The sequence below is a fragment of the uncultured Psychroserpens sp. genome, from assembly GCF_947503375.1.
In the GTDB taxonomy this organism is placed as follows: Bacteria; Bacteroidota; Bacteroidia; order Flavobacteriales; family Flavobacteriaceae; genus Psychroserpens.
In genome coordinates this window covers 1-49,919 of record NZ_CANNDQ010000011.1, presented here as the reverse complement: position 1 = coordinate 49,919, position 49,919 = coordinate 1, and the positions used below count along the sequence as shown (strand labels likewise).

Sequence of the window (49,919 nt, the reverse complement as noted above, 5' to 3'; positions counted from 1 at the left end):
TTGTGTATCAGAGACAGAATTACCACAATCATCAGTAGCAGTCCATGTTCTTGTAATTGTTTCAGTATTTCCACAACCAGGAGTAGAGCTATCTACAAAGGTAATAGTCACATTACCACAAGTATCTGTAGCAATAGCACTACCAGTATCTACTGGATCTATACTTTCATTACATTCTACAGTTACATTGCTAGGTAAAGTTATAGATGGAGGAGTTGTATCCTCAACAGTAATTGTTTGTGTATCAGAGACTGAGTTTCCACAATCATCAGTAGCAGTCCATGTTCTTGTAATTGTTTCAGTATTTCCACAACTAGCAGCAGAACTATCAGAGAAAGAAATAATTACACTTCCGCAATTGTCTGTAGCAGTTGCATTACCTGTATCTGCTGGATTTGTACTTTCTGTACATTCAACGGTTACATCATTAGGTAAAGTTAGAGTTGGTGGTGTTGTGTCTTCAACAGTAATTGTTTGTGTACTCATAGCCGAATTACCACAATCATCAGTAGCTGTCCATGTTCTTGTAATAATGTATTCATTTGGACAAGGCGTCGGAATTGCTGGTGTAACTACATCGTTGTATGTTACTGTTGTTACATTTCCACAATTATCTACAGCAGTAGCTGTACCAGTGTTTGATGGATCAACACTTTCAGTACATTCAATAGTAGCATCACTTGGTAAAGTTATTATTGGAGCTGTTGTATCTTGAACTGTAATAATTTGTATATCTGATGCTGTATTACCACATGCATCAGTTACAGTAAACGTTCTATTAACTATTGTTGTACATGTCCCAGAGCTTATGTCTGAATATGTTATTGTATCTATTGTTCCGTCAGCATCAGAAGCAGTACCATTACCACCTAAAGCATTTTGTAATTGAGTTAATGAAATAGTGATAGGCGATTCACTATAGGCTAGATCTGTAATAATTGAAACATCACACCCTTCTAATGTATAATTATCTGGAGCTGTAATCTCGGGATTTTGAGAATCTTCATTTTCTATAATGATATCTACTATACTAGTTGAACACCCATTATCATCAAGAATGTCTACAGTATATGTGCCTTGTAAAAGGGTTGAAAATGTACCATTTGCTTGGTAATTTGTTCCTCCATCTATTGAATAGGTGTAAGGCGGTGTTCCACCAGAAGCTTCAACTGTAAGTTCTCCAGTAGAGTTTCCAGAACAATCCGCATTGGTTTGCGATGTTACACTTGCGGTTAATTCTGTTGGCTGAGTAATTTCACTATCACTCACAATAATATTACAACCAGATGCATCAGTTATAGTAACTGAATAATTTCCTGCAGGAATACCTGATAGATCTTCTGTAGTTTCTCCACTATCCCATACATAGGAATAAGGTGGTGTTCCACCAGTTACAGTTAGGTCAATAGCACCTGTTGAATCCCCATAACAAAGCACGTTTGTTACTGCTGCCATAGCTTCAAGGTTTTCAGGAATTACTATCGCAATCTGCGCTTCAATACTTGGTGTGGTACACGTAGCTCCGAATGTTCCAGTATAGGTCAATTCAGCAGAGAAGTTGCCTTCAAATGGTGCAGCACCTGTATAATCAAAAGTTCCGCTTAATGTATTTGAAGTGCCTACTTGATTTCCGTTTAAGTAGAACTCCCAGAAGAATGTATCACCAGATGACGTACATCCATTTTGTTCTAAAGTGCCAGAATATTCTATAGAATTTGTACATCCAACTCTAGAAATATCAGGTGTGATATCTGGACAAGGAACACAAAAACTAGGATTATCAAACAGAATAAATGCTGTTTGACACATTGAATTTTCATAATTAATAACAGTATTTCCAGGTGTTTGATGACCACACACTGTTGGGTCATCTGGTACTATGGTATAATTTACAGTAATTGTTTCATTAAATACGTCTGGCACAAACCATGATAGGAGTTGACCACTATATGTTGTTGTTCCTTTACTAGGATTTATACTTCCAGAGACTATTGAAAAACCATCACCAATGACATCTGTAACAAGAGCTTGCCCTGGTAATTGGCTTGCTGCTGGTACAAGCTGTCCTAAAATTGAATCATAGATACTAGTTAAATCTGCATTATTTTCAGTTGAGAAAGCACCAGAATTTTGAATTCCGTTTAATGTTGCAAGTGCAATTGTTTCTTCGGTACCACTAATAGCACCAACAAGACCAATAGTAAAAACACTTTGCTCATATAGTGTACCATTAACCACTGTAGTTTGTGCATTAACACCAGCAGCTATGGCTTCAGTTTGACAAGCTGTATTAGCTGTAGTAGAACTACATGTTCCTCCACCAGTTCTATCGGTTGCAACACCATCTGATAATAAAATTATACTTCTATAGGTGGCACAATCAAAAGTACCGTTATTAGTTAATTCGTTATCAGCTGCTTGTATGCCAGCTTCAGTATTAGTATATCCTCCAGTAGTTATACTGTTAATTGTATTGATAATATTGGCTTGACCTGAACTATCAGTTAAACCTATATCTAGGGTTGCAGAACTACTAAAACTCACGACAGCAACTTTATTTCTTCCAGTTGGGTTGTTTGCTGGTAGAAAGAAATTATTCACAAACGCAATTGCTGCATCTTGTGCATAATCAATAGGTTCTGGCACAGGGCCATCATCCATACTTCCTGATCGGTCAATAATTAATACTACTTCTTGTGGTCTTGCAGGAGGATTACCTATAATCTCCAAAGTAACATCAAATTGAGTACAAACGGTTGAGTTTTCCACTATATACTTATTTACAACAACTTCATCTTGTGCAAATAATGTAGTTATAGAAAATAGAAATGATAAAGTAAATATAAACTTAGCTATACTTTTATCATTTCTTTTTTGAAATTGTAATTTATTTCTCATCGAGTTTATCTTTAAACCTATTTTTTATCTTTTAACAAACACCTATTAACCTTCTGATGGGTCAGGTACATAAACACTTAATATTGTAGTTTCAGATTTTGATCCACAATCTTCAGACTTAGCTTCAACCTCAATACAACTCCATGTATTAAATGGTGTACCATTTGGAACAGTTGCATTAACTATGAATTTGTATGATTCTCCACTTCTTAATTGTACTTCATTTGAAGGTGTAGTATTTATTCTATTTCTACTTAAATCATAACCTTGAAATGAAACATTTAGGTTACTATTACCTGAAGCAGCTCTTCTATGATATTGCGTGTTGTTATTATTACAAGGCGCTGTAAGATTTCTAGCAGATAAATAAAACGTTTTAGTATCTCTAGAAGTATTAGTAAGCACAAGAATGAATTGAGCACCATCTTCATCAGCAGATTTAAAGCTTCTGTCTTTCTCAACTATTAGTTGCGCACTACAATCGTTAAAATTATTTACCTTATTGTCTAAGTTAGAAGACATAGCAAATAGGCATACCGTAATTAAAACAGATATTAATTTCATGGTCATTTCAATTTAAATTCTTAATTAATAGATTAACTATATTATTTTTATCAATTTTATACCTATGTATAATAGTACAAGCAGATTTACATCTAAAGACTATTTTAAATAAGCGTTACATGTTAATACATTTAACATGTTTGAAACCGTAAATAATTAAATGAGAGGGAAGTGCATTGATTACCAATGCGAAAATGGATTTATTAATATATTTTTGATTTGGGGTCATTAATTATATTATTATTTGATACTAATCAGAAACAAAGCAACTGATAACCAAAACGTTTAACAAAAATAAATGTTAAAGGGACGAAAATAATCGTTAAAACGGAATTATGCAACATTTTATCGATAAAATATTACACTTCATCGAATGATTATGAAAAAACTGATACTTATAAGACACGCAAAATCTTCATGGAAATATAATGTTGATGATCGCGAAAGACCTTTGAAAAAGAGAGGTTTTAGAGATGCTGAACTAGTTTCATTGGCATTTAAAAACAGGTCAATTTTGCCTGATATTATTTTTTCAAGTCCAGCAAATAGGGCGTTAAGCACTTGTAAAATTTTCATTAATAATGTCAATTTTCGAGAAATCCCCTTATTTATTGAGGATGAATTATATGATTTCTCAGGTCAAAATGTGATTAATTTTCTTAAACATTTAGATGATAGTTATGAAAAGGTTATGATTTTTGGTCATAATCATGCATTCACATCAATTTGCAATATATTTGGAGACAAATATATTGACAATCTACCTACATGTGGATTGGTAGTTATAAATTTTGATGACGATAAGTGGAGAGATATTAATAATGGTATGACAGAATTTACAATTTTCCCTAGAGATTTAAAATAATGGTAAAAAACAAAAACAACTATATAAACAGAGAATTGAGCTGGCTCCAATTTAATGAAAGAGTTTTGCAAGAAGCTGAAGATGAAACAGTTCCTTTAATTGAAAGACTCAGGTTCTTAGGGATTTTTTCAAATAATTTAGATGAGTTTTTTAAAGTTCGATATGCTACAGTAAAACGAATTGATGAAGCTGGTAAAGGAGGAAAAAACCAATTGGGAGGCGTTAAAGCAAGTGAACTATTAGAAATTATCACTAAAGTTGTGATCAAGCAGCAAAGCTATAGCTTAGAGATTTTAAATAATATTCACAAAAGACTAGAAAGTGAAAAGATACACATTATCAATGAAAATCAAATCGATGAATCTCAACATGACTTCATAAAAAATTATTTTATACAACATGTAAGCCCGGCTCTGGTAACAATTGTACTTAGTGATATTGTAGAATTGCCACACCTTAAAGATAGTGCTGCATATCTAGCAGTTAAGATGACGCTAAATGATTCTGAAAAACAATATGCCTTGATAGAAATTCCAAAAGCGATAGATCGTTTTGTAGTATTACCAAAGCAAGGAGATGAAAATTACATTATTATTCTAGATGATTTATTGCGCTATTGTTTGAATGATATCTTCAACATCTTTAATTATGAAAGCATCTCTGCTAATATGATTAAGATTACTAGAGATGGTGAATTAGATTTTGATAGTGATTTAAGTAAAAGTTTTATTGAAAAAATTTCTGATAGTGTAAAGCATAGACAAGTAGGTGAGCCTGTTAGATTTGTATATGATAAAACTATTGATGAAGATACTCTAGAGTATTTAATGTCGAAAATGGGTATAGACTCTAAAGATAGTGTTATTCCTGGTGGACGCTATCACAATAGAAGAGATTACATGGACTTCCCAAGTTTGGGAAGAATGGATTTATTGTACGATAAAATTCAACCTTTGCAAATTAAAGGTCTTAGTCTAGAAAACAGTATTTTTTCCACCATTTCTCAAAGAGACTATCTTTTACATACACCATATCAAACATTTTCATATGTAGTTAAATTTTTGAGAGAAGCCGCACTTGATCCTCAAGTAAAAACTATAAAGATTACTATTTATAGATTAGCTCAAATATCTCATGTGGCTAGCTCTCTTATTAATGCTGCTAAAAATGGAAAAAAAGTTACTGTAGTTATTGAATTAAGAGCACGATTTGATGAGCAAGCAAATATAGATTATGCTGAACAGATGCAAGCTGAAGGTGTTAACTTACTTTTTGGAGTTGAAGGGTTAAAAGTACACAGTAAAATGTGTGTGATAGAAAGGGAAGAAAATGAAAAACTAATTCGTTACGGGTTTATAAGCACAGGTAACTTTAACGAATCTACAGCTAAAGTATATACAGATTTTACCTTATTCACATCTAACTCTAAAATTCTAAAAGATGTCAATAAGGTATTTAACTTTTTTCAAACCAATTACCTTATATACAGATATAAGCATATCATCACATCACCACATTATACAAAATCGAAATTATTTGCTTTAATTGATACTGAAATTGATAATGCAAAACAAGGTAAACCTGCCTATATAAAGCTAAAACTGAATAGTATTTCTAGCTATAATATGATTGACAAGTTATACGAAGCAAGTAGAGCTGGTGTAAGAATTCAAATGATAGTAAGAGGTATCTGTTGTTTAATCCCAGGTATTCAAGGCATGAGTGAAAATATAGAAGTAATCAGTATCATTGATAAGTTCCTAGAGCACACAAGACTTTACGTGTTTTGTAATAACAATGACACTAAAGTATATATATCTTCTGCAGATTGGATGACCAGAAATATAGAAAATAGAGTAGAAGTAAGTTGTCCAATATATCAAGATGATATAAAGCAGGAGTTGCTAGATATTTTTGATATTTGTTGGAGAGATAATGTAAAGGCCAGATTGATAGATGAAACACAAAGCAACACTTATCGAAAAAATGATAAGCCCAAAGTAAGAGCTCAATTTGCACTTTACGACTATTTTAAAAATAAATTGAAGAATACATAATACATGCTATCCATAAAAAAATACGCTGCTATAGATATAGGATCTAATGCAGTTCGGTTATTAATTTCAAATATTATAGAACAAAAAGGGCGACCAGCGATGTTTAAGAAGAGCTCATTGGTTAGGGTGCCAATTCGTTTAGGAGCAGATGTGTTTCTGACCAATGAAATTTCTCCTGAAAACAAGCAACGCATGTTAGATACCATGATCGCATTTAGGTTACTTATGAAGTCTCATAAAGTAGTTGCCTATAAAGCATGTGCCACTTCAGCTATGCGTGAAGCTGATAATGGAAAAGAAATAACAAGACTCATTTCAAAAAAAGCCAATATAGCTATAGATATCATTGATGGTGAAGAGGAAGCTGCTATTATTGCAGCTACAGATTTGCACTCGTATATTAATGAAGATAAGACTTATTTGTATGTTGATGTGGGTGGTGGTAGTACAGAGTTTTCAATAATACATCATGGCGAAACTGTGACTTCAAGATCTTTTAAGATTGGTACTGTTAGATTACTAAATGATATGGTAAAAAAAGAAACTTGGTCTGAATTAGAAATGTGGATTAAAGCAAACACAAAAGGTTATGATAAGTTAGATTTGATTGGTTCTGGAGGAAACATTAATAAAATATTCAAAATCTCTGGCAAAGCCTTAGGTAAACCATTAACCTATTTTTATTTGACTTCATACTATAACAAGTTGCAAAGCTATTCATACGAAGAGCGTATTACAGAGTTGGATCTTAATCAAGACAGGGCAGATGTAATTATTCCCGCAACTAGAATTTATCTTTCTGCAATGAAATGGAGTGGCGCAAAGGATATTTATGTGCCAAAAATTGGGCTTTCAGACGGTATCATTAAAAGTGTTTATTATAAAACGGTTTCAAGTGTAAGCCTTTAATAATTAAGTTATTCAACCTCATTTTTTTACGACACGTCCAATATTTATGATTTAATTTCTTTTTTCATTATATATTAGTCATCTCAAATCTATGCTACTTCATTTTAATTTAGCATCATTTTGAAAATGCTCAATTACAATAATTGAGACAGTTAATAACTAAACATTCTAAAAATGAAATCACTTATACTTACGTTATTATTTGTTAGTATTACTACAATTACCTTTTCGCAAGGTACAAGCTATGGAGTTAGAGGTGGCTTTAATATCTCTAATCTAGATTTTGATCCTGATGCTGATTTTGAAAACAAGCACAGAAACAGTATTGCCTTTGGAGGCTTTGTTGATTTCGGGATTAGTGACACTTTTTCCATTTTAACAGAATTGCAATATTCTGCTGAAGGCGGAAAAGGAGAAACGTTAAAAGCTGATTATATTCAGTTACCAATTATGGCACGTTTGTCTTTTGGAGATAAGTTTACAGTTGGAGTTGGTCCAATGGTGAGTTTAAAAACATGGAAAAATCGTGACGGTTTTTCAACCTTTACCTATTCAGGTGTTGGTGGTGTTGAGTATATGTTAACTGATGAACTTTTTATTGATGCCAGAGTGCATTATGGATTAAGCAATATTTTAGACGAAGACCTTACAGATGTAGAAGCGCAAAGCACTACATTTCAATTTGGTTTCGGCATAAAGATATAAGATATAAGAAACGTTAAATATTATTAGAAGCCTTAGTTTTTTACTGAGGCTACTTTTGTTTAATAGCGTACATAACTTAAAAAATTAACCATGAATCGTTTCATGTTTGCCTAAGTCTTTCATAATACTTGCTTCGTAATCAAGAAGCTCTTGCCACTTTTTATCGACTTCTTTGCGATCACCATATTGTCTAGCAAAACCTAAAAACATAGTATAGTGGTTGGCTTCACTTACCATTAATTTTCTATAAAATTCTGCGAGATCTCTATCTTCTAATTCTTCAGAGAGTAGTCTAAAACGTTCACAACTTCTAGCTTCAATTAAAGCAGCATATAAGAGTCTGTGTACAAGTTGCGTGGTTCTGCTTCCGCCTTTAGGAAAGAATTTTAAAAGCTGAATGACATAATCATCTTTTCGATCTCTACCTAAAATCCAACCATTGGCTAATAGTTTATCATGAACCATTTTAAAGTGACTGATCTCCTCTTTAACCAAAGCGATCATTTCTTGCACCAAATCAGTATATTCAGGAAAACTTACAATTAGTGATATGGCTGTGCTTGCTGCTTTTTGTTCACAATACGCATGATCTGTTAGAATCTCTTCAATATTCTTTTCTACAATATTCACCCAACGTGGATCTGTTGGCAATTTTAAACCTAACATAATTAACTGTGTTCTTCTATTAAAATTAAATGTTGTTCACCTTTGGGATCTAAGGTTAATTCATAAAGTTTATAGGCATTATTTTCTACATTTATAAATGAGATGCCTATGTTTAAATACTTATTGTTAGATACTTCTTGGTTTACCCAAACATGCTGTAAAGTTGCTTTATCCCAAAATGTTTTTTGCAATGGGTCTTTAAATTCTTGAGCACTAATAGCCGTTTTAAAAATATCTTTTGAAGCAACAGCAACGCTAATCTCAGATTCAAAAACTCGATGGTATAGTAATTTTATTTTATTATTTGAGTTGCTTTTAGTTACAGTTATATATTCATCTTTAATTGAATAGTTTTTTATATGTACTTTGAACGTATTTGAAATTATAGAATCAGTTCTAACTTCTATATGTGTTTCAGGAAAGTAATTAGCCAATGCAATTTGAGAGAAAGCATATTTGTATTCTGAAATAGGTCTTTTTTTTAACTCATTGCTTTTCTGAGTTTTAATACAACTCGTCAATACAAGTGTAACAAATAAAAAAAAGAGGACTGTTTTTTTCATGAAGTAAAAATAATCAAACTTTTGGTAAAAGTTGAACACTGCTTATGCTTAGTTAATATCTAGACCAAATGTTTGCTTTAGAAGCTCGATATTTTTATTTTTCTCTTTGAGTTTTTCATATTTCTCAATAGAGGTAAAAGTGTATTTTTTTGCAATCTCTTCATTCACACTGATATCTAGTTTTAAATCGAAATTTTTCAGCGTTTTACGTAAGTATTCCATTAATGGATATTGAGCCCTTTCAAGTTCTAATTTAAGTGTCTCATTTGGAAATTCAAGTTGAATATTAACCTCATACAGCTTTGGAATTCCCATTTCTAATATAGAAGCCATGATTTTCTCCCCTTTTTTATGAAGTTGATTAATGTAAGCGTTCCACGCCACTAAAAAATCATCTTGATTAACATCTTCTCTTGGTAGGTCTTCAGTATCAATTACGACTTCCATTTGACGTATTTGATGCTCCTTTTTTGCCTTTATGCTTTTTAGAGACAACCCTGAAGTTCTTTGATCTTTTTTAATATCAATTTTTGCAAGTTGTTCTTTTGATAAAGAAGACATAGCAGGTTTAGTAACTTCTACTTCTTCTACTTTCTTCTCGGTTTTAACCTCTTTATTTGGAACCTCTACAGGAATAGGGGTAACACCTTTAGATTTAAAATAAGCTGCAGGAATTATGTAGTGCTTGCTATTTTTTTTTTCTCCATCAAAAGTGATAGAGGCTAATTGCATCAAGCAAAGCTCAACAAGTAAGCGTTGGTTTTTACTATTCTTGTATTTAAGGTCACAGTCGTTAGCTAATGCAATTCCTTTTATTAAAAAATCATGAGGTGATTTCTTAGCTTGTGCTAAGTACTTTGCTTTGGTATCTTCACCAACTTCAAGTAATGCAATGGTCTTTTCGTTTTGACATACCAGAAGGTCTCTAAAATGCGATGCTAAACCAGCGATATAGTGATGGCCATCAAATCCTTTTGAGAGTGTCTCATTAAATTGAAGGAGTAATTCGGGAATTTTATTATCAAGAATTAAATCAGTACTTGTGAAGTACGTTTCATAATCTAAGACATTTAGGTTCTCTGTAACTGCTTGCCGTGTTAATTCTTTTCCAGAAAAGCTAACCACTCGGTCAAAAATTGACAGTGCGTCTCGCATAGCACCATCCGCTTTTTGAGCAATAATATGTAATGCATCGTCTTCAGCGTTAACTCCTTGTGCTTCAGCAATAAATTTTAAATATTCTTTAGCATCTTTTACTGTGATACGTTTAAAATCAAAAATTTGACAACGTGATAATATTGTTGGAATAATCTTATGCTTTTCTGTAGTTGCCAAGATAAAAATACAATGCTTAGGCGGCTCTTCTAAAGTTTTTAAAAATGCATTAAAAGCAGCCTGAGAAAGCATATGCACCTCATCAATAATATAGACTTTATATTTACCTACCTGTGGTGGAATACGAACTTGATCAGTAAGACTTCTAATGTCGTCAACAGAGTTGTTAGAAGCGGCATCTAACTCAAAGATGTTAAAAGCAAAATCTTCATCTTCAGTTTCTGTACCATCTCTATTTATCATCTTAGCCAAAATACGTGCGCAAGTTGTTTTTCCAACACCTCTTGGTCCAGTAAATAATAATGCTTGAGCTAAATGATCATTTTCAATAGCATTCAATAACGTATTGGTAATGGCTTGTTGACCAACAACATCCTTAAAGGTTTGCGGTCTATATTTACGTGCCGATACGATGAAATGTTTCATTGAAAAAACTTAGAATAACAAAGTTAAAAAAACACTATAAAAATAGGAATTATAGGTATCATATTTGATACGAGTTATTAACAATTAATTGTACTTTTGTGATTAAGTAAATTGCCTTATCGCTGTTTGTTTTGCAAATGGAGGAAAGTCCGAACACCATAGTGCAATCATAGTGGTTAACAGCCATCCACCGAAAGGTGAGGAAAAGTGCAACAGAAAGCAAGTACAGGTTATGCTGTAGTGAAATCAGGTAAACTCTATGTGGTGCAATGTCATGTATACTAACGATTGAGTGTGCACGCACGATGTTAGAGGGTAGGCAGCTAAAGTTTGCTGGTAACAGTAAACGTAGATAAATGATAAGGGTGTTTTTCTCGAATTTAATTCTGGAAACGCATACAGAATTCGGCTTATAGATTTGCTTAAATAAAAAAACCATCTTTTTAAAAAGATGGTTTTTTTTAAAGGTTTAGTCGTTTATTCTTCAGTTTTTGGATAGTAACTTAAATCTGGGCGTATCTGTCCATTAACTTGATCATATCTAGAAGTTAGTTGAATAAGATTAAAGAAGACTGCTTTTCTCTCATCACCTAGAGCTTCGTCGTTTTCTTTCCCAGTCATAGCAATATGAACAGCATCTTTACCAGCTACAGATACCATATAATAGCTTTCTTCGCTTCCAAAACCGCTGTGAAACACAGAATAACCATTTTTTACACCTTTTTCAGTAAATAGTGCTTTTACCTTTTTCATTGCTTCTTGGATTGCTTTTCCATTTTTAGGAGAGTAATATAAAAAATGGTATTCGCGATCATTCATGTCTTTAGTTGAATACCCTTCTGGGTTATACGATAAGTCTGATACGTAATGCACAATGCTATTGCTATGCGAGTCGTAGCATTCATCCATTTTTTCAAACATTTTTTGAACTTCATCGCCTTCTTTTTCAAAAACAGCTGCCATTGGATTTTTGTCTAAATCTGCCATGTTTTCAATAGGTGATACGTGTACATAGCGACCGTCTTCAATTGAAACTGTAGTCCAACTCATGTCTTGCACATTGTGTTTTACAAACATCGCTTTCATTTTTTGCGACATTTCTTCGTACTGTTGCATCATGTCGAAATTGACGTTATCTGTATGCACAATAAACATTTTTGGTTGATCATCTTGTGCGTAGGTAAGATTAAAAGTTAGAGTAACTACAAAAAGTAGTACAAATAGTTGTTTCACTGATTTCATAATGGTTGGTTTTAAATTAATTAATTATATAATTTGTTGTTTATGCATACACAAACCATCTAAAATAAGTAGTAATGAAATGAGGACAACGTTTCAATAATAAATAAGGGGTTGTCGTGGAGAGGCAATGAATTTAATAAAAAAAAATGAGTAAAAAAAGAAAAGCCTTACAAAAAAGTAAAGAAGCTAAATGTGTTTCCTCCGTAACTTTTAGAGTGAGAGTAGTGCTCTACTTCTGATAAATTAGTATGTTTGGAATGCTCAACAATTAATAACCCATTTTCTTCTAAAAGATTGCTTTTAAATACAAGTTGAGGAATTTTAGAAAATGATTCTAAAGTAAAATCATATGGAGGGTCAGCGAAAATAATGGTGTACTTTTGCTTTATTTTCTCTAAAAATTTAAAGACATCACTTTTTACTGTAGTGATATTCATATTAAAAGTATCTGCAGTTTCATTTATAAATTTTATGCATCCAAAATTTTCATCAACAGCTGTGATGTATTCTGTACCTCTCGAAGCAAATTCATAACTTATGTTGCCTGTACCTGCAAAAAGATCTAATACAGATAATTCATCAAAATAGTATTGGTTGTTAAGTATATTAAATAAAGATTCTTTAGCCATATCTGTTGTTGGCCTAACTGGTAATTTTTTAGGTGCTGTAATTCGTCTGCCTTTATATTGTCCTGAAATAATGCGCATTAACTGAAACTATTTAAAAGAATGAAGTTGTTATGTAATGCTTTTGGGTTTTGATTTGGAGCAAACAGATAATCGTAGTTTACGACTAATATATCAACAAAGCGAACGTATTTATATACAATTTTGAACAGATCACTTTCTTCTGAAATACTTCCAGAAAAATGAATCTTTACAGTCTCAGGGTTAAGTTTAAGTTGTTCTAAAGTAAAAAGAATGTAGTATATAAAATCTTCTTTAGTATTGTAATCAAAAGTGTTGTAAAAAATAAGTTTTGATGAGTTTGCGACCAACATCTCATAATCTGAAGCATTCACATTGATATAAACCTGAGTAGCTTCATGTTTTACAGCATATTGTAAAACGGTCTCGATTAAAATTGTAGAAGCATGTTTGTAGACAAAACTTCCATAATTTTCGAATAAATAATTGTTAATATTCACAAGAGGCACATATACATTTTTACACTGGTTTGCAACAATGGTATCATAACTGATATAATCCGTTTTCAATATTTTGGCATTGAATTTTAAATAGTCTGCTAAGAAAGCTTCGTCAAATAAAGATTCTGGAACAAGTGTTGAAAGTTCATTCTTGTAAATGCTTAAAACAGAATCAAATTGTTGCTGATAGTCTGTGTTAGTTTCAATTATGGTCCTTAATTGATTTAAAACTTCAAAAGGAGTCACTTTAACATCAAACTCAATATGATGCAATAACTCAACTGTATTTGTTGAGCGGTTTAGAATGCAAAAAGAAAGTCCACTCAAACTAATTTGAATGGACAAGTCTTTAATACTATTTGGTTTCAAACTTATTTTTCTTTTTTAGAATAACTTTGTGGCCAATTCCCTTTGGTGGTCACATCTTCCATTGAGCCTACTTTTATTGTAGGACCATTAACACCGTCAACAGAGACAACTTGTTTTTCTTTATTTACAAGGTTCTTTTCTTGGTCGTGTAAAATAATTTCTTTGTCAACCGAAGCTTCGAATACGGCTATATTATCTTCAGCCAATCTACCAGCTTTAAGTTGGAATTTAGCACCTTCTTTACCAACAGGTACGTCCATCATGTTCTTATAACGTGTGTCTGCGCCAAAGAGCGAGTCTTTTACAGGCACAAAACCTAATGTGTCAATAATTACGATGTCTTTAGTCGTTTCAACACCACCAAAACGTCTTGTAAGTTCTTCATCAATAACGGTAGAGTCTCTTCGTTGTGTGATCGTGAACTTAGCAGTATCAACAAAAGTAATTAACTTATCGAAGTCATCTGTAAACTTTCCTGTTACTGTTCTATGTGCTAATTGCGCATCTCTAATGTCTTCAAGGCTTTTAATCACTACAGCATATCTTTTTTCTTTTAGCTGATTAAATTTAATTTCTCCATAAACAGACATAAATGTTAAATACCCTAAAAATATAATAAGAGCCCAAAGTAAAAGATTAAGAAAAGGCTTTAATTTTTTAGGTACGAATTTATCAATCAACCACACGATACCAATCGTAAGAAGAATTAAGCCTACAACTGTAATAATTGCTGTTAACATAGTTAGTTTATTTTATTAGTTATTTTTAGTAAAGGTATTACGCAAATCTACAAATTTTTTTTGTTCACTAAAACCATTGCAAACAAAAAACTATTAAAAGTGAAAGATATAAAAATAGTTTCAAAAAACTTTATTCTTACAAATCATTTTGGTCTGTTAATATTTAATTTACCTTGCACTCTAAACAAATCACCTAGATGACACCATCAGATTTTTTTAAACTATTAAAAGATAAATTCCCTTTCAAAGCCACTTCAAAGCAATTAATTGTCTTAGATCAATTATCACAATTTGTATACAGTGATTCTTCAAATGAACTCTATTTATTAAAGGGGTTTGCAGGAACAGGAAAAACAAGTATTATTGGCACTCTAGTGTCAAATTTGTGGGAGACTAAGAAAAGTGCAATCTTAATGGCACCAACAGGTAGAGCTGCAAAAGTGATTTCTAATTACTCAAAAAAAGAAGCATTTACCATTCATAAAAAAATATATTTTCCAAAGAAGGACAAAGGCGGAGGTGTTAAATTTGTGCTGCAACCCAATAAGCATAGAAACACGATCTTTATTGTTGATGAAGCCTCTATGATACCAGACATTCCTGCAGATTCAAAACTGTTCGAAAATGGTTCCTTGTTAGATGACCTAATGCAATATGTTTACTCTGGCCATAAATGCAAACTTTTACTTATAGGTGACAAAGCACAATTGCCACCTGTGAAATCAGATTTAAGTCCTGCACTGAACAAGCAAACACTTTCAATGAATTACAACAAAGAAGTAATAAGCATTGAGTTGGATGAAGTGGTAAGACAAGAACACGATTCTGGAATTTTAGAAAATGCAACTAGGTTAAGAGAGTTTCTCGAAAACCAATTTTATGAATCATTCAAATTTAACGTCAATAGTTTTGCAGATATCATTAGATTAATAGATGGACATGAAATAATGGATGCAATAAATGAAGCCTACAGTAAAAATGGTCATGAGGAAACAGCTATTATTGTAAGAAGTAATAAACGTGCAAACTTATACAATCAGCAGATAAGAAATAGGATTCTTTTCAATGATAACGAGCTTACTGTTGGTGATTTCTTAATGGTTGTGAAGAATAACTATTTCTGGATTAAGCCTACAACTGAAGCTGGTTTTATTGCTAATGGCGATATTATTCAAGTTCTAGAAATTTTTTCTATTAGTGAGTTGTATGGTTTTCGCTTTGCTGAAGTAAAAGTAAAAATGGTTGATTATCCAAGAATGCGACCATTTGAAACGGTATTATTGTTAAATACTATTGAAGCTGAAACACCATCATTGCCTTATGAAGAAAGTAATAGGCTATATCAAGAAGTTCAAAAAGATTACGAAGATGAAGTTTCCAATTATAGAAAATTCCTTAAAATAAAAGGGAATAGACATTTTAATGCGTTACAAGTAAAGTTTTCATATGCGATTACATGTCATAAATCGCAAGGAGGACAATGGCATACAATTTTCATTGAACAGCCTTATTTACCAAACGGAATGGATCGCGATTACTTGCGATGGCTATATACAGCAGTTACTAGAGCGAAAGAAAAATTGTACCTTATAGGTTTTAAAGACGATTTTTTTGAAGAGACATGATGACAATAGATAAATTAATAGCACTTTGAAGAATTTATAAAAATGGAAATAAATACAGAAACCATAATTAGTATTTTTTTAGGAATAGGACTTGCTGCTTCAGTTGGGTTTAGGGTTTTTGTACCTCTTTTTACTTTGAGTTTAGCATCGTATTTTAATATATGGGAACTTAATGAATCTTGGCAATGGATAGGTAGTCTAACAGCAGTAATTACATTAGGCGTTGCTACAATAGTTGAAATATTTGCATATTATATTCCTTATGTAGATAATGTATTAGATGCTATTGCCATCCCATTAGCAGCTATTGCTGGAACAGCAGTCATGGTGTCTACAGTAGCAGATTTAAGTCCAGTTATCACATGGGCTTTAGCTATAATTGCTGGAGGAGGAACAGCTGCAGCTGTTGCTGGTAGTTCTGGTGTTACACGATTGGCTTCAACAACGACTACAGGAGGTATTACAAATCCAATCGTTTCTACAGTTGAGACAGGAACTTCGGTTGTTATGTCTATACTTTCAATATTCATCCCATTGATCGCCTTTATATTTGTTTTGATTATTTTATACATCATTTTTAGATTTTATAAAAAGATTAAACCAACTCAACCTTAATATTCATACAAAAGTTTTATTTTTGAAATGAATTCTTTCAACCAACGATGAAAATAATTTCAATGATTCCTGCACGATATAGTGCATCGCGATTTCCTGGTAAGCTCATGCAAAACTTGGCTGGTAAATCTGTAATACTCAGAACGTATGAAGCCACTGTAGCTACAGATTTATTCGACGATGTTTTTGTAGTCACTGATAGTGAAATCATTTTCGACGAGATTACTTCAAATGGAGGAAAGGCTATTATGAGTAAAAAGGATCATCAATCTGGAAGTGATCGTATTGCTGAAGCAGTTAAGGATATAGATGTAGATATTGTCGTAAATGTTCAAGGCGATGAACCTTTCACAGAGCGAGAAAGTTTGGAAAAAGTGCTAAGCGCATTTAAAAGTGACCCTAATAAAAAGATTGATTTGGCATCTTTAATGGTAGAAATTAATGATTGGGATGAAATCAATAATCCTAACACAGTAAAAGTTATTGTAGATCAAAACAATTTTGCACTTTACTTTTCTAGAAGCCCAATTCCTTATCCTAGAGACAAACAAGTAGGTGCTCGTTACTTTAAGCACAAAGGAATATATGCTTTTAGAAAACAAGCTTTGTTAGATTTTTACAACTTGCCAATGCAATTTATAGAAGCTACAGAAAAGATAGAATGCATTAGATATCTAGAGTATGGAAAGCGAATTAAAATGGTTGAAACCACTGTAGAAGGTGTAGAGATAGATACACCAGAAGACTTAGAACGCGCAAAAAAACTTTGGAAATAATTGAGTAACGAATATACAGACATAAAGGTAATAGGTTTTGATGCTGATGACACATTGTGGATCAATGAAACTTATTTCAGAGAAGCAGAGTTAGAGTTCGCCAAACTAATGGCCAATTATGAAACCGCAAATAAAATAGACCAAGAGTTATTCAAAATGGAGATGAAAAATCTTTCGCTTTATGGTTATGGGGTGAAAGGGTTTGTTTTGTCTATGGTAGAAATGGCATTAGAAATATCTAATAATGATGTATCAAATTCAACAATAAATGCTATTTTGAACATTGGAAAAAACATGTTGAATAAGCCTGTGGAATTACTTGATGGAGTTGAAGAAACGCTAAAAACCTTGTCAAATAATTATAGGTTGATATTAGTTACAAAAGGAGATCTATTAGATCAAGAACGAAAACTTGATAAATCTGGTCTAACAGATTATTTTCATCATATTGAGGTACTTAGTGATAAACAAGAAGCTAATTATTCAAAGTTATTGAATCATTTAGATATACGACCGTCAGAATTTTTGATGATAGGTAATTCATTGAAATCTGATATTTTACCTTTAGTTAATATAAAAGCTAAAGCAATTCACATTCCTTTTCATACGACATGGTTACATGAGCAGGTTAGTGATAATGAAACAAAAAATAAAAGTTATAAGACAGTACATAGTTTGCTTGATGTAATTCAAATTATGAACTAAAATTGAAGCATTGCTTTATTTAAGATAAAAAAATAATGAGCTATAAAAATTATCCAATGGTCTCCAGAGTTGTTTTTGGACGTGGTAGTTTTAATCAATTAGGAGATATTATTGCGCCTAAACGATTAAACGCCAAAGCACCATTTATTTTTTTGGTTGATGAGGTATTTAAGGGTAATTCTTGGCTTACTTCTAGAATACCTATTTCGTATAACGATCAACTACTATATATCTCTGCAGATGAAGAACCAAAAACCTCTCAAGTAGATGAGCTTGTTGAGCAAATCATATTGACGCATAAAGATCGACCTTCAGGTATTATTGGTATTGGTGGCGGAACTATTTTAGACCTTGCAAAAGCAGTATCAATATTATTAACCAATGAAGGTGAAGCTAAAAATTATCAAGGCTGGGATTTGGTTAAAACGCCAGCAATATATCATGTAGGAATTCCTACCATATCTGGAACAGGAGCTGAGGTGTCTAGAACTACTGTACTAACTGGTCCAGAAAAAAAATTAGGCATTAATTCAGATTATACCCCTTTTGATCAAGTCATTCTTGATCCAGAATTAACTAAAGACGTTCCAAAAGATCAGTGGTTTTATACAGGAATGGATTGTTACATCCATTGTATAGAGTCTTTGAATGGTACTTTTTTAAATGCGTTTAGTAAAAGTTATGGCGAGAAAGCTTACGAGCTTTGTCGCGAAATTTTCATTGATGATAACCTTTCAATCGAAGATGCTCAAGATAAGCTTATGATGGCGTCTTGGCATGGTGGTATGAGTATTGCTTACTCACAAGTTGGTGTGGCACATGCTATGAGCTATGGATTATCTTATCTTCTTGGTACCAAACATGGTATTGGTAACTGTATTGTGTTTGACCATTTAGAAGAGTTTTATCCAGATGGTGTAAAACTCTTCAAACAAATGAAGAAGAAACATCATATCAAATTGCCTCAAGGTATTTGTTCAAACTTAGATGATGATGAGTTTAATATTATGATTGATGTAGCTTTAGGATTAGAACCACTTTGGGAAAATGCCATTGGTAAAAATTGGAAGCAAGTCATTACTAGAGACAAACTTAAAGCATTATATCAAAAAATGTAGTATGCGATGGCTTGCCAAATTTATTTACTTTAAACTATTGGGTTGGAAAATCACCGGAAATACTAATTTTTCTAAAGATACCATAAAAAAAGCTGTCATCATTGCATTGCCTCACACCAGTTGGCATGATTTTTATATTGCAATATTACTCAGAAAGATCACTGGTGTCAAAACTAACTTTGTAGCAAAAAAAGAACTGTTTAAATGGCCTTTCGGCTGGTATTTTAAAGCTGTTGGAGGCGCGGCATTAGATAGAACCTCAGGACAAAATAAAGTACAGGCTATAGCTTCATTATTCAAAGAAAAAGAAGAGTTTAGACTCGCATTAGCACCAGAAGGCACAAGAAAAAAAGTTGATACTTGGAAAACAGGATTTTATTACATAGCTAAAGAAGCCAATGTCCCAATAATTATGTTTACGCTAGATTTTAAAAACAAACAAAACAGGGTTTCAGAGCCGTTTTTTCCAACTGATGATGTTGAAGCTGATTTTAAGACTATGAAAGCGTTTTATAAAGGTGTAATAGGTAAAAAACCTGAATATTCTTGACTTACACTTTTAGACAATTAAATTTATTTCCATTCTAGCGTTTAGCAATTACAATAAATTCAGTACAATGATCTATCTAGTTTCTTACTAAAAAGGGATATACAAGTACAACAAGTTCATTTGTCGAGTGTTTGATGCATTTATCTAAAAGGCATTAAAAAGTTATATTATGGCATGGAGTTTGGTTTCTTAAAAGTATAATTATAACTGAAACATAAAGTAAACGATAACGTCCCTAAAAAGAAACAGTTATATTTATAAATAAAAGCTAGCTCATTAGTTTGAGGTAGCTTTATTTTTTCGGCTTAATTCAAACTTATCTAGTAATCTATTGGTTTGTGTTTTTAGTTTATTTCTAAAATAAATCGTTTTTCCTAATACAAAACCTTTCAGACCTAAGGCTTGTTTTGACCATTTGTGTAGATTGAATTTATCTACATGCCTAATAATTTTATCATTTTTTAACTCAAAATGTGCTTCAATACTGTTATGAACTTTCCTTCCCGTTTTACTAAACGTATAAAATGCCTCCCAAGAAGCACTTCCTTCGGTTGCAGATATCGTAATGTTAGAGTATTCAATTTTAAAATCTTTCCCTTTTTGAGATTCACATAACATGCGCCACATATTTTTAGCACGCTCGCCATGTAAAGTACCAAATGCAGGATCTTCAAAGATGATATCATCATGATAACACGAAACCATAGTTTCAGCATCGAGATTATTAAATGCTTCGTAAAAAGTTTCAATGACGTTTTTCATAAGGCTAAATGTTTACTTTTTAAAGTTACATAATCTTTTCTTGAAGTTTAACCTTATGTATTTATTATGATTGCAAACTTAAAATTTAAGTGACCAAATGTGCTTAAAACATTAAGAATTTGTTCTGTTTGTTTTTTCATTATAGAAATTGAAAGCATCTATAATTAAATCGTTAGGCACCAAACAATCAATTTTTGGCTGACCAATAGTTTTCAATAATACAAAGTTTACGTTGCCATGTTCGTTCTTTTTATCATATTTCAAAAGCTCTATTATAGGCTTGTAATCCATTTCATTGAAATCTACTGATTTATAAATTGAATGTATTGCATCAGTAATAAAGTTTAGATCGTCTTTTGGGAAATCTAATAGTTCAGATGAGAGATAACATTCTAAAACCATGCCTATAGCAATAGCTTCACCATGTAGCAACTCTTTTTTTTCTTCAGATTCTAAAAAATAAGACTCTATTGCATGACCTAGAGTATGTCCAAAATTGAGATGTTTACGAATGCCATTTTCAGTTGGATCTTCGGTAACAATGTGCTTCTTAATACGTATAGACTCATGAATGAGATTGTCTAGATCATTAAGTGTTAAGTTTGATAATTGCGTTAACGTTTCGAAATAAGCTCTATCTTTTATAAGTCCATGTTTCAACATTTCTGCTAGACCAGACTTTAAGTGATTTTGTGGAAGCGAATCCAGATAGGATGTGTCTACCAACACAATATCACCTGAGTTAATAACACCAATCTGATTTTTCAAAACGCCTAAATCTACGCCAGTTTTTCCGCCAACTGAAGCATCAACCATAGCCAGTAGAGAAGTAGGAATATTGATGTATTTGATACCTCTTTTAAAAGTACTTGCAACAAATCCGCCAAGATCTGTAACAACACCTCCTCCTAAATTTAAAAGCAAACTCTTACGATCTGCGCCAAGTTCAGATAATACGTTCCAAACACCAACACATGTATCAATGGTTTTAAAGTGTTCACCAGCATTTATCTCAATTATCTCAATAGAAATTGGTGTCTCTAAGTGAGACATCAATTTTGGCAAACAGTATTTATGTGTATTGGTATCAACAAGAATAAAAATCTTTGAAAAATCATAATTGTTGATATATAAATTCAATTCTTCATAAGCTTTAGCATTGAAGTGAACTTTATATGTTTCAGTATCTATAGAATTCATACCAGTTGAGGTCTAATTAAGAAAGTGGAAAATTAGCGGTTTTTAGTAAAATAATAGCTACTGAATAATTATTTTTGCTATATATTTTTACAAATGAATACAAAAACTCTTTTCGATAATACTGAAGTTGCTTTTGCTCTTAAAAATGATGCTCAGCTAGAACGTGCTTACTTCTTGTTTAAAATGATATCTCATCAACCATTAGTAAGGATTGGTACAGCTGCCACAAATTTTGCGCTAAAGGCAAATTTACCTGTTGAGGGTTTGATTCGCTCAACAGTATTTGATCATTTTTGCGGCGGTATAAATGAAGACGATTGTTTGCCAGTGATAGACAAAATGTATGGTAAAGGCGTAAGTTCTGTTTTGGATTATTCTGTTGAAGGAAAAGAAGAAGAATCTACATTTGATGAAGCAAGAGATAAAATATTGAAAATTGTACAATTTGCAGATGAAAAGGAAGCAATGCCAATTGTTGTTTTTAAACCAACTGGATTCGGGAGATTTTACTTATATCAGAAAAAAGGCGAAGGAAAACTATTTACGTCAGATGAGCAAGAGGAGTGGAATAGGGTAGTGGCGCGATTTGATGATGTTTGTAAGCTTGCAAAAGAAAAAGATGTAGAAGTCTTAATAGATGCTGAAGAGAGTTGGATGCAAGACGCTGCTGATGAACTTTGCGAAGATATGATGCAAAAGTATAACACTGATAAACCTATCGTATATAATACACTTCAGACCTATCGTTGGGATAGGTTTGACTATTTAAAAGGCATTCATGAGCGTGCTAAAGCAGCAAGTTTTAAAGTAGGATTTAAAATTGTTAGAGGTGCATATATGGAAAAAGAACGTGATCGCGCTGATGAAAAAGGTTATAAATCACCAATATGCGAAAATAAGCAGGCTACAGATGATAATTTTAATAATTGTATGACCTATATGCTAAATCATCTTGATACCATCTCTTTATTTATTGGAACACACAATGAAGAGAGTTGCTATTTAGCAATGGATATAATGCAAAATCTTGGTATTGTTAAAACAGACAATAATGTTTGGTTTGGTCAATTATATGGCATGAGTGATCATATTAGTTTTAACTTGGCAGAACAAGGGTATAATGTGGCTAAATATGTTCCTTTTGGTCCAGTTAAAGACGTTATGCCATATTTGATAAGACGCGCTGAAGAAAACACATCTGTTGCTGGACAAACCAGTAGAGAATTAAACTTGTTGAAACAAGAAAAAGCACGTAGAAAGCTATAATTTAAAAAAGCCACATCAATCAATGACTAATGTGACGTTTTATTTGATCTATATAAATCCGAACCTTTTCTTTTTTCGTTGCGGATTATTACCATAGCCATAGCCATAACCTTTTCGTTTTGTAGTACCATTGAGTAAAGTTGCCATATTTGGAAGTCGATTTTCATCATGCAACGTTTTTGCAATATGCAATTGTCGTTTATCTATGTTGTTTGCACTTACAACATAAATAAACATATCTGCATGATCACTAATTAGTAAGGTATCAGTAACTAAACCAACAGCAGCTGTATCTACAATAATGTAATCGTAACTTTTTTTAGCAATATCAAATAACTCACCCACACGATCACTCATCAATAATTCTGCTGGATTAGGAGGAATAGTGCCAGAAGGGATTACGTGTAAAAATTCGTTGTCTTCCATTTTTACCGTAACATCACTTATACTTAATGATTTATCAGAAATGTAATCTGTTAAACCTTTATCTGCTTTTATTTTTAAATAGTCATTTACTCTTGGCACTCTAATATCTGTTTCTATAAGTAGTACTCTTTTTTCTGAAAATGAAAATGAACTCGCTAAGTTGGTAGAAGTATGAGATTTTCCTTCTTGAGCTGTAGTTGAAGTGACATATAGTGTTCTACACTTTTTTGTACCATCTTGAAGCATAAAATCAATATTAGATCGTACAATTCTAAATGCTTCAGCTTTTGGTGAGTAGTCTACTTTTTGTACAACTTTCTTCTTTCTTTCAGACTTTGGAATATCACCTAAAAATGGAATATCAAGTACTTTTAATAGCTCTTGTTTTGTTTTAATCTTAGTGTTTAAAATATCTTTTGCATAAATGAAACTTACAGGAGCCAATAAGCCAAGTAACACTGCGGCCAGATATACCATATTCTTTTTTGGAGCTACAGGCTGAGACATAGAAAACGCTGCATCTACAATTTTTGCATTTGGCGAAGACATGCCTTGAGCAATAGCAGTTTCCTCTCGTTTTTGTAATAAATATAAATACAAAGATTCTTTAATGTCTTGTTGACGCTTCACATCTCTAAACTGTCTTGCTTTTCCAGGCGCAGAATAAATTTGAGCACTAATTCTTGCATCTTCACGGTTAAGTGTGTTTAATGTTATCCTGTTGGCTGATTGGATGTTGTCTAAGCTTTGATTCAAATTCTGTTTTAAAGCTCTAATTTGATCATTTAAGTTAATAACAACTGGGTTCTTTTCAGTAGAGCTTTTTAGTATTCTATCACGCTGCAATACCAACTCATTATGACTTTTTGTAATTTGAGCTACTGAATTATCTGCAATACCAACATCAGCAGGCAATAAGTCGTTTTCTGCAGTTTCATCATTGATACGATCTTTCATATAATCAATCAACTGAATTTGGTTGGTAGTATTAATTAGTTTGACTTCATTTTCCTTTTCACTTTGTAGGAAAATATCTGCTTGAGAAGATAAAGCTGTTAACCTTTCATTTTTTTGTAAGGTCTCAGCAGTAAAATCAACTTGTTCAAGCTCGTTTGACACAACATCTAATCGATTATTGATAAAGTCTGATGTCGCTTTTACAATTTTTTCTTTATCATCGATTACGTCCTGATTGTATTTTTCAATCAGCTTGTCCAGAATCATTTCTGCTTTATCTTTTAAGCTTTCTTTTAAGCTTATTGTAATGATACTTGAGCCTTTATTGGTAGAAGTTTTCAGCTTTGCTTGATATTCTTGTATTGTGTTTTTAATATTCGACATTTCAATCTTTATATTGCTACCAGGTTCAGAAGCATATTGACCAATATTTGGAGTGATTACAAAATCACCAAAACCAGTTCTGATCCTGTCTCCAAACGCATGCTCTTTAGCATTGGCACTTTCTATATCAAAAAAATCATTGCCTTCTTCATTTGACAGTGTAAACTTTGTTGGTGTTTTAATTTGAATATATAAAGTCGTGTCAATTGTGTTAATAACAGAATCGTTTTCGAAGAAATTCAATATAACTGGAGGGTTAGTGTACACTTCCTGCTCTTTGATCTTTCCTCTAACAAAATATTTAATATTGAGTTTAAGGTCTTCAACAACTTGTTTTACGAGAGTTCTAGAACGAATAATTTCAATTTCATCGGTCACATTACTGAAATCTGTAGAGAACATCCCATAATCTTGTAATGCCGATAATTCAGGTAAACGTTGAGAGGACTTTCTTTCTTCGTTAATCTTAATAGATGCTGTGGCTTGATATTGATAGTTAGCATATCTTAAATATAAGAACGCGATACCTATGGCAAGGATTAGGCAAAACAAAATGAATTTCCATTTTGAGACAAATAAATCTACCTTATCTCGCAATTCGTATTGGATTTTATTAGTATTCATAAGAAACTATTCAATTATTTTATTAAAATAGCTGCAATAGTAGCCAAAGTAGCTACAGCAGATATTATAAGACCATTGTTTTGTGTGTAAGATGATTGACGAATTCTAGCTTTATTTGGCTCAACATATATAACATCGTTTTGAGACAAATAATATACGGGTGAATTAACGACATTTATTGAAGTTAAATCAAATTTTGCATATTTTTTCTTTCCATCGACTTCACGAACTAAAAACACATTATCGCGCTTACCATATATGGTTAAATCACCAGCTAAACCTATTGCTTCAGATAGCGAAATTCGCTCATCTTGAATGGTATAAGCGCCAGGTCTGTTGACCTCGCCAAGCACAGTAACCGTAAAATTAATGAGTCTAATGTTTACAATAGGATTTGAAACATATTCTCTTAATTTGTCTTTAAGCATGTCTGTGACTTCAGCTCTTGTGAGTCCGCCAATTTTTAGAGTTCCTAGTACGGGGAATTCGATATTACCACTAGGATCAACCAAATAGGTTTGTCTCAATATATTTCCATTCGCATTAAGTCCATTATTAGCATCATTATTAGCGTAGGAAACTGCAGATAAATTAAATGGTCTAACGGTTTCTGGATCTAACGCTGAGACATCAATAGTTAATATATCATTAGGTTTATAGCTAAGCTCAAATTCGTTGCTTAGTTCACTTTCTTCAGTAAGTGCTTCGTCTTGAAAGTATACAATATCCTTTCTTGAACCACATGATGATACTATAATTAGTATAAGAACAGCTAAAAGTTGAGTAGCAATTTTTTGATTGAAGATTTTACGCATTGTTTTATAGTTTAGGTTAAGCAATTTTTTATTTTTTTGAATCTAATACTTCAAATTTTGAATTGTTAGAGATGTATTCAGGCAATATTTGTTTGATGTGCGATACAATCTCTAAATTCTGAACTTTAGAATTGACCATACAAAGGTTTGTAATTTTCTCAGAAATCTCGCTTACATTTATAGCCTTGGTTTTTGCGATCATAATTTTTTCATGATATGTAGGCTTTGTTTGTTCACCATCAGCTAAAAGCTCTTCGTATATTTTTTCTCCAGGACGTAAGCCTGTAATCTTTATATCTATATCTTCAGGATATCGTAAACCAGATAGAATGATCATGTTTTTTGCTAAATCTAATATCTTAACAGATTCTCCCATATCAAAAACAAATATTTCACCTCCATTACCCATAGTTGCTGCCTCCAATACCAATTGGCAAGCTTCTGAAATAGTCATGAAATATCTTGTGATATCCTCATGAGTTACGGTTAATGGACCACCTGTGTCGATTTGTTTTTTGAATAAAGGAATTACAGAACCATTTGAGCCTAAAACATTGCCAAAGCGAGTAGTGATAAACTTAGTTTGCCCTTTTCCTTGAAGACAATTAACATATAATTCTGCTATACGTTTTGTAGCTCCCATAACATTAGTTGGGTTTACCGCTTTGTCTGTTGAAATCAAGACAAATTTATTGACACCATGTTTAACAGATAGATTAGCAATATTTCTTGTACCACTAATGTTAACACTTACAGCCTCGTAAGGGTTGTTTTCCATTAGCGGAACATGCTTATATGCTGCTGCATGAAATACAATTTTTGGACGATAGGTATTAAATAAACTTTCCATACGCTTATTGTCACGAACATCTGCAACAATGGCAATGAAGTTTTTCACTTCCTTTTGTTTGAACTCTTGTTGTACTTCGTATAGCGCAGATTCTGCGGTATCAATTAATATGAGTTTTTTGTAGGCATAATTTGTTGCTTTTCTAGCAATTTCACTGCCTATTGAACCAGCTGCTCCTGTTATAAAGATGATTTGATTTTCGTATTCATGAATTAAGGCAGGATTAGTTATAAGTATTGGTTCTCTACCTAACAAGTCTTCAATATTAACTTCTTTAATTTGGCCAACACTTAAGTCACCATCTATCCATGTTTGAACAGGTGGAACAATTTTTACTTTCAATCCTAATTCGAAGAGGTGGCTTGATATTTGTAAAAGTCTAGAAGGCTCTATGTTTTGAATTGAGATCACAACTTCTTCTATTGATTGTTTTTGAATCAATTCAGAAGTTATTTTTTCTAAGTTGTAAACATAAAGTGTATTTATCTTTTTCCCAACCTTACGTTCGTTGTCATCAATGAAACCTACTATTTCATGACTATTTTTTGGGTCATTAGTAATCGCATCGTACGTTAACATACCTGAACTTCCAGCGCCATAAATCATTACTCTTTTACGAGTCTTGAATTCTTGCATCATGTTATTGTACATTGATTTTACAAAAAGTTTTGAGCCTATTAAGAAAAGAATATTCAGCATCAAATGGATGTAGATAACAGATCCAGATATATTGAAAATACTTTCGTAATTTAATTTTCTACTAAAAAATGTAGTAACTATTAGTATCGTTGCTAGTATGTTTACTCCAATTATAATATTTACAACATCCTTAAAACCAGTAAAACGAACTACTCCTTTATGAGAGCCTACTAATAAAAAGCTAATTAGTGCTGCTAAAAAGACAAATGGAACTTGCTTTAGCACAACAAGCACATCAAAATCTAACTTAAAATTAAAGCGAATGATGTAAGCAATTATAAACGTACAACTCACAATTAGCAGGTCAAATAACATGACCAGCCATTTGGAGGCATACTTCTGTGATATGTTTTGAAATTGCGCTTTTAACATGCTCTAAAATACGTTTTTATTGTAGAAATAACTCTATCTAATTCATTTTCTGTAAGGTTAGACCCACTAGGTAAACATAATCCATTAGCAAATAAAGCATCAGAAACACCATTGTTGTAGCTTGGAAATGCACTAAAAACTGGTTGTTGATGCATAGGTTTCCATAATGGTCTTGATTCTATATTTTTATTTAAAAGTGCCAGTCTAATACCTTCTCGTATATCTTCAGAAGGGGTTAAAACACAGCTTAACCAACGGTTAGAAAAAAAGCTTTCAGGCTCATTTAAAAAAGTGATTTCATTAATAGTTTTTAATTGCTCTTTATAAATTTCGAAATTTTTACGTCTAGCTTGTACTCGTTCATCTAAAACTTGCATTTGTCCTCTACCAATACCAGCTAAAACATTAGACATTCTATAATTGTATCCTATTGAAGAATGTAAGTATTCTACAGCGTTATCTCTAGCTTGTGTAGCAAGAAATATAGCCTTTTGCTTGGTAGTATGATCTTTTGTTATTAAAGCGCCACCTCCAGATGTTGTTATAATTTTATTTCCGTTAAATGATAAAATTGCGATTTCACCAAATGTGCCACACTTTTTATTTTTATAACTACTGCCTAAAGCTTCAGCACTGTCTTCTATAACAGGAATATTGTAGGCACTAGCAATATCATTTACCTCATCGACCTTATAGGGCATTCCATATAGATGAACTGCAATAATGGCCTTGGGCTTCTTTCCTTTTTTAATTCGATCTTGTATAGTGATTTCCAATAGTTCAGGAGAGATATTCCAAGTATCTTCCTCACTATCAACAAAAATAGGAGTTGCACCTTGATATATAATTGGGTTAGCTGATGCAGAAAACGTTTTGCTTTGGCAAATCACTTCGTCACCTTGCTTAACGCCTAGAAGTATGAGTGCTAAATGTAAAGCTGCCGTACCAGAACTCAACGCAGTAACAATACTGCCGTTTTTAAGGTAATCTTGAATGTCATTTTCAAAACCATCAACATGAGGACCTAATGGAGCAATCCAATTGGTTTCAAAGGCATTGTTAACATAAGATTGCTCTGTGCCACCCATATGAGGTGAAGACAACCATATTTTAGAATCCATATCAAAATTGTTAAGTAAGTTTATTACTATTCAATCTTCTTGTCTAGTGAGGGACTTGGGACAGAAAATTTATCTCTTAAAACGTGTTTTGTCGCTATATATAAAATATATCTTGTTTAAACACTAAATAATTAAAAAATATTCTGAAGTAAATATTGACAATTAAGGTAAAGCATTCAAATTATAACGATAAATAGCAAGTTTTTACGATATACTTAGTTGTTTTCATTTAGATTCAGTGTCTTGATGTAGGTCTGTATTTGTTTTGAAGCCTCAATATGACCATAACAAGACCAATGCCCATCAGCTTCGTTTAAATCCCAAGATTTGCCTTGTTTCACCTTTAAATCAATGTATTTTAAGTCTTTAGAATTAAAGAATTCAATAATATCTGTTGAAGTTTTTGGGTGAAATACAAACACCATGTTTTGAAGATTGTAATTTTTATTAATATAATCATGCAATTTGTTAAAACTATCAATGTCAAAAGCAGAAGACTCAGAACTTACTTCACCTTTATTCTGCTTACTTACAAATAATGGAAATCTTTGGTAGAGATAGTACAAAAACTTAGAGTTGTATAGAATCTTCTTTAAACCTGGTGACTTTAATTCTCCTTCTAATATGGTCTCATTCTCTAAGTCTATTTGTAATCGGTCTGTATATCTGTTTGTTTTAGAAAAACTTTCGTAGAAATCTGCATCAGTAAGGTATAGCAAATGTTTGTCAAAATTTAACGAATCAAGGTTTTTTGCGATTTCTAAGGCTTCAATGAATGTTACTCCAGATCTTCCAGCCTCAAAAAAACCAATATTTGCATTTGCCTCTTGTAACAAATAGCCTTGATTGCAATCCATTGGGTTCATAATGTTTTCAATATATGAATCGCCAATAATAGAAATTCTCTTTGCTTTGTCATCAATATTACTAACACCTAGCCAACCATATTTGTTAACTTCCCATTGTTCAGTTGCCCCTTTATAGTAGCCCTTTTGACCTGGAATATATAATTGTATTCCGTTGGTTGCGACATAGCGTTGTGGAATGTCGGAAGTGAGTTTGTTTATTCTAACAATGCATTCTCCAATTAGATACCCAATAACACAAAATATAATAATTTTAGCAATGAACTTTTTCATAAGTTTAAAATTGAAAGTATATAAATGCTTGTTCCTTACCTGTATATATAAACATGAGTATGATTAAAATAAAGTAAAACATCCACCTTATATATATTGGTAATTTCCCGATTTTTGAAATAGCAAATGCATCTCGTCTGCCAATCCATTCAATACCAATAAAAAACAAAATTAGTACAAGCGTCGTTTTTGTATTTTCACTTAATTGAGGAACGGTAAATAAAGATGAGTTAAATATGTTAATGATATAGCTCAAAGCATCACTTACAGTATCTGATCTAAAAAATATCCATGCCAATAAGGTGAGCATAAACGTGATCATAATATTCAACAGTTCTTTAAATGATGGTAACCATTGGTTTTGTGCAACGATATCTAAATTGTTCCTGTTCTTATTAGTAAGCATAAGTGGTAGAAAGTATATCGCGTTTAATGCGCCCCAAATTATAAATGTCCAATTTGCACCATGCCAAAACCCACTTACCAAGAAAATGATAAATATATTCCGTATTTTAAGTTTTTTATTGCCTTTACTACCACCAAGAGGAATGTAGAGATAGTCTCTGAACCAAGTTGATAATGAAATGTGCCAACGACGCCAGAATTCAGCAATATCTCTAGAAAAATATGGAAACGCAAAGTTTTTCATTAAATCAAAACCAAACAATCGTGAAGTACCTATTGCTATATCTGAATATCCTGAAAAGTCGCCATAGATTTGAAACGCAAAAAAGAATGCGCCAAGGATTAAAGTGCTTCCAGTTTGATCTCCATACGAATTGAAAATAACGTTTACATATTCAGCACAGTTATCGGCTATAACGACTTTTTTAAACAAACCCCAAAGTATTTGTCTCATACCATCAATAGCATTGTTGTAATTAAAAGTTCTTTTTTTATAAAACTGTGGTAATAAATGTGTTGCTCTTTCTATAGGTCCTGCTACTAGCTGAGGGAAAAAGCTAACAAAAGCAGCAAAAGCAATAAAATTAGATGTAGGTTTTAATTTTTTATTGTAGACGTCTATCGTATAGCTAAGTGTTTGAAATGTGTAAAAACTAATTCCTACAGGAAGTATAATATGCAATGTATTTGGTGAAATGGATTGACCAAAAAATTGAAATGCAGAAACAAAATTATCAACAAAAAAATTATAGTATTTAAAGAAACCCAATAAACCAATATTTACTGCAATACTAACCCAAAGCAGTAGTCTTCGTTTTTTGTTATTATCGATACTAATTAGCATTTTTCCCACTGAAAAATCTACAATAGTACTAAAAAGGATAAGTGCTAAAAACCTATAATCCCAACATCCATAGAAGACATAGCTAGCTATGACAATCAATAGATTCTGAAGCTTTAGATACTTATTAGTTACTAACCAGTATAAGAAAAAAACAATAGGCAGAAATATTGCAAAATCTATGGAATTAAAAAACATGAGTGATTGGTTAAGTTTTTATATTTCGATTTAAATATCCAATAATCAGTATGCTACAACCAAATATATACGTTAAGCAGCTGTTTTTTACGTTAATTTATAGTAGCAATTGTTAGGTTTAAAGATCAAATTAAGCTTTTTATGAGAAAGATCATGTTTTAAATAAATGTTTTTAAGTAATATGTGAGCAGAACATTTACAAAATATTACATTTGTTCAATATAAGTAAATGTAATCTTAATAATTGTAACCTTACCAACCAGTAATGCAACTAAACCCGTTTACATCAAATACTTTTATTGCTATATGGACTAAGCATTTCAATAAATCTAAGCCACCTAAACGGTTTGACTTTATTTCTGGAATACAATTTTTCAAGCATTCCTTTTTACCATTGTACATCAACATTGGTAAGAATCTTACTAAAGGGATTTCGTATAAATTATGTGAAGGTGCGCACGATTATAAAGGGAAAACATTTTTGATCTATGATGTGCCTACCTATTTCAATATAAAAACTACTATACCTACTGAAAGTTCATCATTAAGATTAAAAAAAGTCTTTCAATATCAAGGGTTTTTGATGGATATCAGTTCGTATAAAGATCAAGATGAATATATTAATGCTCAGTTTAGTTCTAAAAACAGAAGAGAGTTTAGGTCAAATAAAAGACGGTTAGAGGCGTGTTTTAATATCAAATATTCTTTTTTGCATGGTGATATAGGTGAGACCCAGTTTAAAGCGGTTTTTAATCAATTCAATAAACTACTAAATAAACGTTTTGCTGGTAAACAAGTAAATTATCACCATTTAAGCAAGCAAAAATGGAGGTATTATAGAGAATTAGTATATACGATGCTTTTGGAGAAAAACGCATCATTGTTAATTATTTATAATGAAAAAACACCAATAGGTGTTACGCTAAATTTTCATTCTGAAAGTATCTTATTTGAAACGATAACTGTTTTCGATCCAGATTATTACAAGTTTAGTGTAGGGAAAACTTCAATTATCAAACTGCTAGAATGGTGTTTTGAAAATAATTACACGATTTCAGATTTTTCAAAGGGAGATTTTGAATATAAGCACAAGTGGAGTAATTTGGTTTACGATTTTCATTATCATATTCTATACGATTCCAAATCACTTATTTCTAGAACAACAGCAACATTAGTTTCTCAATTCTATAAGCTGAAACTGTATTTACGTCGTAAGGGTGTTAATGAAAGGTACAGAAGGCTTAGGTATTTTATTCAAGGTAAAAAACACCATCAAGTTGACGATACTTATGCACATTTTAAGCTTAAAAATTTAACTAATTTTGATGAACTGGTTAATGAGTATAAAGCCATAGATTATTTAGAAGACAACTATAAGTTTATGCCTCAATTTGTTTATACGTTTGCTTTTGCTAATCCTGAACCAATATCAAATATCAAAGTGTATAAAAACAAACGTGATAATACCATATATGTGATATCTGGTTCAACGAAAACTCAACAAATTATATTTAACTAAGTTTTATTTTAAGCATTCTGTCACATTTTGAAAACGCAAGATCAGATTTGTAATTATTAAATTTCTCAACATTTTTATTGCCTTTGAGCCACTCAATATAAATTGCACAAGTATTAATTCCTGCTTCATGTGAAAAGGGGTAACCACCTCCAAATCTAGGGTTTAACTCTAAAATATAAAATTTATTATCAGCAACAAATACATCACAATCTAAATTGCCTACGTGTTTTAGACCTTCAGAAATTTTTCTTCCGATTTCATCAAACTTATGCTCAATTACTGATACGGCTTTATCAGTTTCACCAGATCTCATATTTAGTTTTTCTCTTACAAAAGTTCCATAATAATTGCCTTCAAAATCATTAACGATATCCATACCATATTCTTTCCCGTTTATCTTCTCTTGAACAAGAATAGCATGGTCTAAGTCATTAGCACTGGCAACATTTAGTATTGATTTTTTTAACTTCAAATGCTGTAATTTAAATGCAAGATCAAGTTCTTCAATAGATTCGGGAAAATCGATTCCTATTGAAGCACTTCCCCAACGAGGCTTAACAACTAGAGGAAAATCAAGTTGCCTATCTTGTATAGCTCGCTTTGCTTGTTCTAAAGACGTATAAGTTTTAGGCGTTTTTAAACCCAGATCGGAAATAAAATTAAAGGTCTTTATTTTGTCAAAAGCAATATCTATAACGCGTTCATTTGAAATGATGACCTTAGTGCCACTAGATTCCAATTCTGTTTTATGTTTAGATAATATCGGTAATTCTAAATCATTGAGTGAAATAATAGCATCAATATCATGATTGCTTACAGCTTTTTTAAGTGAAGAGACATAATTGCTTTCATAAATACTAGGAACAACTATTGAAACATCTGCATCTACCATGGCAGGAGCGGAGTGGTCCATATCCGCAGCAAATATTTTGCCTTGTCCCTTGATGGCCTCTTTGAAGTAATTGATTAAATAATTACGACGACCAACACATGTAAAAAGTAAATTTAAAGCCATTTATTATTTTTGGTTTGGTTCTGTGCCAGTAAAATCTGGAACGATATCATTTTCAACACTATAGATTCCATCTTTATTTAAAACTTTATATATGGTTAAAAATAGAATTTTTAAATCTAATCTAAAGGAAAGGTTATTTACATACCAAACGTCGAACTCAAATTTTTGTTTCCAGCTTATGGCATTTCTACCATTTACCTGAGCCCAGCCTGTTATTCCTGGCTTGATATTGTGTCTTTGCTTTTGAAAGTCACTATATCTCGGTAAATATTTAACGAGCAATGGTCTCGGACCTATTATACTCATATCTCCTTTTATTACATTCAACAATTGAGGAATTTCATCTAATGAATATTTTCTAACAAAGATGCCTGTTTTGGTAAGTCTTTCTGAAGGTGATAAAAGTTCTCCCATGGCATCTGTTTTGTCGTTCATAGTCTTGAACTTTATAATCTTAAATATGCGCTCGTCTTTTCCTGGCCGCTCTTGATAAAAAAATACGCTTCCATTGTTTTTTACTGCTAATATCAAAAAGACTATAATAAATATAGGTGACAGTATCACAAAGCCTATAACTGCTATTATTAGGTCAAATATTCGCTTTATGACAGTTCTGTATAGCTTCATTTATCTAAACCTTTGTAGATTTTTAAAATTTGATTCCAAACAAATTGCTGCTCATAGCGTTCTATAATCCTAGAGCGAGTGTGCTTGATCATAGCTTTACGTTTTTCTGGAAAATCAATCATATACTGCATTGCTATTTCTAAAGCTACAGCGTCTTTTGACGGAATGATTATACCATTGAGATTGTTTTCAATAATTTCATTACAACCATTTATATCACTAACTATACATGGCAGTTGCATACAACTAGCTTGCAATACCACATTTGGAAACCCTTCTCTATAACTTGGGAAAGTTAATACATGAGATATAGCTACATATGGTCTAATATCTTTTTGTACACCAACCGCTAAGATTTGACTATTCTCTTTGATGTGTGTTTCAGTTTCAGGAAATAAAGGGTCAAGATGATTTTCTCTAGGCCCAACTAAGATTAATTTACAGTTTAAATTCTTTTTAGATAATTTATTAAATGCTTCTATTAGTTCATTTATGCCTTTATCTTTAACAATACGACCTACAAAAATAAAAACTACATCATTCTCAGAAATATCTAATTCAGTTCTTAAACTAGCTTTAACACTTTCAGAGACTTGGGTTATATCATAATGTTCAGTATCTATGCCATTAGAACTTCCATTACCAGCAACATGAAGTTTATTGATTTTAGTAAATTTATTGTCTAAAATTATTTGCTTTAAACCTAATGAATTTGGCAAAATTAGAGTAGCACAACTGTAGGTAAATTTTTCAACCGCATTTAATAAGTATCGCTTAGCACCTGATGCTTCAAGCAAAGGTAACCCAGCAATGGTATGTAGTCTATGTGGTACTCCAGCAAGTTTAGCAGCTAGCATACCTACTGTACCAGCTTTTGGGGTATGCGTATGTACGATATAAGGTTTTTCAGCTTTAAAATACTTGTAAAGCTTATAAACAGCTTTGAGATCTTTAATTGGTGTTATGGTTCTTGTCATCTCTACAGCAAGAGTTTCTATACCTTCATTTTCTCGTACTTCTCTAAGCGCATCACCATTACTTGCTATTCCAATTACTTTATAATATTTACTCATAAAGCGATGTTGACCTCTTAAGAGTGTTCTTAATGACGAGGGAACTGTTGTGATGCGAATCAACTTTTGCATAACGAATTAGCTAGACACCGTTTGGTACAACTCAAGATGTTGTTGGTAAACTGAATTAATATCAAAGATACTCTTATTATCCTCATATAATAGGTTAGCTTTAGTTTTAGCCATACTATAATCGTTCATCACACTACTCATTGCTTCATGAAAATACTCAATATTAGTAACAAACGTATTTGTAGATTTAAAAAAATCTGGAATGCTACCAACAGGAGTTGTAATGATTGGTAATTTTGCAGCTGAGGCTTCAATTAATGAAATCGGAAGCCCTTCCCATAAAGACGGTAGAATCATACAATGTGCATTAAAGAGCTGTTGTTTCACATTTTTCTGAAATCCTAAAATATTGATGTAGTTTTCAAAGCTATACTGTTTAATTAATAGCTCTAACTCTGGTCGCATATCACCTTCGCCAGCAACATTAATAACAAAATTTGAATGGTTAGAGTCTAATAATTTCTTTACTAAATTTACAAGTACAAGAGGGTTTTTTTGTTCTTCAATACGCCCTAAATATAAAAACCTAAAGATTTCATCACTACTATATTGTCTCTCGTTTTGCAGCTTGAACTTTTCAAAATCTACACCATTGGCAATAACTCTTGTGTTTTTTAAGTACCATTTATTTGCACGATTACTAAAATTGATGTCTGCTTTTCTAAATGGTTTTGTGAAGAATAAAGTCCATCGTCTATAGACTTCTTCAACAAGAATATTATGTAGTGTAAACACGATAGGTATCTTTTTGCAAAAAATACGATAGCTAATACCTATAATCAACGCATGAAACATATGACAGTGCATAACAATATCATTATGGTTGTTCAAGATTGCTTTCAGTTGTCTTAGTCCTTTTCTAAAATCTTTTAGAGAACCAATTCCTAAATAGTGAAATTCAAGGTTATTCTCAATAAATTTATATTCTATAAGATTGTTATTTGTAAGTGCTATAACTATTGTCTTAATATGGTCTTGCTGACTTTTTTTAGCCATTTCAAGAATCATGTGTTCTGCGCCACCACCTCCTAAGCCAATATTTACGTGAACAATAGTCATACCTAATTATTTAGAGTTTACGATGTCTAAAAATAACTGCTCGTATTTTTCAACAATGATCTTTTTTTCAAACTTATCTGTAATGGATTTGCTAATCGTTTTTTCATCCCAATCTTTTTTGCAAAGGGCTTGAATTAAATAGTTTAGGTATTCATCTTCATCTTTGGCTATAAAACCATTTATGCCATTTTGAATAATATCTTTAGTTCCACCCGGAGCTTCAAATGCAATTACTGGTGTGCCTACAGCACAACTTTCCATCACTGCATTAGGAAAGCCTTCTACATAAGAGCCTTGAATAAAAATATCACTTTCACTTAAGTATTGAGTTACGTGACTTGTATATTTTATGTAAGAGACTTTATCTTCAAAGCCAAGTGACTTTATTTGATTCATTATATTTTCATATTGATTGCCTTCACCAATAATGGTGTAGTGCCAATCTGTTTTAAGCTTTGAGAGGATATTTAGAATTCGCTCATGGCCTTTTTCAGCACTTAGTCTGCCGATTGTAATTAATTGTTTGACAGCATTATTTAATGGTGCTTTTACTTTTGCTTGAATAGTGAGCGGATTATTAATAATGCGAATGTTTTCATGTTTTATACCATGATCTTCATGCATGTATTCTGCCATTTGTTCAGATTGGCAAACGATTTTTTTTAAATATTTTCTATAACCTCTAAAAAACCAAACAAAACCAGTTACATGAGTACTTCTGTTATACTTAGACATGATACTATTTAAGCTTGCTTCTCTACCAATAAATGTAGATTTCCTAAGGAAGAAAGAGAACATAGCATGCAACTTATTTACATGTCCAATTGAACCCATTACAATATCTGGTTTGTGTTTTCGGAAGTAATTGAATAAAGGTCTAACAACTAATAACAAGCGGTCTTTATCAAAATAATGAACGTTAGCATGAGATACATCAAAATCTGTGGATTCTGCTTTTGCTATAACCAAAAGGCGACAATCAAATCTATCTTTATCTATGTGTTGAGATAAAAAAGACATAATCCGTTGTGCACCTCCAGCATTTAAAGCTGGTAAAACAAAGCAAACTGAGATTTTTTTTTGGTTCATTCTTATGAATCCTATAGTTAGATTTTTGTGCTTTTAGTTGTGAGGGATTGTTGCTTCAAATGTAATTAAAATTGTTAGATTTATTATTGCCAATTAAACCATATAAATTGAGGTATACCATTTTTGAAAACAAAAAAAGGTCCATACTTTAAATGTATTGTCTGCTTTAGATGATAAATGATCTTCAACTAGTTTTGTAATGACATCAACGTTAAAAAGATCTTGTTGTCGTAAAAATTTAATCTCTATGTAGCTTCTTAGTTCATTTTTTAAGCTTTCTCTAAGCCAGTCTCCAACTGGAACACCAAAACCTCGTTTTGATTTATCTAAAAACCCTTCAGGAAAATCAGCTTTGAAAGCTTCTTTTAGGATGTGTTTTTTGCTCCACTTCTTAATGAGGTAGTCTTCTGGTAATGACATAGTAAATTCAAAAAGTTCTCTATTAAGAAAAGGTGCTCTGCATTCAAGAGAGTTGAGCATGCTAGTTCTATCAACTTTAACCAGCATATCACCTTCTAAACTAATATGTCTGTCTATTGTTCTAAAATCATTAAGCGATTTAGGTGATGTGATTTGGGTTTCATTTTTATAATAGTCAAATACTGTGGTATGATGATATTGTGGATTCAAAAACGCATTGATTTCATCATTCTGAAATCCTAATGATATTATTCCCCAATAATAGTCATTATCATAACTAATGGTTTTAATGAGTTTGTTAAGCTTGTATTTTATACCTCTGTCGTCATCTTTTCGTCTCAATAATGTACTGGCTATTTTGTTAATTTGACTATGCGCAAATTTTGGAACAGCTCTAGTATACTTTTGATTAAGCTTACCTACGTAATATTTATTGTAGCCACCAAACACTTCATCACCACCATCACCAGTGAGGGCAACAGTAACATTCGATCTGGTTTTTTTTGACACTAAATAGGTTGGGAGTGAGGATGAGTCTGCAAATGGCTCATCAAAATTTAAAAGAATCTCATCTACATTGTGTTTGAGGTCATTTTCATTAATAATAAATTCATGATGATTACTATTAATTCGCTTAGCTACAACTCTTGATTTGTCTGTTTCATCGTAGGATGCTTTTTCAAAACCTATAGAAAATGTATCAATTCTTTCGTCTTTTATATCTGCTAAGCACAATGAAACAATCGATGAATCAACACCACCAGAAAGAAAAGTACCTAGAGGAACATCAGCTATAGATCTAGAGTCTACACTTTTAAAAACACGTTCTCTAACCTCTGTTTTGGCAGTATCAAATGATATTTTTGATTTCTCTCTTGGCTGGTTATCGTGGATGGCTTGAATTTCTAATTGATATGATGTGTTGTCATACGTAATAAACTTATTAGCTTCAAGCTTTTGGATCCCTTCATAAATTGTGAAAGGCGCCGGAATGTATGTGAGTTTAAAGTACAAGTTTAGGCCTTGTTTTGAAAGTTCAGGCTTATAGTCTAATAGCGCTGTAATCGATTTTAGTTCTGAAGCCCAGCAAAACATGTCTTCATTATGGATGTAGTACAAAGGCTTTTCACCAAAAAAATCTCTAGCAATAAAAACCTTATTTATATTAGCATCATAAATACTGAAAGCAAACATGCCATCAAGTAATTTGAAGGAAGCTGTACCTTTTTGCTCATAAAGTTTTAAGATAACCTCTGTGTCACTATTAGTATGTAGCTCAATGCCATCTGCAATGAGTTGTGCTCTAAGTGTTTTGTAATTATAGATTTCGCCATTAAAGACAATAATAACTGATCTGTCTTCAGAATAGATGGGTTGTTGGCCAGAACTTAAATCAATAATTGATAAGCGTCTCATGGCCATTCCCAATCCGAAATTTGAATTTGAAATACTAAATGTACCATCTTCGTCTGGTCCTCTATGAATAATGAGATTATTCATTTTTGTAAGCGACGCATCAATTTTTGTTACTTCGGTTTTCGATTTATAGAGTATGCCGTTAATTCCGCACATAGTTTGTTTTCAAATAATTATTTAATTGAGACCCCTTTTGCTTGATGATTAAGCCATTGTTTCAAGACGATCAGTTTCCAAATTAATGGATACCTATTCCATGAACCATCCATGTGTTGCTTTATCATAAACCTGACATTATCTATATTGATGTTTGGGATAGATTTAAGACTGTCATCATCTAACTCACTTAGCACGTAGTCTTTTAGATCTTTCCTAAACCAATCAGCAAAAGGAATAGCAAAGCCCGCTTTTGGTCTGTCAAAAATATGTTTAGGAACGTATTGATATAAAACATCTTTTAATATCCGTTTTTGGTTTCCATTGATGATTTTGAAATCGGTAGGCAAAGCTCTTGCAAAATCTACTATTCTGTGATCCATTAAAGGCGCTCTGGCTTCTAGCGAATAAGCCATAGTTGCTCGATCTACCTTAGTATTAATGTCCCAATTAAGATATGTTTTAATATCAAAATCTGAAACACGTTCGTATAAGTTTTTATTATTATGCTCTAAATATTTTAATGCTTCAACAGTTCTGAATTGTTCACCATTTTGAATGTATGAGAGGTTTATTCCTGTCATCACATTTAAATAAGCCGTATTCCTATTTTTGGTTTTTAATGCTTCAGCTACTATTTTGAGTTTGTAATTAGGAATGTGTTTCAAAATAGCAGATGAAAGTTTTCTTAGACCATAAGGTATGTCATACAACTTACTCTTTGTCTTTACCCAATTGTAACGTTGATAACCAATAAAGCTTTCATCACCTCCATCACCTGAAAGGGCAACTGTAACCTGTTCTCTGGTGTGTTTAGCCAATAACATTGAAGGAATTGCTGACGAATCTGCAAAAGGCTCATCATAATATTTATAGAACCCATCAATAAGGCTCATCCCTTCTTTATAATTACATTCTATAACATTATGATCTGTCTTTAAATGGTCTGCTACTTGTTGCGCATATTGGCTTTCGTCAAATTCTACTTCATTAAATTTAATTGAAAATGTCTTTACTTTAGCATTAGATTGCTTTGATGCTACTGCTGCTACAACTGATGAATCTACACCACCAGAAAGGAATACACCAACTGGAACATCAGCAAAAAGACGAGACGAAACAGCATCATTTAAAAGCGAACTGAGTTCTGTTTTAGCCGCTTCATAAGTGCCTTTATAAGTAGTTTTCCCTAGATAGTCTATATCCCAATAACAGGAGGTTATCAATTTACCTGTATTAATGTCAAATTTAAAACAATGGCCAGGTGGCAATTTTTTAATTTCATTAAAGATAGAGTATGGGTCAGGTATATTTCCCCATGCTAGGTAATAGCCAATAGATTTTTGAGAAACAGAAAGCTGATCATTAAATAATTGAATAGAAGACAACTGGCTTGAAAATTCAAAGTCTAAACCATTGTGATAATAATAGAATGGTTTTTGACCTAAACGATCTCTTGCACCAAATAGCTCCTGCTTTTTTTCATCATAAATAACAAAAGCAAACATTCCATTGAAGTGATTTACACAATCTTCACCATATGCTAGATATGCAGCACAAACAACTTCGGTGTCACTTGCGGTTTTAAAAGCGTAGCCTTTTTGTTCCAGCTTAAGCTTTAGTGCTCTAAAATTGTATATTTCTCCATTATAAACGACATGAATATGACTTTGATATGTAAATGGCTGGTTTGACCTTGCATCAAGGTCTATGATAGACAATCTATTGTGTCCAAAAATAACCGCATTATTACCTTTATAGAAGCTCCAACCCATTTTATCTGGTCCTCTAAACGCAGTTCGTTCAAGCTTTTGTTTTACTTGAGCTTCGTTGTATTTTATTGTTGTTCCATATATTCCGCACATACTGCTTTAGGGTAAAGGCTTTATTTTAAATTATTTGTTCAGACAATATTGGTAGAGTTTTAAATGCTTAGCGTAAACATTTTCAATTTTAAATTGTGATTCTATTTCTGTGAATAATAGGTTTGATTTTTCAATGGCTACTTCATAGTTATTATAAACATCTATCATGGCCATATGAAAGTTCTCTAAATTACTTACATAAGCATTGGTATTATTTAAAAAATCAGGAATACTACCAACAGGTGTTGATATGATAGGTAGCTTTGCTGCTGCAGCTTCAATTAATGAAACTGGCATGCCTTCCCACAGTGATGGCAACACTAGGCAGTGTGCTTTATCTAAAAATGGCTTGATGTTATTTTGAAATCCCAAAATATTAAAATGTTGACTCAATTTGTTGTTTCCAATAGCACTTTCTAGTTCTGACTGCATGATACCACGCCCAACAAAATCTATAACAAAATTTTCGATGTTGTGCGCTAATAATTGTTGAGCAGCAGAAACCATACGAAGTGGATTTTTTTCAGTATTGAGTCGCCCAAGAAATAAAAAAGTGAATGGTTCTGTTTTTTTATGATTTCTTTGACTTGCTGGAGTTAACTCATTAAAATTAACTCCATTTGGTATAATTTCACTTTTCGTTTTTAGATACCATGTTTTGGCATTTATACTAAAAACAATATCTTTAACTCTAAAAGGTTTTGTAAGATATAACATAAGTTTTCTTCCAAAGTTTTCTATAGTACTGGAATGTAGTGTAAAGATTATTGGAATATTCTTATAAAAGAGCTTATGAATTAAGCCTAGTAAGAAGCCATGATACATATGACAATGTAATACAACATTATCATGAGCATTAAGAATATGTCTTAATTTTTTAAGCCCTGAAAATAATGTCGCATTCTTAAATGAATTCACACCTAAAAGATGATATTCAATATGGTGTTCTTTAAACCTATTCTCTAGACCAATGTTTGTGTCTGACAGCGAAATCACAATCGTCTTTATTTTTTTATTACTTTGCTTTGCTAGCTGGAGCACCATTTGTTCTGCGCCACCACCTCCTAATGTGCTAGATAAATGTATAATGGTCAAAGCGAAGCGGTTTTAGTGTTGATATTAATTTGATTTTCTTCTATAAGTTCTTTGTTACTTAAATTCACAAAAAGCCAGAGAGATAGAAAAATTATGAGGTGATTGTCAAAATAATTATGAGTACTCATCAAAATAATAATAATACTTATAGCTAACATGAATCTATGACTTCTAGATTTGAATTCAAACGTACTTTTCCATAGCATATACAGATAAAGTGTTATTACTATTAAGAAAGGGAATATACCTGATTCTCCTAAAATCATAAGATATGTATTATGCACCCCTTGCTTAGCTTCGCTCTCACCACTCAACACTTTGAATCCATTACCAAAGATCGGGTTTTCTGTAATCATATCACTATATCTAGACCAAGTGTCTAATCGCGAGTCTTCTTTTATGACATTAATACTAGAGTTTGGTTTTTCACCAAACAGATTCTCTAATGCTGAGAATCGGGTAGTGTTAAATTGTACAATTGTAGCCAAACTAAAGACAACGATGATTGCTCCGATTCCTAGTCCAAAATTAAGAGAGTTCTTTTTATTAGCAATGACAGATACGATGCTTACTATTAACCACAACAGAATAAATGTTCTTGAAAATGTCAATAAACCAGCAAAAGTAACTAAGAATTGACCTAACAATCTTAATTTTTTTTGTTTGATTGAGAAACTCAAACAGTAAGCCAAAATACAAACAAATCCTGCGCCATTTGGATCTAGATATAGTCCGCTATACCTACCGTAGTCATCTTGATAGACTAAAGCATGTATCAGTATACTTGAAGCACCTAATAGCAATATAATAAAGAGTTCTTTTAATGTTGTGTTTCTAGCCACTTCAGTACCGCAGATAATAAGAATTAGATATTTAAGTAATTCGTCGTTAAAGTATTCAGTATCTTCAACAAACATTAGCCCACTAATTATAAAATAAAATAATCCGAGTGCTAAGAATGGAATAGCGAGTTGTCGTTTCTCACTTAATAAATAATAGAATAATAAAAGCCCTAAATTAAGGTAGCTTAACTTACTTCCTATAGATACATCATAAGCAAAAAAGCTTGGTATTCCCCAAAGCAGCATAATTAAAATAAGATATTTTATAAAGTTCATTTTAACCTTTTAATTAAACGTTGAGGGGTTTTAAACAAAAATATGATAATGGAAACAAACCGTTTTGAAAATGATAGTTTTAGTTTTTTATCTGAATAAAACAACCATGACTTTACGTAATTAAAGGCTTGATTTCTATAATAACTGTATTTTATTATATCTGAAGTTTTAACATTGTGTAATGCGTAATAAGCGCTGTAATAGCCTCCTCTTGATAACTGTTTTCTAGACTTTTTAGATGTAATTAAGCTGTTAGGCGATATATGTGCTTTCAAAAAAGATTTATTAACACAGAGAAAATCATATTTTTTATTAATTGCATTCCAAGTTTGACTTTCTTCAATATGGCTTTTTGTATCAGAATACAAAGGATGGGCCTTCAAAACATCTGTTTTCCATATGGTCCATTTATCGCCAACTAATTGTTGTTTTTGATTTAAGACCCTTTCTTTGAATCCGACTTGCCATTTATCTTTTGGAAACTTGTCTCCCTTAATCTTATCATCTTCATCAAGCACAAGCGTCCATATTGCAGCAATTTTATCGTTAGTAATATGATTCCATAGATCCATTATGACTTCAAGAGCGTTTTCTGAAAACGTATCATCACTATCAGCTATTATTGTGTATGGAAATGTACATTTTGTTAATCCAAAATTGACTGCTTTTGGTTTACCCATATTTTCAGTGAGACAATAATACTCAATTTCAAAATCTCTGGTAACACTTTTCCAATTTTCTATGAGAGATTTTGTATTATCTAAGCTGGCATCATCTATAACGATCCATTTAAATTTTTTATAGGTTTGACTATTTAACGAATCATAAACCCTATGAATTAATTTTTCTCGGTTATATGTAGGTGTTATTATGTTAAACATGCATTTTATTAAGCTGTTTGATGTAAATATATAAAATTACACTATTGGTTATCGAAACAATTGAAGTAGCCAAAGCTAGACCATAAACTCCCATATGTTCAATAAGGATAAAGTTAAGTGTTATGTTTAAGACTAGACTAATCACTGAGGTTAATACCATAAAGTTATTTTTATTGATTGAAGTAAGGAATTTTATCATGACCAAACCAATAATATATGATGGAATTTGTAAGACATACATTTGCTGAATTCTAGACACCACCTCAGTATCTGTGCTTGTAAACGCATTGCGTTCAAACATTAATGAAATAATTGGACTTGACAATATAAAAATAAATACTGTACCAATACTACTAGCAATTAAAAGGTATTTAAGTATGACTTTCAGTTTTTTAAATGTTTCTACTTGATTCTCTACGGCTTGCTTTGAGAAATAGGGCAGAAGCACATTTCCTAAAGCAATACCAACAATGCCTATGGCAAATGCGGGAATACGAATACCATAATTCAATGCTGCAATTGAGCCTACAATAAGTTGAGCAGAAAAATATTGATCAACAAGTGGATTAACCCCTACTAAAAGACTAGATGATAGTTTAGCTGGTAATTGCATAAATAAAACGTTCATGTCTGAAGAGCGAAAATCTGGCCTATTTATTTGAATAATCTTACGCTTTAATGCCACAGATAAAATAAACACAAAGCCTAAGAAGCTTCCTACTAGTGTTCCTATAGCCAATACTAAATTACCTAGAGCTTCTTTGAAGAACAATAGGGCTATAATTATTGATATTGGTGTGAAAATAGCACTCAATGATGAATAAGCAAACTCATCATCAATGGTTAGTAGCGCATTTAGTAGAGATGAAAATCCCCAAAATAAAATACATGGCGCAACAAAATAAAATTGAGTTTTTATAAGTTCATAGTAGTTCTCTGTATGGCCGCTAAAAAAGACTTCTAAATAAACATCTGTAAATAGATATGCGAGAATAAAAAATAGCGATGAAATACCAATAGTCAATAAAAAGCCTGTACTCTGAAATGCTCCAATATTCTTATTTGACTTAAGTGTACTAACATAATTTGGAATGAATACACTTTGAAATGAACCTAAAAAAACACCATTAATAAGACTAGGAATTAAAATAGCAATGTAAAACGTATCTAAAAGTTCAGATAAACCAAAGCTATCGGCTATTACTATTTCCTTTGCAAACCCAAGTCCCTTAACTGCCAAGGTCATTAGACCTACAGTAATAACATTCGTTACAGTAGTGTTTTTTAGTCCTTTCGTTAAAAACTGAGATAAATTAAACTTGGGAATCAAATTGTATATGATTTGTTAGTTTACTGGTCATAATCATTAATCTAAGATATTATTTATATATCCTTTAGTAGGATTTTCTCGACTAATTATTTCGCCAGGATTACCAATTACTATTGAATTTTCAGGCACATTAAAATTCACATACGAATTTGGCGCTATTAATACATTATTTCCAATGGTTATATTACCAACAATAACAGATCCTGTTCCTATCCAAACGAAATCACCAATAGTTGGGACTCCCTTTAACTTTCCTCTATTTGATTGTCCAATTGTCGTATTATGAGCAATATTGCAGTTTTTTCCTATTACTGTTTGACCGTTAATTACTAGAGTGCCAAAATGGCCTATGTAAAAACCTTCACCAATTGAAGCTCTAATTGGTATTTGAAATCCATACTTATAGCCTAAACGTCTTAGAATAAACCTGTAGAGCAAGCCAAAAGGAGAAATTTTTTTATGACAGGCTACTTTACGAAAAAAGTACATGTATCTAAAGCCTGGTTCTTTAAAACCACTTAAAATACTGGTTTTACCACCATACCTGTATAGGTCAGCTTTAATAACCCTAGATATAGATTGCCTTTTTTGGTGACTCATTTAAATACGATTTAAGTAACAAAATTAATTGTTGATGATACGAATGTAATTAATTTTTCAAACAGACTTTATAGTATAGGGTTAGTTTAGATAAAAAGGAATATATAAGGTATGAAATACAACTAATTCTTTATGTGTATTTTATTTATACTGGTTTGACTATGTGAGATCCATATTTGTTATCGACGAATTACAAATACAAAAAATTCCTACATATGTTAAATTTTAGTTATTGAACGTCTTTTTTATGCACTTCATCGTAAATAAGATAAATAATTAATAATAATTCAAAATTATAAACACCTGAATATTCTATTTTGTAAGAAAATAAATATAAAAAAATACATTTTATCGAATAATTAATACTTTAAACGTTAATTCTAAATATAAATACATAGATTGCCCTCATAATAAGCCCCAAATATTAATAGCAAATGAAATCCCCAAATATACCTTGCCACAATATTGGCTATGCCAAATATTGTATAAAGTTTCTCTTATTATATATATTATTCACTTTTAGTAGCAACTTGAATTCACAAACCAAAGCTTTTCCTTCTGTTGAAGGAGGAGGAAGTTATGTAACTGGTGGTAGAGGTGGAATTGTAGTTAAAGTAACTAATCTAAATAACTCTGGTCAAGGAAGTTTACGTGCAGCACTAATGATGACAGTTCCTAGAATTATTGTTTTTGAAGTTAGTGGTACTATTACGTTAACATCTGCAATTGAATTAATTGCTGAAAACTCAAACTTTACTGTTGCGGGTCAAACAGCACCAGAAGGCGGCATTACCATTAGCAATCATATCATACAACTAGGAGGTGGTTATAATAGACCTTCCCAGCCTTGTGATAATGTAATTTGGCGCTATGTAAGATTTAGAAATGGCAGATATAATGGGCTACCTGATGTACGAGAACATAATGGTTTACTGTCTTATGGCACTAATGGACTGGTAATTGATCATTGTTCATTCAGTTTTTGTGATGATCAAGCACTAGGAATGAGCGGTAATTGGGGAGATTTAACGAACATTACCGTTCAAAGAACTGTCTTTTCAGAAAATGCTACTGGAATTATCGCAGGACATAATACACCCAATGATCAAGGTTTAATGACATTCAAAAATAATCTTTATGTTGACCAAAGCCATCGAACACCAAACGTGAGTGGAAATTTACAATATGACTTGATAAACAATGTATATTTTAACTGGCAATCTCGTTTGACAACTGCAAATGTTAATAGTCCAAATATAAATTTTATAGGTAATTACTTAAGACCAGGTAATTATACACTTAATGGCAGTGCTAATAAAGTGCAAAGTGTAAACCCAAATATCTATACGGCAAATAATTATCACCCTGAGTACTATCCTACACCTCAACTAAATGACCAAAATTTGTGGCAATCATTTGTAACAAATGGGTCTTTACCTTCTAGCATGTTTACATCAAATATGCATCCGTTAATAGAAAATCCGACTGTGATTTCTGCACAAGAAACCTATAATGAGGTATTGAATGATGTAGGAGCCAATAAGTTTTTGAATGCTGACGGTACATATAGCACATATCAAGATAGTTATGATATACTGAAAATAAATAATGTTATCAATAATATAAGTACAAATCCATTTAACAAAAACTGGACACTACCTAACTTGCCAAACAATACAAGACCAACAAACTATGATACAGATAATGATGGAATGGCAGATGAATGGGAAATAAATACTTTTGGAGATTTATCTAGAACTGATGATGGTGATGAAGATGGTGATGGTTATACAAACATTGAAGAGTTTATAAATGGAACAGATGCCGAATCAAACAGTACGACAGAATATCAAGTAAATGCAGGAGATGATATAGATATTTGCGAAGGTGAAACTACCACATTAACAGCTTCTGGAGCTGATTCATATGTATGGCTTCCAGGAAATATTACTGGTGCTTCAATAGATGTAAATCCAGCTAACAGTCAAACATATACTGTTACTGGTACACATCCAGACGGAAGCACAACTCAAGCAAGTGCTACAGTAAATGTAAATTTATTACCTGTGGCAAATGCTGGAGACGATATTTCTATCTGTGAAGGAGAGTCAGCTACTTTAACTGCGTCAGGAGGAACAACTTATTTATGGAATACTGGCCAAACTACTCAAAACATTACCATAAACCCGAACACTACAACTACATATTTTGTACAAGTAACCGAAAACGGATGTACTAGTGAAATTGATGAAGTTACTGTAGTTGTTAATCAATTACCTGATGTTGACGCTGGAATCGATGAAACAATTACTATTGGTGAAAGTGTTATACTCACTGCTAACGGTGCAGATAGTTACTTATGGAATACAGGCGAAACAACTCAAAGTATAACAGTTAGCCCTACAGTAGACACTCTGTATACAGTTACTGGTGTTACTGATGGGTGCGAAAACTCCGATTCGATTACAGTTTTTATAATTGGCAACACAGTTGTTGCCAATGCTGGAGAAGATACAGAAATTTGCAATGGATCAACAATAACCCTTACTGCATCTGGTGGAGAAACTTATCTTTGGAGTACAGGAGAGGCAACTGCAAGTATTGACGTAAGCCCAGAGACAACAACTACGTTTTCGGTAACCGTTTTTGA

General features: G+C 32.2%; 41 protein-coding genes, 1 other RNA gene and 1 pseudogene. 14 read left to right on the top strand and 29 right to left on the bottom strand.

Annotated elements, in window-relative coordinates; all coding sequences use genetic code 11:
• Positions 1-2,898 (bottom strand): VWA domain-containing protein (locus Q0876_RS14905; RefSeq protein ID WP_299229418.1); only part of this gene is annotated, 2,898 nt, incomplete at its 3' end.
• Between the two features lie 45 nt (positions 2,899-2,943).
• Positions 2,944-3,462, bottom strand: coding sequence for a hypothetical protein (locus Q0876_RS14900; RefSeq protein WP_299229414.1), 519 nt, complete (start codon positions 3,460-3,462; stop codon positions 2,944-2,946).
• A 379-nt stretch (positions 3,463-3,841) separates the two neighbouring features.
• Between Q0876_RS14900 and Q0876_RS14895 the strand changes: the two genes are divergently transcribed.
• The 4 genes from Q0876_RS14895 to Q0876_RS14880 all read left to right on the top strand — a co-directional run bounded on the left by Q0876_RS14895 (position 3,842) and on the right by Q0876_RS14880 (position 7,998).
• A complete protein-coding gene (locus tag Q0876_RS14895) occupies positions 3,842-4,327 on the top strand; it encodes a histidine phosphatase family protein (RefSeq protein WP_299229411.1) in 486 nt (161 codons plus the stop codon).
• On the top strand, positions 4,327-6,384 hold the full coding sequence (gene ppk1 / locus Q0876_RS14890; RefSeq protein ID WP_299229408.1) for a polyphosphate kinase 1: 2,058 nt from the start codon (positions 4,327-4,329) through the stop codon (positions 6,382-6,384). The genes Q0876_RS14895 and ppk1 overlap by 1 nt, the downstream gene beginning before the upstream one ends.
• A gap of 3 nt (positions 6,385-6,387) precedes the next feature.
• Positions 6,388-7,293, top strand: a complete 906-nt coding sequence (locus tag Q0876_RS14885; RefSeq protein WP_299229405.1) for a Ppx/GppA phosphatase family protein — start codon at positions 6,388-6,390, stop codon at positions 7,291-7,293.
• 174 nt (positions 7,294-7,467) lie between these two features.
• A complete protein-coding gene (locus tag Q0876_RS14880) occupies positions 7,468-7,998 on the top strand; it encodes a porin family protein (RefSeq protein WP_299229402.1) in 531 nt (176 codons plus the stop codon).
• Positions 7,999-8,082: 84 nt separating this feature from the next.
• On the opposite strand, the gene Q0876_RS14875 is transcribed toward Q0876_RS14880, so the two are convergent.
• From Q0876_RS14875 to dnaX, 3 genes are read right to left on the bottom strand one after another with little or no spacing between them, the layout of a single operon-like run.
• The gene (locus Q0876_RS14875) at positions 8,083-8,664 is read right to left on the bottom strand and encodes a tRNA-(ms[2]io[6]A)-hydroxylase (RefSeq protein WP_299229400.1); all 582 of its coding nucleotides are present in this window, start codon (positions 8,662-8,664) and stop codon (positions 8,083-8,085) included.
• Between the two features lie 2 nt (positions 8,665-8,666).
• Complete coding sequence (locus Q0876_RS14870; protein ID WP_299229397.1) at positions 8,667-9,227, bottom strand: hypothetical protein; 561 nt, start codon at positions 9,225-9,227, stop codon at positions 8,667-8,669.
• Positions 9,228-9,275: 48 nt separating this feature from the next.
• Positions 9,276-10,988, bottom strand: coding sequence for a DNA polymerase III subunit gamma/tau (dnaX, locus tag Q0876_RS14865; RefSeq protein ID WP_299229394.1), 1,713 nt, complete (start codon positions 10,986-10,988; stop codon positions 9,276-9,278).
• Positions 10,989-11,091: 103 nt separating this feature from the next.
• Between dnaX and rnpB the strand changes: the two genes are divergently transcribed.
• Positions 11,092-11,417, top strand: an RNA gene (gene rnpB / locus Q0876_RS14860) — RNase P RNA component class A.
• A gap of 48 nt (positions 11,418-11,465) precedes the next feature.
• On the opposite strand, the gene Q0876_RS14855 is transcribed toward rnpB, so the two are convergent.
• The 4 genes from Q0876_RS14855 to Q0876_RS14840 all read right to left on the bottom strand — a co-directional run bounded on the left by Q0876_RS14855 (position 11,466) and on the right by Q0876_RS14840 (position 14,486).
• Positions 11,466-12,230, bottom strand: a complete 765-nt coding sequence (locus tag Q0876_RS14855) for a hypothetical protein (protein WP_299229391.1) — start codon at positions 12,228-12,230, stop codon at positions 11,466-11,468.
• 167 nt (positions 12,231-12,397) lie between these two features.
• On the bottom strand, positions 12,398-12,937 hold the full coding sequence (rsmD, locus tag Q0876_RS14850) for a 16S rRNA (guanine(966)-N(2))-methyltransferase RsmD (RefSeq protein ID WP_299229388.1): 540 nt from the start codon (positions 12,935-12,937) through the stop codon (positions 12,398-12,400).
• Positions 12,937-13,746 (bottom strand): DUF3822 family protein, encoded by an 810-nt coding sequence (locus tag Q0876_RS14845; RefSeq protein WP_299229386.1) that lies wholly within the window; start codon positions 13,744-13,746, stop codon positions 12,937-12,939. The genes rsmD and Q0876_RS14845 overlap by 1 nt, the downstream gene beginning before the upstream one ends.
• A 2-nt stretch (positions 13,747-13,748) precedes the next feature.
• Positions 13,749-14,486 (bottom strand): hypothetical protein, encoded by a 738-nt coding sequence (locus Q0876_RS14840; RefSeq protein ID WP_299229383.1) that lies wholly within the window; start codon positions 14,484-14,486, stop codon positions 13,749-13,751.
• A 197-nt stretch (positions 14,487-14,683) separates the two neighbouring features.
• On the opposite strand from Q0876_RS14840, the gene Q0876_RS14835 reads away from it, so the two are divergent.
• Genes Q0876_RS14835 through Q0876_RS14810 form a run of 6 tightly spaced genes read left to right on the top strand, consistent with a single transcriptional unit; the run spans position 14,684 to position 19,875 of the window.
• The gene (locus Q0876_RS14835; RefSeq protein ID WP_299229380.1) at positions 14,684-16,111 is read left to right on the top strand and encodes an ATP-binding domain-containing protein; all 1,428 of its coding nucleotides are present in this window, start codon (positions 14,684-14,686) and stop codon (positions 16,109-16,111) included.
• A 48-nt stretch (positions 16,112-16,159) separates the two neighbouring features.
• Complete coding sequence (locus Q0876_RS14830; RefSeq protein ID WP_299229421.1) at positions 16,160-16,726, top strand: DUF4126 domain-containing protein; 567 nt, start codon at positions 16,160-16,162, stop codon at positions 16,724-16,726.
• A 47-nt stretch (positions 16,727-16,773) separates the two neighbouring features.
• On the top strand, positions 16,774-17,502 hold the full coding sequence (gene kdsB / locus Q0876_RS14825; protein ID WP_299229377.1) for a 3-deoxy-manno-octulosonate cytidylyltransferase: 729 nt from the start codon (positions 16,774-16,776) through the stop codon (positions 17,500-17,502).
• Positions 17,503-18,207 (top strand): HAD family hydrolase, encoded by a 705-nt coding sequence (locus Q0876_RS14820; protein WP_299229374.1) that lies wholly within the window; start codon positions 17,503-17,505, stop codon positions 18,205-18,207.
• Between the two features lie 56 nt (positions 18,208-18,263).
• Positions 18,264-19,325, top strand: coding sequence for an iron-containing alcohol dehydrogenase family protein (locus tag Q0876_RS14815; RefSeq protein ID WP_299229371.1), 1,062 nt, complete (start codon positions 18,264-18,266; stop codon positions 19,323-19,325).
• A 1-nt stretch (position 19,326) separates the two neighbouring features.
• On the top strand, positions 19,327-19,875 hold the full coding sequence (locus Q0876_RS14810) for a 1-acyl-sn-glycerol-3-phosphate acyltransferase (protein WP_299229368.1): 549 nt from the start codon (positions 19,327-19,329) through the stop codon (positions 19,873-19,875).
• Between the two features lie 276 nt (positions 19,876-20,151).
• Here the strand turns inward: Q0876_RS14810 and Q0876_RS14805 are convergent, their stop codons facing one another.
• Both Q0876_RS14805 and aroB read right to left on the bottom strand, forming a co-directional pair.
• Positions 20,152-20,637 (bottom strand): nuclear transport factor 2 family protein, encoded by a 486-nt coding sequence (locus Q0876_RS14805; protein WP_299229365.1) that lies wholly within the window; start codon positions 20,635-20,637, stop codon positions 20,152-20,154.
• A gap of 111 nt (positions 20,638-20,748) precedes the next feature.
• Positions 20,749-21,837 carry a 3-dehydroquinate synthase gene (gene aroB / locus Q0876_RS14800; protein WP_299229362.1) on the bottom strand — a complete coding sequence of 363 codons (1,089 nt, stop codon included), beginning with the start codon at positions 21,835-21,837 and terminating at the stop codon, positions 20,749-20,751.
• 93 nt (positions 21,838-21,930) lie between these two features.
• Here aroB and Q0876_RS14795 point away from each other — a divergent pair, with 93 nt between their 5' ends.
• Entirely contained in the window at positions 21,931-23,103 is a 1,173-nt protein-coding gene (locus Q0876_RS14795) for a proline dehydrogenase family protein (protein WP_299229359.1), read from the top strand.
• A gap of 48 nt (positions 23,104-23,151) precedes the next feature.
• Here the strand turns inward: Q0876_RS14795 and Q0876_RS14790 are convergent, their stop codons facing one another.
• From Q0876_RS14790 to Q0876_RS14765, 6 genes are all read right to left on the bottom strand, one after another.
• On the bottom strand, positions 23,152-25,494 hold the full coding sequence (locus Q0876_RS14790) for a polysaccharide biosynthesis tyrosine autokinase (RefSeq protein WP_299229356.1): 2,343 nt from the start codon (positions 25,492-25,494) through the stop codon (positions 23,152-23,154).
• 14 nt (positions 25,495-25,508) lie between these two features.
• Positions 25,509-26,309, bottom strand: a complete 801-nt coding sequence (locus Q0876_RS14785; protein WP_299229354.1) for a polysaccharide biosynthesis/export family protein — start codon at positions 26,307-26,309, stop codon at positions 25,509-25,511.
• A 28-nt stretch (positions 26,310-26,337) separates the two neighbouring features.
• The gene (locus Q0876_RS14780) at positions 26,338-28,230 is read right to left on the bottom strand and encodes a nucleoside-diphosphate sugar epimerase/dehydratase (protein WP_299229351.1); all 1,893 of its coding nucleotides are present in this window, start codon (positions 28,228-28,230) and stop codon (positions 26,338-26,340) included.
• Positions 28,224-29,351: an aminotransferase class I/II-fold pyridoxal phosphate-dependent enzyme gene (locus Q0876_RS14775; protein ID WP_299229348.1), complete on the bottom strand. Its 1,128-nt coding sequence runs from the start codon at positions 29,349-29,351 to the stop codon at positions 28,224-28,226. The genes Q0876_RS14780 and Q0876_RS14775 overlap by 7 nt, the downstream gene beginning before the upstream one ends.
• A 215-nt stretch (positions 29,352-29,566) precedes the next feature.
• A complete protein-coding gene (locus Q0876_RS14770; RefSeq protein ID WP_299229345.1) occupies positions 29,567-30,490 on the bottom strand; it encodes a hypothetical protein in 924 nt (307 codons plus the stop codon).
• 4 nt (positions 30,491-30,494) lie between these two features.
• Positions 30,495-31,934 carry an MBOAT family protein gene (locus Q0876_RS14765; protein ID WP_299229342.1) on the bottom strand — a complete coding sequence of 480 codons (1,440 nt, stop codon included), beginning with the start codon at positions 31,932-31,934 and terminating at the stop codon, positions 30,495-30,497.
• Between the two features lie 265 nt (positions 31,935-32,199).
• On the opposite strand from Q0876_RS14765, the gene Q0876_RS14760 reads away from it, so the two are divergent.
• Positions 32,200-33,453 carry a GNAT family N-acetyltransferase gene (locus tag Q0876_RS14760; protein WP_299229339.1) on the top strand — a complete coding sequence of 418 codons (1,254 nt, stop codon included), beginning with the start codon at positions 32,200-32,202 and terminating at the stop codon, positions 33,451-33,453.
• Here the strand turns inward: Q0876_RS14760 and Q0876_RS14755 are convergent.
• From Q0876_RS14755 to Q0876_RS14700, 12 genes are all read right to left on the bottom strand, one after another.
• Positions 33,446-34,468, bottom strand: a complete 1,023-nt coding sequence (locus Q0876_RS14755; RefSeq protein ID WP_299229336.1) for an ATP-grasp domain-containing protein — start codon at positions 34,466-34,468, stop codon at positions 33,446-33,448. The two genes, Q0876_RS14760 and Q0876_RS14755, sit on opposite strands and share 8 nt — an antisense overlap.
• Positions 34,469-34,471: 3 nt before the next feature.
• The gene (locus Q0876_RS14750; protein ID WP_299229333.1) at positions 34,472-35,095 is read right to left on the bottom strand and encodes a sugar transferase; all 624 of its coding nucleotides are present in this window, start codon (positions 35,093-35,095) and stop codon (positions 34,472-34,474) included.
• On the bottom strand, positions 35,092-36,240 hold the full coding sequence (locus Q0876_RS14745; RefSeq protein ID WP_299229330.1) for a glycosyltransferase family 4 protein: 1,149 nt from the start codon (positions 36,238-36,240) through the stop codon (positions 35,092-35,094). The genes Q0876_RS14750 and Q0876_RS14745 overlap by 4 nt, the downstream gene beginning before the upstream one ends.
• A 6-nt stretch (positions 36,241-36,246) precedes the next feature.
• Positions 36,247-37,299, bottom strand: a complete 1,053-nt coding sequence (locus Q0876_RS14740) for a glycosyltransferase (RefSeq protein ID WP_299229327.1) — start codon at positions 37,297-37,299, stop codon at positions 36,247-36,249.
• A 6-nt stretch (positions 37,300-37,305) separates the two neighbouring features.
• A complete protein-coding gene (locus tag Q0876_RS14735) occupies positions 37,306-38,388 on the bottom strand; it encodes a glycosyltransferase (protein WP_299229324.1) in 1,083 nt (360 codons plus the stop codon).
• Positions 38,389-38,481: 93 nt separating this feature from the next.
• On the bottom strand, positions 38,482-40,380 hold the full coding sequence (gene asnB / locus Q0876_RS14730) for an asparagine synthase (glutamine-hydrolyzing) (protein ID WP_299229321.1): 1,899 nt from the start codon (positions 40,378-40,380) through the stop codon (positions 38,482-38,484).
• Between the two features lie 17 nt (positions 40,381-40,397).
• Positions 40,398-42,245, bottom strand: coding sequence for an asparagine synthase (glutamine-hydrolyzing) (gene asnB / locus Q0876_RS14725; RefSeq protein WP_299229318.1), 1,848 nt, complete (start codon positions 42,243-42,245; stop codon positions 40,398-40,400).
• A 30-nt stretch (positions 42,246-42,275) separates the two neighbouring features.
• Positions 42,276-43,340, bottom strand: a complete 1,065-nt coding sequence (locus Q0876_RS14720; RefSeq protein WP_299229315.1) for a glycosyltransferase — start codon at positions 43,338-43,340, stop codon at positions 42,276-42,278.
• Positions 43,337-44,458, bottom strand: coding sequence for an O-antigen ligase (locus tag Q0876_RS14715; RefSeq protein ID WP_299229312.1), 1,122 nt, complete (start codon positions 44,456-44,458; stop codon positions 43,337-43,339). Before Q0876_RS14715 ends, Q0876_RS14720 begins: the two co-directional genes overlap by 4 nt.
• Positions 44,455-45,339, bottom strand: coding sequence for a glycosyltransferase family 2 protein (locus tag Q0876_RS14710; protein WP_299229309.1), 885 nt, complete (start codon positions 45,337-45,339; stop codon positions 44,455-44,457). The genes Q0876_RS14715 and Q0876_RS14710 overlap by 4 nt, the downstream gene beginning before the upstream one ends.
• Complete coding sequence (gene murJ / locus Q0876_RS14705; RefSeq protein WP_299229306.1) at positions 45,332-46,669, bottom strand: murein biosynthesis integral membrane protein MurJ; 1,338 nt, start codon at positions 46,667-46,669, stop codon at positions 45,332-45,334. Before murJ ends, Q0876_RS14710 begins: the two co-directional genes overlap by 8 nt.
• 36 nt (positions 46,670-46,705) lie before the next feature.
• Positions 46,706-47,269, bottom strand: a complete 564-nt coding sequence (locus tag Q0876_RS14700; protein WP_299229303.1) for a serine acetyltransferase — start codon at positions 47,267-47,269, stop codon at positions 46,706-46,708.
• A 530-nt stretch (positions 47,270-47,799) separates the two neighbouring features.
• Between Q0876_RS14700 and Q0876_RS14695 the strand changes: the two are divergent.
• Positions 47,800-49,919, top strand: a pseudogene (locus Q0876_RS14695) (hypothetical protein); the annotation flags it as partial.

Bases quoted from the DNA above. Each gene is read 5' to 3' on its own strand.
- Q0876_RS14900 (WP_299229414.1), bottom strand. From the start codon at position 3,462: ATGAAATTAATATCTGTTTTAATTACGGTATGCCTATTTGCTATGTCT.
- Q0876_RS14895 (WP_299229411.1), top strand. From the start codon at position 3,842: ATGAAAAAACTGATACTTATAAGACACGCAAAATCTTCATGGAAATAT.
- ppk1 (WP_299229408.1), top strand. From the start codon at position 4,327: ATGGTAAAAAACAAAAACAACTATATAAACAGAGAATTGAGCTGGCTC.
- Q0876_RS14885 (WP_299229405.1), top strand. From the start codon at position 6,388: ATGCTATCCATAAAAAAATACGCTGCTATAGATATAGGATCTAATGCA.
- Q0876_RS14880 (WP_299229402.1), top strand. From the start codon at position 7,468: ATGAAATCACTTATACTTACGTTATTATTTGTTAGTATTACTACAATT.
- Q0876_RS14875 (WP_299229400.1), bottom strand. From the start codon at position 8,664: ATGTTAGGTTTAAAATTGCCAACAGATCCACGTTGGGTGAATATTGTA.
- Q0876_RS14870 (WP_299229397.1), bottom strand. From the start codon at position 9,227: ATGAAAAAAACAGTCCTCTTTTTTTTATTTGTTACACTTGTATTGACG.
- dnaX (WP_299229394.1), bottom strand. From the start codon at position 10,988: ATGAAACATTTCATCGTATCGGCACGTAAATATAGACCGCAAACCTTT.
- Q0876_RS14855 (WP_299229391.1), bottom strand. From the start codon at position 12,230: ATGAAATCAGTGAAACAACTATTTGTACTACTTTTTGTAGTTACTCTA.
- rsmD (WP_299229388.1), bottom strand. From the start codon at position 12,937: ATGCGCATTATTTCAGGACAATATAAAGGCAGACGAATTACAGCACCT.
- Q0876_RS14840 (WP_299229383.1), bottom strand. From the start codon at position 14,486: ATGTTAACAGCAATTATTACAGTTGTAGGCTTAATTCTTCTTACGATT.
- Q0876_RS14835 (WP_299229380.1), top strand. From the start codon at position 14,684: ATGACACCATCAGATTTTTTTAAACTATTAAAAGATAAATTCCCTTTC.
- kdsB (WP_299229377.1), top strand. From the start codon at position 16,774: ATGAAAATAATTTCAATGATTCCTGCACGATATAGTGCATCGCGATTT.
- Q0876_RS14815 (WP_299229371.1), top strand. From the start codon at position 18,264: ATGGTCTCCAGAGTTGTTTTTGGACGTGGTAGTTTTAATCAATTAGGA.
- Q0876_RS14810 (WP_299229368.1), top strand. From the start codon at position 19,327: ATGCGATGGCTTGCCAAATTTATTTACTTTAAACTATTGGGTTGGAAA.
- Q0876_RS14805 (WP_299229365.1), bottom strand. From the start codon at position 20,637: ATGAAAAACGTCATTGAAACTTTTTACGAAGCATTTAATAATCTCGAT.
- aroB (WP_299229362.1), bottom strand. From the start codon at position 21,837: ATGAATTCTATAGATACTGAAACATATAAAGTTCACTTCAATGCTAAA.
- Q0876_RS14795 (WP_299229359.1), top strand. From the start codon at position 21,931: ATGAATACAAAAACTCTTTTCGATAATACTGAAGTTGCTTTTGCTCTT.
- Q0876_RS14790 (WP_299229356.1), bottom strand. From the start codon at position 25,494: ATGAATACTAATAAAATCCAATACGAATTGCGAGATAAGGTAGATTTA.
- Q0876_RS14785 (WP_299229354.1), bottom strand. From the start codon at position 26,309: ATGCGTAAAATCTTCAATCAAAAAATTGCTACTCAACTTTTAGCTGTT.
- Q0876_RS14780 (WP_299229351.1), bottom strand. From the start codon at position 28,230: ATGTTAAAAGCGCAATTTCAAAACATATCACAGAAGTATGCCTCCAAA.
- Q0876_RS14775 (WP_299229348.1), bottom strand. From the start codon at position 29,351: ATGGATTCTAAAATATGGTTGTCTTCACCTCATATGGGTGGCACAGAG.
- Q0876_RS14770 (WP_299229345.1), bottom strand. From the start codon at position 30,490: ATGAAAAAGTTCATTGCTAAAATTATTATATTTTGTGTTATTGGGTAT.
- Q0876_RS14765 (WP_299229342.1), bottom strand. From the start codon at position 31,934: ATGTTTTTTAATTCCATAGATTTTGCAATATTTCTGCCTATTGTTTTT.
- Q0876_RS14760 (WP_299229339.1), top strand. From the start codon at position 32,200: ATGCAACTAAACCCGTTTACATCAAATACTTTTATTGCTATATGGACT.
- Q0876_RS14755 (WP_299229336.1), bottom strand. From the start codon at position 34,468: ATGGCTTTAAATTTACTTTTTACATGTGTTGGTCGTCGTAATTATTTA.
- Q0876_RS14750 (WP_299229333.1), bottom strand. From the start codon at position 35,095: ATGAAGCTATACAGAACTGTCATAAAGCGAATATTTGACCTAATAATA.
- Q0876_RS14745 (WP_299229330.1), bottom strand. From the start codon at position 36,240: ATGCAAAAGTTGATTCGCATCACAACAGTTCCCTCGTCATTAAGAACA.
- Q0876_RS14740 (WP_299229327.1), bottom strand. From the start codon at position 37,299: ATGACTATTGTTCACGTAAATATTGGCTTAGGAGGTGGTGGCGCAGAA.
- Q0876_RS14735 (WP_299229324.1), bottom strand. From the start codon at position 38,388: ATGAACCAAAAAAAAATCTCAGTTTGCTTTGTTTTACCAGCTTTAAAT.
- asnB (WP_299229321.1), bottom strand. From the start codon at position 40,380: ATGTGCGGAATTAACGGCATACTCTATAAATCGAAAACCGAAGTAACA.
- asnB (WP_299229318.1), bottom strand. From the start codon at position 42,245: ATGTGCGGAATATATGGAACAACAATAAAATACAACGAAGCTCAAGTA.
- Q0876_RS14715 (WP_299229312.1), bottom strand. From the start codon at position 44,458: ATGAACTTTATAAAATATCTTATTTTAATTATGCTGCTTTGGGGAATA.
- Q0876_RS14710 (WP_299229309.1), bottom strand. From the start codon at position 45,339: ATGTTTAACATAATAACACCTACATATAACCGAGAAAAATTAATTCAT.
- Q0876_RS14700 (WP_299229303.1), bottom strand. From the start codon at position 47,269: ATGAGTCACCAAAAAAGGCAATCTATATCTAGGGTTATTAAAGCTGAC.